The sequence below is a fragment of the Streptomyces sp. NPDC094147 genome, from assembly GCF_044764265.1.
In the GTDB taxonomy this organism is placed as follows: Bacteria; Actinomycetota; Actinomycetes; order Streptomycetales; family Streptomycetaceae; genus Streptomyces.
Window position 1 is genome coordinate 1 of sequence record NZ_JBIWHT010000025.1, and the last position, 57,671, is coordinate 57,671.

Annotated in this window: 34 protein-coding genes and 5 pseudogenes; 23 read left to right on the forward strand and 16 right to left on the reverse strand. The window is 70.3% G+C overall.

From position 1 onward, the window contains the following. Positions 1 to 96 precede the first annotated feature (96 nt). From ACIQ8J_RS27905 to ACIQ8J_RS27915, 3 genes and pseudogenes are all read left to right on the forward strand, one after another. Positions 97 to 887, forward strand: a pseudogene (locus tag ACIQ8J_RS27905) (transposase family protein). A 193-nt stretch (positions 888 to 1,080) separates the two neighbouring features. Further along, the gene (locus ACIQ8J_RS27910; protein WP_403277624.1) at positions 1,081 to 1,431 is read left to right on the forward strand and encodes a hypothetical protein; all 351 of its coding nucleotides are present in this window, start codon (positions 1,081 to 1,083) and stop codon (positions 1,429 to 1,431) included. A 455-nt stretch (positions 1,432 to 1,886) separates the two neighbouring features. Next, the gene (locus tag ACIQ8J_RS27915; protein ID WP_403277625.1) at positions 1,887 to 2,312 is read left to right on the forward strand and encodes a Hint domain-containing homing endonuclease; all 426 of its coding nucleotides are present in this window, start codon (positions 1,887 to 1,889) and stop codon (positions 2,310 to 2,312) included. Between the two features lie 270 nt (positions 2,313 to 2,582). Here the strand turns inward: ACIQ8J_RS27915 and ACIQ8J_RS27920 are convergent, their stop codons facing one another. Continuing rightward, positions 2,583 to 2,819 (reverse strand): hypothetical protein, encoded by a 237-nt coding sequence (locus ACIQ8J_RS27920; protein ID WP_403277626.1) that lies wholly within the window; start codon positions 2,817 to 2,819, stop codon positions 2,583 to 2,585. Between ACIQ8J_RS27920 and ACIQ8J_RS27925 the strand changes: the two are divergent. The 3 genes and pseudogenes from ACIQ8J_RS27925 to ACIQ8J_RS27935 form a co-directional block, all read left to right on the forward strand. Continuing rightward, positions 2,767 to 2,946: pseudogene (locus tag ACIQ8J_RS27925) on the forward strand (polymorphic toxin-type HINT domain-containing protein); the annotation flags it as partial. The gene ACIQ8J_RS27920 and the pseudogene ACIQ8J_RS27925 overlap by 53 nt on opposite strands. A gap of 18 nt (positions 2,947 to 2,964) precedes the next feature. Continuing rightward, positions 2,965 to 3,300, forward strand: a pseudogene (locus tag ACIQ8J_RS27930) (hypothetical protein); the annotation flags it as partial. Positions 3,301 to 3,302: 2 nt separating this feature from the next. Beyond that, a complete protein-coding gene (locus tag ACIQ8J_RS27935) occupies positions 3,303 to 3,707 on the forward strand; it encodes a hypothetical protein (protein WP_403277627.1) in 405 nt (134 codons plus the stop codon). Positions 3,708 to 3,889: 182 nt separating this feature from the next. Here the strand turns inward: ACIQ8J_RS27935 and ACIQ8J_RS27940 are convergent. The 5 genes and pseudogenes from ACIQ8J_RS27940 to ACIQ8J_RS27960 all read right to left on the reverse strand — a co-directional run. Continuing rightward, positions 3,890 to 4,420, reverse strand: a pseudogene (locus ACIQ8J_RS27940) (site-specific integrase); the annotation flags it as partial. Positions 4,421 to 4,757: 337 nt separating this feature from the next. Further along, positions 4,758 to 5,645, reverse strand: coding sequence for a 3-hydroxyacyl-CoA dehydrogenase family protein (locus ACIQ8J_RS27945; protein ID WP_403277628.1), 888 nt, complete (start codon positions 5,643 to 5,645; stop codon positions 4,758 to 4,760). 25 nt (positions 5,646 to 5,670) lie between these two features. Continuing rightward, positions 5,671 to 6,744, reverse strand: a complete 1,074-nt coding sequence (locus tag ACIQ8J_RS27950; RefSeq protein ID WP_403277629.1) for an HAD-IIIC family phosphatase — start codon at positions 6,742 to 6,744, stop codon at positions 5,671 to 5,673. Then, the gene (locus ACIQ8J_RS27955; RefSeq protein WP_403277630.1) at positions 6,741 to 7,922 is read right to left on the reverse strand and encodes an acyl-CoA dehydrogenase family protein; all 1,182 of its coding nucleotides are present in this window, start codon (positions 7,920 to 7,922) and stop codon (positions 6,741 to 6,743) included. The genes ACIQ8J_RS27950 and ACIQ8J_RS27955 overlap by 4 nt, the downstream gene beginning before the upstream one ends. Next, complete coding sequence (locus ACIQ8J_RS27960; protein WP_403277631.1) at positions 7,919 to 8,185, reverse strand: acyl carrier protein; 267 nt, start codon at positions 8,183 to 8,185, stop codon at positions 7,919 to 7,921. Before ACIQ8J_RS27960 ends, ACIQ8J_RS27955 begins: the two co-directional genes overlap by 4 nt. 672 nt (positions 8,186 to 8,857) lie before the next feature. On the opposite strand from ACIQ8J_RS27960, the gene ACIQ8J_RS27965 reads away from it, so the two are divergent. Genes ACIQ8J_RS27965 through ACIQ8J_RS27975 form a run of 3 tightly spaced genes read left to right on the forward strand, consistent with a single transcriptional unit; the run spans position 8,858 to position 31,659 of the window. Then, a complete protein-coding gene (locus ACIQ8J_RS27965) occupies positions 8,858 to 23,641 on the forward strand; it encodes an amino acid adenylation domain-containing protein (protein ID WP_403277632.1) in 14,784 nt (4,927 codons plus the stop codon). After that, the gene (locus ACIQ8J_RS27970) at positions 23,638 to 30,654 is read left to right on the forward strand and encodes an amino acid adenylation domain-containing protein (RefSeq protein ID WP_403277633.1); all 7,017 of its coding nucleotides are present in this window, start codon (positions 23,638 to 23,640) and stop codon (positions 30,652 to 30,654) included. The genes ACIQ8J_RS27965 and ACIQ8J_RS27970 overlap by 4 nt, the downstream gene beginning before the upstream one ends. Beyond that, on the forward strand, positions 30,655 to 31,659 hold the full coding sequence (locus tag ACIQ8J_RS27975) for a 3-oxoacyl-[acyl-carrier-protein] synthase III C-terminal domain-containing protein (RefSeq protein WP_403277634.1): 1,005 nt from the start codon (positions 30,655 to 30,657) through the stop codon (positions 31,657 to 31,659). Between the two features lie 92 nt (positions 31,660 to 31,751). Here the strand turns inward: ACIQ8J_RS27975 and ACIQ8J_RS27980 are convergent, their stop codons facing one another. From ACIQ8J_RS27980 to ACIQ8J_RS27990, 3 genes are all read right to left on the reverse strand, one after another. Next, positions 31,752 to 33,362, reverse strand: coding sequence for an IS1182 family transposase (locus tag ACIQ8J_RS27980; protein WP_403607962.1), 1,611 nt, complete (start codon positions 33,360 to 33,362; stop codon positions 31,752 to 31,754). Between the two features lie 265 nt (positions 33,363 to 33,627). Then, positions 33,628 to 34,002 (reverse strand): nuclear transport factor 2 family protein, encoded by a 375-nt coding sequence (locus ACIQ8J_RS27985; RefSeq protein ID WP_403275915.1) that lies wholly within the window; start codon positions 34,000 to 34,002, stop codon positions 33,628 to 33,630. Between the two features lie 206 nt (positions 34,003 to 34,208). Beyond that, on the reverse strand, positions 34,209 to 34,688 hold the full coding sequence (locus tag ACIQ8J_RS27990; protein WP_403275916.1) for a hypothetical protein: 480 nt from the start codon (positions 34,686 to 34,688) through the stop codon (positions 34,209 to 34,211). A 578-nt stretch (positions 34,689 to 35,266) separates the two neighbouring features. Here ACIQ8J_RS27990 and ACIQ8J_RS27995 point away from each other — a divergent pair. Together ACIQ8J_RS27995 and ACIQ8J_RS28000 are read left to right on the forward strand one after the other, a co-directional pair. Then, positions 35,267 to 35,569 (forward strand): annotated as a pseudogene (locus ACIQ8J_RS27995) (transposase); the annotation flags it as partial. 203 nt (positions 35,570 to 35,772) lie between these two features. Beyond that, a complete protein-coding gene (locus ACIQ8J_RS28000; RefSeq protein ID WP_403275918.1) occupies positions 35,773 to 37,380 on the forward strand; it encodes an AMP-binding protein in 1,608 nt (535 codons plus the stop codon). 27 nt (positions 37,381 to 37,407) lie between these two features. Here the strand turns inward: ACIQ8J_RS28000 and ACIQ8J_RS28005 are convergent, their stop codons facing one another. Beyond that, complete coding sequence (locus ACIQ8J_RS28005) at positions 37,408 to 38,106, reverse strand: hypothetical protein (protein WP_403275920.1); 699 nt, start codon at positions 38,104 to 38,106, stop codon at positions 37,408 to 37,410. Between the two features lie 295 nt (positions 38,107 to 38,401). Here ACIQ8J_RS28005 and gcl point away from each other — a divergent pair, with 295 nt between their 5' ends. Beyond that, a complete protein-coding gene (gcl, locus tag ACIQ8J_RS28010) occupies positions 38,402 to 40,183 on the forward strand; it encodes a glyoxylate carboligase (RefSeq protein ID WP_403275921.1) in 1,782 nt (593 codons plus the stop codon). A gap of 66 nt (positions 40,184 to 40,249) precedes the next feature. Here gcl and ACIQ8J_RS28015 read toward each other — a convergent pair whose 3' ends face one another. Further along, positions 40,250 to 41,053, reverse strand: a complete 804-nt coding sequence (locus ACIQ8J_RS28015; RefSeq protein ID WP_403275987.1) for an ArsR/SmtB family transcription factor — start codon at positions 41,051 to 41,053, stop codon at positions 40,250 to 40,252. Between the two features lie 163 nt (positions 41,054 to 41,216). Between ACIQ8J_RS28015 and ACIQ8J_RS28020 the strand changes: the two genes are divergently transcribed. Next, positions 41,217 to 41,438 (forward strand): hypothetical protein, encoded by a 222-nt coding sequence (locus ACIQ8J_RS28020; protein ID WP_329462400.1) that lies wholly within the window; start codon positions 41,217 to 41,219, stop codon positions 41,436 to 41,438. 367 nt (positions 41,439 to 41,805) lie between these two features. On the opposite strand, the gene ACIQ8J_RS28025 is transcribed toward ACIQ8J_RS28020, so the two are convergent. After that, positions 41,806 to 42,993 (reverse strand): MFS transporter, encoded by a 1,188-nt coding sequence (locus tag ACIQ8J_RS28025; protein WP_403275922.1) that lies wholly within the window; start codon positions 42,991 to 42,993, stop codon positions 41,806 to 41,808. 99 nt (positions 42,994 to 43,092) lie between these two features. Here ACIQ8J_RS28025 and ACIQ8J_RS28030 point away from each other — a divergent pair, with 99 nt between their 5' ends. Beyond that, positions 43,093 to 44,178, forward strand: coding sequence for a DUF5937 family protein (locus tag ACIQ8J_RS28030; protein ID WP_403275923.1), 1,086 nt, complete (start codon positions 43,093 to 43,095; stop codon positions 44,176 to 44,178). Between the two features lie 96 nt (positions 44,179 to 44,274). Here ACIQ8J_RS28030 and ACIQ8J_RS28035 read toward each other — a convergent pair whose 3' ends face one another. Further along, on the reverse strand, positions 44,275 to 44,982 hold the full coding sequence (locus tag ACIQ8J_RS28035; RefSeq protein ID WP_403275924.1) for a TetR/AcrR family transcriptional regulator: 708 nt from the start codon (positions 44,980 to 44,982) through the stop codon (positions 44,275 to 44,277). 88 nt (positions 44,983 to 45,070) lie between these two features. Here ACIQ8J_RS28035 and ACIQ8J_RS28040 point away from each other — a divergent pair, with 88 nt between their 5' ends. After that, complete coding sequence (locus tag ACIQ8J_RS28040) at positions 45,071 to 45,934, forward strand: SDR family oxidoreductase (RefSeq protein ID WP_403275989.1); 864 nt, start codon at positions 45,071 to 45,073, stop codon at positions 45,932 to 45,934. 454 nt (positions 45,935 to 46,388) lie between these two features. Here ACIQ8J_RS28040 and ACIQ8J_RS28045 read toward each other — a convergent pair whose 3' ends face one another. From ACIQ8J_RS28045 to ACIQ8J_RS28055, 3 genes are all read right to left on the reverse strand, one after another. Further along, positions 46,389 to 47,855, reverse strand: a complete 1,467-nt coding sequence (locus ACIQ8J_RS28045) for a catalase (RefSeq protein WP_403275926.1) — start codon at positions 47,853 to 47,855, stop codon at positions 46,389 to 46,391. Positions 47,856 to 48,044: 189 nt separating this feature from the next. Beyond that, positions 48,045 to 48,959 (reverse strand): 2-hydroxy-3-oxopropionate reductase, encoded by a 915-nt coding sequence (locus ACIQ8J_RS28050; protein ID WP_403275927.1) that lies wholly within the window; start codon positions 48,957 to 48,959, stop codon positions 48,045 to 48,047. Between the two features lie 52 nt (positions 48,960 to 49,011). Continuing rightward, entirely contained in the window at positions 49,012 to 49,845 is an 834-nt protein-coding gene (locus tag ACIQ8J_RS28055) for a TIM barrel protein (RefSeq protein WP_403275990.1), read from the reverse strand. A 145-nt stretch (positions 49,846 to 49,990) separates the two neighbouring features. Between ACIQ8J_RS28055 and ACIQ8J_RS28060 the strand changes: the two genes are divergently transcribed. From ACIQ8J_RS28060 to ACIQ8J_RS28095, 8 genes are all read left to right on the forward strand, one after another. Further along, positions 49,991 to 50,242 carry a hypothetical protein gene (locus ACIQ8J_RS28060; protein ID WP_399052326.1) on the forward strand — a complete coding sequence of 84 codons (252 nt, stop codon included), beginning with the start codon at positions 49,991 to 49,993 and terminating at the stop codon, positions 50,240 to 50,242. Beyond that, on the forward strand, positions 50,239 to 50,661 hold the full coding sequence (locus tag ACIQ8J_RS28065; protein WP_403275929.1) for a helix-turn-helix domain-containing protein: 423 nt from the start codon (positions 50,239 to 50,241) through the stop codon (positions 50,659 to 50,661). Before ACIQ8J_RS28060 ends, ACIQ8J_RS28065 begins: the two co-directional genes overlap by 4 nt. A gap of 167 nt (positions 50,662 to 50,828) precedes the next feature. Beyond that, positions 50,829 to 51,341, forward strand: a complete 513-nt coding sequence (gene uraD / locus ACIQ8J_RS28070) for a 2-oxo-4-hydroxy-4-carboxy-5-ureidoimidazoline decarboxylase (RefSeq protein ID WP_403275931.1) — start codon at positions 50,829 to 50,831, stop codon at positions 51,339 to 51,341. Between the two features lie 8 nt (positions 51,342 to 51,349). Beyond that, on the forward strand, positions 51,350 to 51,739 hold the full coding sequence (gene uraH, locus ACIQ8J_RS28075) for a hydroxyisourate hydrolase (RefSeq protein ID WP_403275993.1): 390 nt from the start codon (positions 51,350 to 51,352) through the stop codon (positions 51,737 to 51,739). A 5-nt stretch (positions 51,740 to 51,744) separates the two neighbouring features. After that, positions 51,745 to 52,668 carry a factor-independent urate hydroxylase gene (gene pucL, locus ACIQ8J_RS28080; protein WP_403275933.1) on the forward strand — a complete coding sequence of 308 codons (924 nt, stop codon included), beginning with the start codon at positions 51,745 to 51,747 and terminating at the stop codon, positions 52,666 to 52,668. 68 nt (positions 52,669 to 52,736) lie between these two features. Further along, positions 52,737 to 54,137 carry a nucleobase:cation symporter-2 family protein gene (locus ACIQ8J_RS28085; protein ID WP_403275935.1) on the forward strand — a complete coding sequence of 467 codons (1,401 nt, stop codon included), beginning with the start codon at positions 52,737 to 52,739 and terminating at the stop codon, positions 54,135 to 54,137. Positions 54,138 to 54,185: 48 nt separating this feature from the next. Beyond that, positions 54,186 to 55,577 carry an 8-oxoguanine deaminase gene (locus ACIQ8J_RS28090; protein ID WP_403275936.1) on the forward strand — a complete coding sequence of 464 codons (1,392 nt, stop codon included), beginning with the start codon at positions 54,186 to 54,188 and terminating at the stop codon, positions 55,575 to 55,577. 398 nt (positions 55,578 to 55,975) lie between these two features. Beyond that, the gene (locus ACIQ8J_RS28095; protein WP_403275937.1) at positions 55,976 to 57,385 is read left to right on the forward strand and encodes a nucleobase:cation symporter-2 family protein; all 1,410 of its coding nucleotides are present in this window, start codon (positions 55,976 to 55,978) and stop codon (positions 57,383 to 57,385) included. Positions 57,386 to 57,671 lie beyond the last annotated feature (286 nt).

Consider the following 57,671-nt stretch of genomic DNA (forward strand, 5'->3'; position numbering starts at 1 on the left):
AGGACCGGGCGGCCACTCCTGGCGAGCCACTGAAGACAGCTTCGCGTAAGCCACACCCGGCCCTCCCGGGCCGTCCAACAACTTACGGAGCTTCGTGTGCTTGTCTGCCCATCTTCGATCGATCTGTCCAGCCGCAGCCTGCGGTTCCTGACTGGACAACTCGCCTCCCGGCGGCGGGAGATCGGTACACGGTGGCGGCGCCTGCCGGCGGGCCGTCAGGCTCTACTCGCTCTGGCCCATCTGCGGTGCGGTGACACCTACGCCCAGCTCGCCGCCGGGTTCGGCATCGGAATCGCGACCGTCTACCGCTACATACGCGAGGCCGTCGACGTCCTGGCCGCCCTCGCCCCCTCCCTGGCCGAAGCGATGAAGACGATCCGGGAGAAGGCGTTCGTCATCCTCGACGGCACCCTGCTGCCGATCGACTGGGGGCACCTCCCGGCCGAAGGCTGGGGGAGATCGCCGCCGACCGGCCCTACTATTCGGGCAAGAAGCGGCACCACGGCATGAATGTTCAGGTGCTGACCGATCCGTTCGGTCGGCTCCTGTGGGCTTCGCCCGCGCTGCCCGGCGCGACGCATGACCTGGCGGCGGCACGCGAGCACGGCATCATCGACGCCCTCGTCGACGCCGACCTCAAGTGCTGGGCCGATAAGGCGTATCAGGGTGCGGCCCGGAACGTCCGAGTCCCGTTCAAGGGACGCCGCCTGAAGCGGTGGCAACGACGCCACAACACTACCCACGCCAAGATCCGCTGCGTCGGCGAGCAGGCCATGACCACGTTCAAGTGCTGGCGCCTCCTGCGCAAGCTGCGCTGCAGCACCAACCGCATCACCGCGGTCGTCAAGGCCGTCCTCACCCTTCACCTCGCGGCCGCGTCAGGATGAAAACCCCTCAGTGATCCACCCGTTCGATGAGCCGTTGCCCGACCAGATGCAGATCGACCGGTTCACCACACCCAAGGGAGTCCCCGCGACCTGGGGTGATGCGATCACCTTGCGGATCGGTAAGCAAGCCGCCGGGTACCGTAACAGGTGGCCGATGGGCTCTCCGTGGACCGGATGGGATGGGAACTGACGCATGGCCAACCTCTTGACGATCGATGAGCTGCCAGTGGGCTTCGATTATCCGGCGGAGTTCATCCGCGTGGTCGAGCTCGGGCTGACCGACCTCGAGCCGTGGTGGATCTTTGATGGCGACCAGTTGCGACGTCGGGCGATCGGTCTGCGCGAGCGGTATCCCGAGCGTCGACTCGTCCCCTTTGCCCGCCGCCAGGACAACGATGACGTGGCGTGCTGGGACCTGGACCAGGGGGACGTGGCGGTGATCCACGATCTGGCCAGCCCCGGTTGGGAACAGCGTGAGAGGTTGCCGGACTTCAACGCGTGGCTGCGTCAGGCCGTTGAGGACCTGATTGAGCACGGCGGATGAGGTGATTACGAGAGCCGTGCCCACTGCCGCCGGCAACTCCACAGGTCGACAAGATGCACCCCGTACGCGCGGGGCACAGTGCGAGCACTTCCCCTGCTGAGACAGCCGTGCACCCCGTGCTCGCTGGGGCGATCCCCTTCAACGCCAGGGAGAGGCTGGAGTATGGCCGGGTCAGCCGTCCTACTCCAGCGCCGCGCCCCTCCTGCGGTGTGCCCCGATGGCTGCTGGCGGAGTACGTCGCCGCCCCCGGTAGCCACCACGAGAGCCAGTCGACGTCCGAGACCACCGGGGGATATGGCCCCGGAGACACGCAAAGTGGTGGCAAGGGTGGGGGCAAGTCAGGATCCCCCTCCTGCGACTTTTTCGACCTCGAATGCGGCTGGCAGCAGTTCACCTACAGCCGGTGCGGTTTCTGGGACTTCAGATGTGGTGCTGTCGAAGAAGCAGAAGCAACCGTGAACCTCGTCGCGCAATCTGTAATCGACGGCTGGGACTGCGCCGCACATGGAGATGACGATGCCTGCGCATGGTCCGCAGTCACCATGTTCACCGAGGGTGAGGCTAGCGCAGCATCTAACGCTCTGCGGGCCCAAGCTGAATCCCTAGCTGCTGGGGCCGCAAGAAATGAGGCGACGGGTGCTGAGGCCGTGGGCAGCCCTGGTAATTGCTTCCTAGCCGGCACGCAGGTCCTCATGACTGACGAGTCGACCAAGAAGATCGAAGATATCCAAGTCGGGGAAGAAGTCGTCGCCACCGATCCTCAGACTGGAAAGACGGCGAAGTGCAAGGTCGCAGACGTCGGTTTGACCCAGACGCTGCTGGCACATCGATCAAGATTCGAGGAACAGGGGAGGTCTGGACGTCATGACCAGTCCAATTGACGCCGCATTGTCCGTCGCGTCCCAGGAAGACCTAGTGAACCACTTGGCCGAGTTGGCGGAAAAGTGTCGACTCGGAAGCATTCCAGTCGAGAACCCTCAGACATCCGCTTTCATTGAGGCTTCGTCTGTATGGCTAGATGGGATGGATGTATTTCTCCGTCATCACACTGGAGAGGGTGCCCCGGAGTCCCCGACGTGGTCCACGATAGCGATGATCTTCTCAGCTGGCCTCGTGTATGAATGACCTCGGTCGGCGGGAGGTGCTAGTTATTAGAAATAACCCCCAGCGGCCCCGCCGGATTCACTAACGACGCTGTTGGTTAATTCGGGGCCTTGCGTGACGTCGGCCTTCAAGACCTGGTTGTGGTCTTGAAGGCCGACGTTGTCGTAGAAGCTCACGGCCACCTCCGAGCACCCCTTCTGGAGCCCGTCAGCACAACGCTGGCTCAAAGCCAACGAACTCAAACCCGGCACGGCCCTACTGAGCAGCGACAGCAGCACAGTCACAGTGGAAGCCAACTGGGCCTTCAGTCGGAATGCCCGTACTTACAACCTGAACATCGACGACCTGCACACGTACTATGTAATGGCGGGAAATGCGCCGGTGCTAGTGCATAACACTGGTCCGGGTTGAGGGGATCTCTTCCGGAGTGACACGCGAGATCCCTCGGATATTTTCCAGAACGGATTCAAGGTGCTGGGCAATAACATGGATCTCCCGGAGCGCGTGGCAGGTGTATCCGGCACATACACTCCTGCATCTGGATTCGTGTCAACAACGACCTCTGAGACGCATGCGATCACTCGTGGTGGGAATGTGTACACCATTCGGGGTGTCACAGGCAGGGACGTGAACACGGAGATCCCAGATAACCCGCTTTCGCATGAGCGCGAGATAGCTGTTCCGAATGAGATTGACGCTAGCAACATCGTCGGAGTCCGTCTCAGGGATGGAACCTGGGTCCCGAATCCGAACTTTAAGGGGTAACAATGAGTGAGCTGGTGAGCCTGCTGGCCGGAGGGCCTGATGCTAGGCTCGTGCGGGTGAGTCTTGAGCTCTCTGATCAGATGCCGACCACGCTGCGTATGTCGGTGGCTGACTCCGTTTGGCAGGAGTTCCAGGCATCCAATTGGTTCAATTGTCTGATTGAAGCGCGTCTCAGTCTGGAGAGTGAAGGAATTCTCCTGTGCTGCCAGGGTGCCAGGCCGGATGTCTTTCCGTCCGGCATGTTGCAGCAGATGAACCTCGGTAGATTCGCCTATCATCTGAAGTCTGGCATGCCAATTTCGGAAGATGACGTTGTCGATATATTTGCGGCCGCAGATATCTCTGAAGTGGCGAGCGTCGAGGATCAGCGGATCGCGGTGTTCAAGTTCTTCAAGATCTCTGAGTAGCCAAACTCCAGGCTCGTTTCCAATGACGTTGCTGGGGATTTGCTAAATGCGCCAGGAGCCCCGCCGGATTTGTCTCCGGTGGGGCTTCTGGCCATCGTGACGGCAGTAGCTGACGGCAACGTCAGTGGACGGGTGCTGCACGAAGTGGCGGGCCGTCGCCGTCGTCGGGCTGGCCGACGGACTCCGAGGGCTTTGCCGAGGAGGTCGATGGCGTCGCGCTGGAGGCGGAGTCGGACGTGTTAATGGTCGCGGTGACCCTTGCGTGGGCGTGGTCGAGGAGTTCCTTGATGACGACGAGTTCGACACCCTGTTCGAGGAGGAGGCTCGCGGTCGCGTGGCGGAGATCGTGAAACCGGATCTGTCGGAGTCCTGCTCGGCGGAGCATCGCGCTGAAGTGCCGGGTGAGGGTGGCGGGTTCGATCGGGTAGTTGTCGGGCCGGGTGAAGACGTGGTCACCGTTCAGCCACGCCGCGTCGGCTTTGTTCCGTTCCTGGGACTGCTGGGCGCGGTGCGCGCAGTGAGGTGACGCACGAGGTCGGCAGAGCGATGCGCCGCTCCGAGCTTATGGTCTTGGTCGGCAGGGTTGTCAGGCCGTTGGCGCGGGTGCGCTGGAGGGTGCGGCGGATGCTGGCGGTGCTGGCGTCGAGGTCTTCCCGGCGCAGACCGAGGAGTTCGCCCTTGCGCAGTCCGGTGCGGAATGCGAGTTCGAAAAGTCCGGGGCGCAGGGAGCCGCGCCGACGCGGCGCGGGGCCCTCGCAGCGATGCCGCGGTGAGCCGTCAGCACCCGGACGGTCGCGCCCGGCACCAGCGCGGACCGGGACGACGCGACCGCCCGGTGCACGACGCGCCGTAACCCCGGACATTTCCCCGGCGTCGAGCCGTCGGCATGCCCGAAGGCCGCAACCGACCCGGCCGCCGCGCTTGACGGCGCGCGCCCATCAAGTTCCGTGCGGCACGGGCCGGGGCGACGACGACCGGTTCGGCAGGCTGCCGCCCGTGAACGCGAGGTGCTGAGTCGACAGCCCGCCGGACTGTCGGCAGAGACCTCCGTCAGGACTTCCCGGTCGCATACGTGTGGAAGCCCTGCCCGCTCTTGCGCCCCAGCCTGCCCGCTGCCACCAGGTCGGTGAGCAGTGTGCAGGGGGTGAAGCGGGGGTCGCTCGTGAGCTCGTGCAGGACGTGCAGCGTGTCCACGACGGTGTCCAGGCCGATCAGGTCGGCGGTGCGCAGCGGCCCCATGGTGTGCCCGAAGCACTCCTGGAAGAGGCGGTCGACGGTGGCCGCGTCCGCGGTGCCCGCCTGTACCACGGCGGCCGCGTCGTTGTACGTGGCATGCGACAGCCGGTTGGACACGAAACCGGGTGCGTCGCCTACGACGATGCCCTGCTTGCCCATGGTCTTCAGCAGGTCATGGGCGTGGTCCAGGGTCTGCTCACTGGTGCGCTCGCCTCGGACGACCTCGATGGAATCCTTGGCGTAGGCCGGGTTCATGAAGTGCATGCCGAGTACGCGCTCGGGGGCTTCGACGTGCACGGCGAGCAGGCCGACCGGGATGGCGGAGGTACAGGTGGCGATCACCGCGGTCGGGGAGAGCACGGCATCGAGGGAGCGGAAGACTTCCCGTTTGACGGGGATGCTCTCGCGGGCGCATTCGACGACGAAGGACGCGGTACGCAGTTCCTCGACGTCCGCGCCGAAGCGCACCCGCCGCACCGTCGGCTCGATCCCGTCGGCCGGTGCCCGGCGCAGCATGGTGGCCATGCGGAGTCCGGCGCGCAGCCGGTCGGGGGCGGTGGCCAGGGACTGCGGCAGGGGATCCACGACGGTGACGTCATGGCCCGCGGCCGCCAGGCAGTGGGCGACACCGATGCCCATCGTGCCCGCGCCGACGACGCCGACCGTACGGCGGGGCGCGGGGTGCGTGATGCTGTGAGTCACGGGCTCTCCTGGATCGGCAGAGGGGTCAGGCGGTGGTGACGACGCGTACCGCGCCGTCCTGGGCGGGTGGTGCCGCTGCGGGGTCGAAACCGAGCAGGACCCGGTCGCCGGTGCGCTCGATCACGTCGAAGCCGCTGAAGCGCAGGTTGACCAGCATCACCCGGTTCACCTCGGTGGGTACGAACTCCGCCACCGGGCGGCGGCCGTCCGCCAGCGCGTCGCGCACGACATGGCCGATCAGAGCCGGGCCGACGCCGCGCGACATCACCCGGCAGGACAGCAGCAGCAGCTTCAACACGCTGTCAGTGCCGGTGAGTTCGGTGAGCGCCAGGCCGATGGTGCCGTACGAGCCGAAGCGGTCCTCAAGGCTCGCCACCAGGACCTGGTGCGCCGGTGAGGCGAGCAGCCCCCGCAGCTGGGACATGTCGTACGTGCGGCCCGTGGTGTTGAGCTGGTGGGTACGGACGGTGAGTTCATGGGCGCGTTCGAGGTCCGTCTCGGTCGCCCGTCGGACGGTGAGGACCAGGCCGAGGGTGGCCAGGAAGTCCTTCGCCGGGCCGGTGTAGGTCTCCTGGGCGCGCTTGCGGTGCAGTTCACCGCGGTAGAGGTGACGGCGGCCGCGGCTCTCGTCGGTGACGAACGGGGGCTGGAAGGCGGTCAGGTCGGGAAGTCCGGCCGCCTGCTCGGCCGCGTAGACGCGCACGGCGGGGTGGGCCGTCGCGACCTCCGCGCGTTCCACCGCGTCGTTGTCGATGAACGCCACCGTGTCGATGCCGATGTTGATGGCCTCGGCGACGTGGCGTACCGCATCGGACTTGGCGCCCCAGCCGATCTCCAGGACCGTGAACAGCTCCTCGATGCCGAGTGCCTTCAAATGCGCGGTGGCGGTGGCGTGGTCGCCGCGGCTGGCGACGGCGTGCAGGATGCCGCGCTCGTCGAGGGCGCGCAGCGTGGCGAGCACCTCGGGGAAGGGCTGTGGAGCGTCGCCCTCCAGAACCGTGCCGTTCCACACGGTGTCGTCGAGGTCCCACACCAGGCACTTCACGGTCGGTGCGGGGACGGTTCCTCCGGTGCGGGTGGCCGCTGCCTCGGTCGTCATTGCGGTCCTTCCTGGATCACTGTGCGAGCTCGTTCGCCGGATGAGGGACGGAACCCGTGCCGGCGCAACAGCCGGTCCGCGATGTGGAGTTCCGACACGAATGGGGAGCCCTCGATGAGCTCCATGACCTTGGCGTCCCGGAAGAACCGCCCGGCCAGGCTGTCCGGCGCGATGCCGGCGGCGCCAAGTGTCTGCACCGCCGCCGAGCCGACGGTGGTGGCGGCACCGGCCGCCGCGTACTTGGCGACGACGGTCTCCGCCACGGCCGACGGATCGCCCTCCTGGCGCAGTCGGCCCGCGCGGGCGCACAGTTCGCGTGCGGCCCTGGTCTGAACGGCGGCGCGGGCGAGCTGGGCCCGTACGAGCTGGTGCTCAGCCAGTGGGACACCCTGCTGAAGACGGTTCACCGCATGGTCGGCCGCGGCATCCAGGCCGGCTTCGGCCATCCCGACGCAACCCCATGCCACCGTGTACCGCCCGTGGTCCAGCGCGGTGCCCACGACGTGGGTGAGGCCCGTGCCCGGCGGGCCGACCAAATGGTCGCGCGGCACCCGCACCCCGTCGAAGCCGACATGGGCGATCTCGGCCGCCCGCATGCCCAGTTGGCCGTCGACGGGCTCCCGGCACACGCCCGTCCGGTCTCCTTCGACCAGCACCGCCGCCGAGCCCCCGGCGGCCCGGCCCAGTACCAGGAAGACATCGGCGGTCCTGCCGAAGGTGATCCACAGCTTGCGCCCGGTGACGACCAGATGGTCACCGTCCTCGTCGATGCGGGTTTCCACACCGGCCAGATCCGTTCCCGCCCCCGCCTCGGTCGCGGCGAAGGCGGCGAACCGGTGCCCGTGGGCCAGTTGCGGCAGCCACTCCTCGCGCTGGGCCGCGGTGCCCCAGCGCAGCAGCGCGGCGGCGACCATCTCCTGCACGGTGAGCAGGCCACGCAACGCGCTGCACACCCCGCCGATCTCGGCGCAGACGTCGCCGAGCTCGGCCGGGCCGCCGCCCGATCCGCCATAGCGCTCCGGCAGTCCCACCCCGAAGAGCCCCGCCCGTGCGACGGCCTCGCGCACCGCCTCGGGCAGCGTGCCCGCGCGGTCCCAGTCGCCGGCCTCGCCCCGGACGGTGGCGGCGAACATCGTCGCGTCCGGCGGGCCTGTTGGTTCGACGGCGTACGTCATCATGCCGCCGCGCCGGTGCGGGCGCCCCGGGCCTGGGCGAAGGCGATGATGCGCGCGGCCGTCCGGAAGTTGTCGATGGCGAGGTCCTCGACCTCCACCGTCAGCCGGAAGCGCTGCTCCACGAACGTGACCAGTTCCAGAGCGAAGAGGGAGTCGGCGAGTCCAGCGGCGAAGTAGTCGTCGTCGGGGCCGACTTCGGTGCCGAGTGCGGCGGCCAGAAAGGCCAGGACGTCCTCGACCGTTGTCGTCACGGGTGCTGTCGTCATGGGGTGATGTCTCCCTCGGATCTACAGGTAGTGCGTGCTGTCTTCGGGTCCCGGTCTCCACGCGGAGCGGACTCCAGGCAGCCACCGGGCAAGGAACGAAATCAAACTGCTTTTTTCACGCAGCTGTTGACCGCACCCTCCACAGAGCCCACGGTCTCCGGGCAAGAAGAATTCGCCGATCAATTGGTAGCGTAAGTCAGGCCGACTTGGGGTTGATATAGAAGGCCTTGAGGACTCTTCAAGAGATGGAGTCATAGAAGTCCGCTGACGGAGAACGTGGATTCGTCTGCGATTTTCAGCCAATTCGCTCCGGGGTTCGTGGCTGAAAGTTTATGACGCCTGCTTGTGGACGTCGGGCGACCGGCGTGCGGGCCGTGGAGGGACTGGTCTGCCTGGAGCCCTTGCAGGCCCGCGGCCTCCTCTCAATTGCCTCGGCGGACCGCTGTGCCGTGACCGCCGGAAACGCGCAGCGCGGCGGGAAGGCAATCCCTGCGCGGCAATCGTCTGAACCGGATATCCGCTTGAGAGGCACTGTAGGGCAGTTGGAGGTAATGGGCTGTTGGCCGGGTCGTCCGTCATGGTGGTTGGGGTTCACGTCACCTGTCCCGGCAGTCCTCGATTTGCAGGGGCGTATCGCGTTCTACCCCCAATCCGATGGGAGTGCGGTTTTCCATGGCCACCTTTCTGTACACCGGTTCGGGCGAGCCGGAAATCTCCCCGAGTGCCGACGGAGCGGTGGCATTCCGCCTCGACGACGAACTCCTGAGCTCGGTCGAGGAGTTGGCCGGCCGGCTCGGGGGGACGGCGCCCATGGTTCTGCGGGCGGCGTTCGCGGTGCTGGTGCAGCGGCTCGGCGGGGCCGACGGCCTGGCGATGGGACTGCCGGTTGCGGGGTGGTCAGGGCTTCCTGGCGAGGGCGCAGCGGGGACGCCGTCCCTCCTTGCCGATGCCTCGGCGCTGCCCATGGATCTGCTCGATGGAGATCCGTCATTCACCGTGTTGGTTCGCCGGATCCGGGATCAGGCCGCGAGCGTGGACGACGACCCGCAGAGCCCGGCTTCCGGTCTGTCCCGCCCCCTCGCCGAACGCCGCGGACAGGGCATCGTCGGCACGCTCCAGTACGCGGACGGCCGGTTCGGCCAGGAGGCGGCTGAGTCGGTCGCGGACCAGTTCGTGCGGGTCGTACGACAGGTGGTGGCCGACCCCGGTCTGCGGGTCGGTGCGGTGGCGGTGTCGTTGGTGCCGGTGGGACGGCGCGAGCTGGAGGAGTGGGAGCGGCGGTATCCGGGGCTCGTGGAGGTGTGGCCGCTGACGGCGCTCCAGGAGGGGCTGACGTTCCACGCGCTGTTGGACCACTCGTTGCGGGACGCCTATCAGATGCAGTTCGTCTTCCACCTGCGTGGACCGGTCGACGGTACACGGATGAGGGCTGCGGGCCAGGCGCTGCTGGACCGGCACGCGAATGCGCGCACGGCGTTTGTGGCGGACGCCCACGGGCAGCCGGTGCAGGTGGTGGTGGGCGGTGTGGAGCTCCCGTGGCGCGAGGTGGATCTGGCGGGAGAGGCTGAGGCCGGAGCGGCGGTAGCGGCCTTCCTGGCCGAGGACTTGAGGAACCGCTTCGACGTGGCAACGCCGCCGTTGCTCCGGATGGCTCTGGTGAGGACCGGGTCCGAGCGCTTCGAACTGGTCCTGACGGCCCATCATCTGCTGTTCGACGGCTGGTCGCTGCCGCTGCTGACGCGGGACCTGCTGCGGCTGTACGAGGCCCACGGGGACGCCTCCGCGCTGCCGCGGGTCCCCGAGTACCGGGACTTCCTGCTGTGGCTGTCCGGGCAGGACCGGGACGCCGCGGCCCAGGTGTGGGCCGAGGAATTGGCGGGAGTGGACGAGCCGACCCTGCTGGCTCCAGTCTTGCGGTCCGGTTCCGACGGGGCGGAGCCGCAGGCCGGAGAGGTCGCCGAGGCCGAGGTGGCCCTGACCGGGGAATCGGCAGGTGAACTCCCCAAGCGGGCCGCCGAGTTGGGCGTCACCGTGGACACCCTGGTGCAGGGAGCCTGGGCGCTGCTGCTGGGCGGGCTGACCGGGCAGAAGGACGTGGTGTTCGGTGCGACCGTACCCGGGCGTCCGGATGCGGTGCCGGGCGCGGACGCGATGGCGGGGCTCTTCGTCAACACGCTTCCGGTACGGGCGCGGCTCGCGCCCACGGACACCGTGGCGGATCTGCTGCGCGGGATGCAGCAGCGGCAGGAGGCGCTCACCGGCCACTACTGCGGCCTCACCGACATCCACCGGGCCACCGGCACGAACCTCCTGTTCGACACCCTGGTGACATCCGAGACGTACACGGTGGATCACCTGGCCGACGACGGCGCGGGCATCGAGGTCACCGGTGTCAGCCCGTTCGCCGGCACCCACTATCCGCTGACGGTGACCGTCACCGCCGAACCGCGGCTGCGGGTGGCTCTGCAGTACCAGCGTCCGCTCCTCGACCGCGAGGGCGCCGAGGCGCTCGCCGAACGGTTCGCGCGCGTCCTTCAGCAGCTGGCCGCCGATCCGGACCTGCCGCTCGCCCGTATCGATCTGCTCGGGCCCGTCGAGCGGGACGAGCTGCTCAATGGGCACAACGACACCGCCGTACCGGTCGAGGCGGGTACCGTCCCCGCGCTCTTCGAGCAGCGGGCCGCCGCGACGCCGGACGCGGTGACGCTCGTGTGCGGCGACGAGTCGCTGACGTACCGGGAGCTGGACGCGCGGGCGAACCGGCTGGCGCGCGAGCTGATCCGGCGCGGGGTGGGCACGGAGACGGTGGTGGCGGTGTCGCTGCCGCGCTCGCCCGACCTCGTGGTGGCGCTGCTCGCCGTGATGAAGGCCGGGGGCACCTATCTGCCGGTGGACTCGGCGTATCCCGCCGACCGGATCGCCTACATGCTGGAGGACTCCGCCGCCCTGATGGTCCTGGCGGACACCGCGACCTCCGGTCAGCTGCCACAACTCGCAACCGCTGTCGTGCAGTTGGACGATCCTGAGGTCTGTGCCGCGGTGTCGCGGCTCGACGCCGCGCCGCTGACCGACGCCGACCGGGCGGGCCCCCTGTCCGTCGCGAACGCGGCGTACGTGATCTACACCTCGGGTTCGACCGGGCGGCCGAAGGGGGTGGCCGTCACCCACTTCGGACTGGCCGACCTGGTGGAAACCCAGCGGGCGCGGCTCGGCCTGACCGCCACGAGCCGCGTGCTGCAGTTCGCCTCGCCGAGCTTCGACGTCTCGGTGTACGAGGTGTGCATGGCGCTGTTCACGGACGCCACGCTGATCCTCGCCCCCCAGGACCGACTGGCCCCCGGCCGGCCGCTCATCGACACGATCGCGGCCCAGCGGGTGACCCATGTCTTCCTGCCGCCCGCGGTCCTCGGGGCGCTGCCGCCCGGCTCGCTGCCGGGCGTGACCTCCCTGGCGGTGGGCGGCGACGCGGCCACACCGGAACTCGTGACCGGGTGGTCCGAAGGCCGGGACATGGTCAACGCCTACGGACCGACCGAGACCACGGCGATCGTGACGTTCAGCGATCCGCTGATCGCCGACGGCCGCACCCCGCCCATCGGCCGCCCGATCGCCAACACCCAGATGTACGTGCTGGATGACGCGCTGCGGCCGGTGCCGGCCGGGGTGCCCGGCGAGATGTACGTGGCGGGCGCGTCGCTCGCGCGCGGCTACCTCGGCCGGCCGGGCCTGACCGCCGGACGTTTCCTCGCCTGCCCCTTCGGTGAACCCGGCCGCCGGATGTACCGCACCGGCGACGTGGTCACCTGGACGCCCGACGGCCAGCTGGTCTTCCACGGGCGCGCGGACAATCAGGTCAAGATCCGCGGATTCCGCATCGAACTCGGCGAAGTCCAGGCCGTGTTGCGCTCGCACCCCGCAGTGGCGCAGGCGGTCGTCGTCTGCGCCGAGCACGACGGCGACCGGCGTCTGGTGGGATACGTGGTGCCCGCCGAGGACCGCACCGGGCCGACCTCCGCCGAGCTGCGCGCCTTCGTGGCCGAGCGGCTGCCGGAGTACATGGTGCCGTCGGCGGTGGTGCCGCTTGCCGAGGTGCCGCTGGACCCGAACGGGAAGCTGGACCGGCGCGCGCTGCCCGCTCCCGACTACGCGGGCGGCGCCGACGGGCGGGCCCCGCGGACCGGGCGGGAGCAGACCCTGTGCGAGCTGTTCACGGAGGTGCTCGGCGTGGAGAAGGTCGGCATCGACGACGACTTCTTCGATCTGGGCGGGCACTCGCTGCTGGTCACCCGCTTGACGAACCGGATGCGTGCGGTGCTGGGGGTGGAGGCTCCCGCCCGGATGGTGTTCGACTCGTCGACGGTGGCGCGGCTCGCGGAGTCCTTGCCGACGGAAGCACGGTCGTCGCGTCCGGTGCTGCGGCGCGCCGAAGTGCGGCCGGAGCGGGTGCCGCTGTCGTACGCGCAGAGCCGCCTGTGGTTCCTGCACCGGTACGAGGGCCCTTCGGCCACCTACAACCTGTCGTACGTGCTGCCCCTTCGCGGTGAGCTGGATACGGGTGCGTTGGCGTCGGCCCTGCGGGATGTGGTGGTGCGGCACGAGAGTCTGCGGACGTTGTTCGTGGCGGACGGCCGGGGCGTTGGCGCGCAGCTGGTGGTGCCGGGCGGCGACGTCGTGCTGGAGGTGCCGGTGCGGGAGGTGGCACCGGATGCGGTGACCGCCGCGGTGGCGGAGGAAGTCGGGTACCGGTTCGATCTCGCGGCGGAGATACCGGTGCGGGCGTGTGTGCTTCGGTGCGCGGCCGACGAGCACGTACTGGTGCTCTTGATGCATCACATCGCGGCGGACGGCGAGTCGATGGCCCCGCTGGCCCGGGACCTGGGCGCGGCCTACGCGGCACGCCTGCGCGGGGAAGCACCCGAGTGGGACGGCCTGCCGGTCCAGTACGCGGACTACACGTTGTGGCAGCAGGAGTTGCTGGGGGACGAGACGGATGCCGGCAGTGTGCTGGCGGAGCAACTTGCCTACTGGCGCGAGGAGTTGGCGGACGTTCCGCAGCCGTTGAGTCTTCCGGTGGACCGGCCGCGGCCGCCGGTGCCGAGCCATCGGGGCGACACGGTCGACTTCGTCATCGAGCCCGGACTCCTGGCCGCGGTCGAGGACGTGGCACGGGCGCAGGGGGCCACCGTGCCGATGGTGCTGCAGTCGGCACTGGCGGTGCTGCTGCACCTCATGGGCGGCGGTGACGACGTGACGATGGGCGCACCCATCGCGGGGCGGACCGACGAGGGGCTCGCCGATCTGGTGGGCTTCTTCGTCAACACGTGGGTGCTGCGGGCGAACGTGTCGGGGAACCCGTCGTTCGAGTCGCTCGTGCGGCAGGTGCGGGACAAGGCCGTGACCGCGTACGACCATCAGGACGTGCCCTTCGAGCGGCTCGTCGAGTCGCTCAACCCCGAACGCTCCACCGCCTACCACCCGCTGTTCCAGGTGATGTTCGCCTGGCAGGCCATGGCCCACGAGGACCTTGAACCGACCGGTCTCAAGGCCCGGTTCGTCCCCGTCCCGACCGAGACCGCGAAGTTCGACCTGCTGTTCAGCATGGTCGACGCACCCGGGCAGGGCGTCTCGGGCGAGGTCGAGTACGCCACCGACCTGTTCGACCGGGGCACGGTGGAGGCCCTCGCGGCACGCTTCGTACAGGTGGTGCGGCAGCTGGCGGCCGACCCCGGGACGCGGGTCGGAGCGTTGGAGGTGCTGGAAGCGGCGGAGCGGCAGCGGCTGCTGTACGACCTCAACGACACAGTCGCGGCCACACCGGACCTGACGGTTCCCGGGCTCTTCGAGCGACAGGCACGGGCCACGCCGGACGCGGTCGCCGTCGTATGCGGTGAAGTGACGTGGACGTACGCGGAGTTGAACGCCCGCGCGAACCGGCTCGCACGGGAACTCCTGCGACACGGCGCGGGGCCGGAGCAGTTGGTGGGGCTCGCACTGCCGCGCTCGGCCGACCTGGTTGTCGGGCTGCTCGGCATCCTGAAGTCCGGCGCGGGCCATCTGCCCATCGATCCGCGCTATCCCAGCCGCCGCCTCGGCTTCGTCCTGTCCGACGCCCGCCCGCAATGCATCCTCACCGACTCCGCGACACAGGGCGTCCTGCCGCAGGACGAGGGCCGGGCAGTCCGGCTGCTCCTGGACGAGCTGGACCTCGCGAGTGGCGACGGCACTGACCTGCGGGACGACGAACGGACGGCCGCGCTGTCGCCGCAGAACCTCGCCTACGTGATGTACACCTCCGGGTCCACCGGGACCCCGAAGGGTGTCGCGATCACCCATCACGGCGTCGTGAACGGGGTACTGCGCCTCGCGCATCCCACCGGTGTCACGGCCGGGTCGCGGATCCTCGCCGGGACGTCGGTCGCCTTCGACGTCTCGGTGTTCGAGATCGTCACCGCGCTGACGGCCGGCGGCTCGGTCGAGGTGGTCCGGGACGTCCTGGAGCTCGCCGAGCGGGACAGCTGGACCGGTGCCGTGATCAGTACCGTGCCGTCCGTCTTCGGGGAGCTCCTCGACGGGATCGTCGACCGCATCGAGGTGGACACCCTGGTCTTCGCGGGCGAGGCGCTGCCCGCCGCACTCGTGACGCGGGTGCGGGCCGCGCTGCCCGGCGTGCGGGTGGTCAACACCTACGGGCAGAGCGAGAGCTTCTACGCGACCGCGGCCGTGCTCACGGACGCGTGCGGTGGCACGGGCAGCGCGCCGATCGGCAGGCCTTTGGGGAACATGCGCACCTATGTGCTGGGGCCGGGCCTCGCCCCGGTCGCGCCGGGCGTGGTCGGTGAGTTGTATGTCGCGGGTGCGGTGGGCCGGGGCTATCACGGGCGGTCCGGGCTCACCGCCGAACGATTCGTGGCGGACCCCTTCGGGCCTGCCGGGGCACGGATGTACCGCACCGGCGATCTGGCCCGCTGGACCGGCGCGGGACAGCTGGAGTACGCGGGCCGGGCCGACGCACAGCTGAAGATCCGCGGGCTCCGCATCGAACCCGGCGAAGTCGAGGCCGCGCTGACCGCTCACCCCGGTGTGGCACAGGCCGCGGTGGCCGTCCGCGAGGGCAGGGGGGCCGGGCGGCAGCTTGTCGGGTACCTGGTTCCCGTGCGGAACGCCGGCACAGACGCCGACGACATCGACCTCGCCGCCGGTGTGTCGGTGGGCGAGGTGCGCCGGTTCGCGGCGGACCGTCTGCCGGAGTTCATGGTCCCGGCCGTGTTCGTGGTCCTGGACCGGCTGCCGCTCACGCCCAACGGGAAACTGGACCGGGCGGCCCTGCCCGAGCCCGAGTTCGGCGCCGACCGTTACCGGGCGCCGCAGTCTGAGACGGAAGAGATCCTGGCCGCCGTCTACGCCGAGGTGCTCGGTGTGGACCGCGTCGGAGTCGACGACGACTTCTTCACCGTGGGCGGGGACAGCATCCGCTCGATCCAGGTGGTGTCCCGGGCTCGGGCCCGCGGGGTGGAGGTCAGCCCGCGGCAGATCTTCGAGGCCCGCACGGTGGCTGCTCTCGCCCGGCTCGCCTCGGCCCGCCGGCAGCCCGCCGCGGGCGCGGTGCTCGAAGAGTTCGACGGCGGCGGAGTGGGCCGGATGCCGCTGCCGGCGATCGACCGGCAACTGCGCGAACTCGGCGGCACTTGGGCCGGGTTCGCCATGTCGGCCCTGGTGGAACTGCCGCACGGCATCGACGCAACAGGGCTGACCGCCACCTTGAGCGCGGTCCTCGACCATCACGACGTACTGCGGTCGCGGCTGGTGCACACCGACGACGGGGGCCTGCTGGTCGGCCCGCCGGGCTCGGTGGACGCGGCGGCGCTGATCCACCGCGTCACGTGCGACGGCCGCTGGGACGCCCGGTGGCGGCAGGCCGCGGCGGCCGAACTGGACGCTGCGACCGGGCGGTTGGACCCGGACGCCGGGGTGATGGTCCAGGCCGTGTGGTTCGACCCGACGGAGGGCGGCGGCACCGGCCGCCTCCTGCTGGTCCTGCACCACCTGGTGGTGGACGGGGTGTCGTGGCGCATCCTGCTGCCGGACCTCGCCGCCGCATGGGCTCGGGTCCGCGCGGGCCGGCCCCCGGCCCTTCCGCGGGTGGCGACCTCGATGCGGCGCTGGATGCACGCGCTCGAAACGGAGGCGGCCGCCGAGCACAGGGCCGCCGAGCTGCCGCTGTGGAAGTCGGTCCTCGACGGACCGGACCCGGTCATCGGCTCCCGGCGGCTCGACCCCGCGGTGGACCGCATGCCCACCGTGGACACCGTACGGGTGCGACTCGCGGCACCGGTCACCGAAGCCCTCCTGACCACGCTGCCCGCGGCGTTCCGCTGCGGCGTCCAGGACGGCCTGCTCGCGGCCCTCGTGGTGGCCGTCGCCCGCCGCCGCGCGGCCCGCGGAACCGACGCGCCGTCCGTACTGATCGGCGTGGAGGGGCACGGCCGCGAGGAGAATGTGGTGCCCGGGGCGGACCTGTCGCGTACGGTCGGCTGGTTCACCAGCCTGTTCCCGGTGCGCCTCGACACCGCCGGGTGCGACCTCGACGAGGTGCTGTCCGGCGGACCGGCCGCCGGACGGCTGGTCAAGTCCGTCAAGGAGCAGCTCCTGGCGGTCCCGGACCACGGCATCGGCTTCGGACTGCTGCGCCACCTGAACCCGCGGGCCGCGGCCGAGCTGCGCCAGTACCCCGCACCGCAGGTCGAACTCAACTACCTCGGCCGCTTCTCCGCGGCCGACATGCCGCAGGACCTGCGCGGTCTCGGCTTCCACCAGGCCACCGACACCGTCGAACCCGCCGTACCCGACGCCGACCTGCCCGCACCGGCCGCGCTGCACATCGAAGCGCAGGCCACCGACACCGCGCAGGGGCCGGTCCTGGAGGCGGTGTTCTCCTTCCCCACCGGTGCGCTGGCGCGCGAGGAGGCGCAGGAACTGGCGGAGCAGTGGCGCGCGGCCCTGGAAGGTCTGGCCCGGCACGCCGCCGCGCCCGGCGCGGGCGGGCTCACACCGTCGGACGTGCCGCTGGTGTCCGTGGCACAGGGCGAGATCGAGCAGTGGGAACGCGGCCACCGGGGCCTCGCGGAGGTGTGGCCGCTGACGCCCCTCCAGTCCGGCCTGGTGTTCCACGCACTGCTCGCCGACGCGTCGTTCGACGCCTACCACATGCAGTTGGTGTTCCATCTGCGCGGGCCGGTGGACCCGCGGCGGATGCGCACGGCCGGACAGGCCCTCCTCGACCGGTACGCCAACTTGCGGGCGGCCTTCGTGCCCGGCGCGACCGGGGATCCGGTGCAGCTGGTGGCCCAGGACGTGGAGCTGCCGTGGCGGCACATCGACGCGCGAGATCTGGACGAGGCCGGGCGCGGTGCGGCCGTCGAGCGGTTCTTGGCGGAGGACTTGAAGAACCGCTTCGACCCGGCCGTGCCGCCGCTGCTGCGGATGGGCCTGGTGAGCCTGGACGCGGACCGTTGCGAACTCGTCCTCACGGCGCATCACCTCCTGTTCGACGGCTGGTCGTTCCCGCTGATCATCCAGGACCTGCTGCGGCTCTACGGCTCCGCCGGGGACGCCTCCGCGCTGCCGCGGGCCCCCGAATACCGGGACTTCCTGCGCTGGCTGACCCAGCAGGACCAGGAAGCGACCGCTCGCGCCTGGGCCGAGGAACTCGACGGAGTGGACGGGCCGACCCTGCTGGTGGCCCCCGGCAGTGCCGCACCCGAGCAGCCCGATGCGGAGGACGCCCGCTACGGCCAGGTCGAGGTGCCGCTGCCCGCGGACACGGCCCGGGAGCTGTCCCGGCGGGCCGCCGAGCTCGGCGTCACCCTCAACACCTTGGTGCAGGGTGCCTGGGCGGTGCTGCTCGCCGGCCTCACCGGAAGGCAGGACGTGGTGTTCGGGGCCACGGTGTCCGGTCGCCCGGCCACGCTGCCCGAGGTGGACACGATGGTCGGTCTCTTCGCCAACACCCTTCCGGTACGGGTGCGATGCGCCCCCGACGCCCCCTTCGCCCGGCTCCTCACCGAACTGCAGCACCGCCAGGCCGCACTCCTCGACCACCACCACTACGGCTTGACCGGCATGCACCGGGCCACCGGGACGAGCGTCCTGTTCGACACCCTTGTGGCGTTCGACTCCTACCCCGTGGACCGGCTCGGCCTCAGCGAGGCACACGACGCCGCGGGCATCACGGTCACCGGTCTGCGCCCGCTGTCCACCACGCACTACGCGCTGACCGTGAACGCCGCAGTGGACCCCCAGCTACGGCTGACGCTGCAGCACCAGCCGAACGTACTCGACCGTGCGACGGTCCAGCGGATCGCGGACCGGCTCCAGCGGGTACTCGCACAACTCGCCGTGAATCCCCACCAGTTGGCGGGACAGGTGGCCGTCCTTGAGGCGGACGAGCGGGAGCTGGTGCTGCACGGCTTCAACGACACCGCGGCTCACACCCCCGACGTGACGATCCCCGGCCTCATCGAGCAGCAGGTGGAGCGCACCCCGCAGGCGGTCGCCGTCGAGCACGGTGATGTCACCTTGACCTACCGGGAGCTGGACGCGCGCAGCAACCGGCTCGCCCGCGAACTGATCGCCCGGGGAGTCGGCCCGGAGACCGTCGTGGGTCTGTCGCTGCCGCGATCGGCGGACCTGGTGGTCGCACTGCTCGCCGTCCTCAAGGCGGGCGGCGCCTACCTGCCGATCGACCCGCGCTACCCGAGCGCGCGCCTGGCGCACATCCTGGCCGATGCCCGCCCGGTGCTTCTGCTCACCGAAGCCGAGACCCTCGACAGGCTGCCGAGGTCGGGCGTTCCGCACCTGCTGCTCGACGTCCTGAGGTGGACGGACGGCGACGACCGGCGGCCCGAGGTCGCTCTGCGGTGCGACAACGCGGCGTACGTGATGTACACCTCCGGCTCGGCCGGCGTCCCCAAGGGCGTCGCGGTCACCCACGCCAACGTCGTCAACGGCGTGCTCCGGCTCGCCGAGCGCACCGGCATCACGGAGGGCACCCGCACGCTGGCGGGCACGTCGATCAACTTCGACGTCTCCGTGTTCGAGACCGTCACCACCCTCGCTCACGGCGGCACCGTGGAGGTCGCCCGCGACGTGCTCGCCATCGGCGAACGCGGCGGCTGGAGCGGCGGCGTCGTATCCACCGTGCCCTCGGTCTTCGCCGAGGTGCTCGACCAGGCCGGCGGCCGTCTCGCCGCGGACACGGTCGTGTTCGCCGGCGAGGCGCTGCCCACGTCCCTGGTGCGGCGGGTGCGCGACAGCATTCCCGGCATCCGCGTCGTCAACGCGTACGGCCAGACGGAGTCGTTCTACGCCACCGCCCACACACTCGAACCCGGTGACGAGCCCGCGGGCAGTGCGCCGATCGGCTCGCCGCTCGGCAACATGCGCGCCTATGTCCTCGGTCCGGGCCTCCAGCCGGTTCCGGTCGGCGTCGTCGGCGAGTTGTACGTCGCGGGCAATGTCAGCCGCGGTTACCACGGGCGTCCGGGGCTGACGGCCGAGCGGTTCGTGGCCGACCCGTTCGCTCACCAGCGGGGCGCGCGCATGTACCGCACCGGTGACCTGGCGCGCTGGAATGATCAGGGGCAGCTGGAGTACGTCGGCCGCGGCGACTCCCAGCTGAAGAACCGCGGCTTCCGTATCGAGCCCGGCGAGATCGAGGCGGCCCTGACGGCCCACCCAGGTGTCGCCAAGGCCGTGGTACTGGCCCATGACGCCCACGGCTCACGCCGGTTGGCCGCCTACGTGGTGCCCGCCGAGACCGGCACCGACCCGGCCCCTGCGGAGCTGCGTGCCTTCCTCGCCGAGCGGCTGCCGGAGTACATGGTTCCCACCGCCTTCGTCGCCCTCGACCGGCTCCCGCTCGCCCCCAACGGCAAGCTCGACCGCGAGGCCCTACCGGCCCCCGAGCTGACCAGCAGCATCCCCTACCGGGCCCCGCGGGCGGGGCGGGAGCAGGTCCTGTGCGAGCTGTTCGGGGAGGTCCTGGGAGTGGAGAAGGTCGGCATCGACGACGACTTCTTCGATCTGGGCGGGCACTCGCTGCTGGTCACGCGGTTGGTGAACCGGGTGCGTGCGGTGCTGGGGGTGGAACTTCCGGTCCGGGTGGTGTTCGACTCGTCGACGGTGGCGCGCCTCGCGGAGTCCTTGCCGACGGAAGCACGGTCGTCGCGTCCGGTGCTGCGGCGCGCCGAAGCGCGGCCGGAGCGGGTGCCGCTGTCGTACGCGCAGAGCAGGCTGAAGTTCCTCGACGAGCTGGAGCCGCTGGCGACGTATCACCTTCCGTTCGTGGTGCGTCTGAGCGGTGGGCTGGATACGGGGGCGTTGGCGTCGGCCCTGCGGGATGTGGTGGTGCGGCACGAGAGTCTGCGGACGTTGTTCGTGGCGGACGGCCGGGGTGTCGGCGCGCAGGTGGTGGTGCCGGGCGGCGACGTCGTGCTGGAGGTGCCGGTGCGGGAGGTGGCACCTGATGAGGTGACCGCCGCCGTCTCCCAAGAGGTGGCCCGCCGGTTCGACCTGTCGGCGGAGATACCGGTGCGCGCCTGTGTGCTTCGGTGCGCGGCCGACGAGCACGTGCTGGTGCTCTTGATGCATCACATCGCGGCGGACGGTGAGTCGATGGCTCCGCTGGTCCGGGACCTGGGCACGGCGTACGCGGCACGCCGGCGGGGCGATGCACCGCGGTGGGAGACCGAACTTCCGGTGCAGTACGCGGACTATGCGCTGTGGCAGCGGAGGCTGCTGGGAGACGAAGGAGATCCCGAAAGCCTGCTGGCGTCACAACTGGCGTACTGGGACCAGGAGTTGGCGGACGTTCCGCAGCCGTTGAGTCTTCCGGTGGACCGGCCGCGGCCGCCGGTGCCGAGCCATCGGGGCGACACGGTCGACTTCACCTTGGACCAGGACGTCCGCGAAGCGGTCGAGGAGGTGGCGAGAGTTCACGGCGCCACGGTGCCGATGGTGCTGCAGTCGGCGCTGGCGGTGCTGCTGCACCTCATGGGCGGCGGTGACGATGTGACCATGGGGTCGTCCATCGCCGGGCGCACGGATGAAGCCCTGGGGGACCTGGTGGGGTTCTTCGTCAATACGTGGGTGCTGCGGACGAACGTGTCGGGGAACCCGTCGTTCGAGTCGCTCGTGCGGCAGGTGCGGGACAAGGCCGTGACCGCGTACGACCGTCAGGACGTGCCCTTCGAGCGGCTCGTCGAGTCGCTCAACCCCGAACGCTCCACCGCCTACCACCCGCTGTTCCAGGTGGCGTTCTCCTGGCAGCAGGGCACGGGCGGCCTCGAACTGCCGGGCCTGACGGCCACCCCCGAGCCGATCGTGACCGGGACCGCGAAGTTCGACCTGCTCGTCCAGGTCGAAGACACCTCGCAGCCGGGTCTCTCGGGACTCGTCGAGTACGCCACCGACCTCTTCGACCGGAGCACGGCAGAGGCCATCGCGGACCGATTCGTCGGCCTCGTCAGGGAATTGACGGCCGATCCGCACGCACGGCTCGACACCATCGGCGCCCTGACACACGCCGAGCGGGACCTGCTGCTCCATGAGGTCAACGACACGGCAGTGCCCACGCCCGAGGTGACGGTCGCCGCACTCTTCGAGCAGCGGGCGGCGGTTCTGCCGGACGCGATCGCGGTGGTGAGCGGCGAGGAGTCGCTGACCTACCGGGAACTGAACGCGCGCGCCAACCGGCTCGCCCGCGAACTGGTGCGGCGCGGGGTCGGCCCGGAATCGGCCGTGGCCGTGGCCGTGCCCCGGTCGTCGGCGTACGTGGTGGCGGTCCTCGCCGTCCTGAAGGCCGGCGGCGCGTACGTTCCACTGGCCCACGACCACCCGGCGGAGCGCCTGGAGTTCATGCTCCGTGACGCGCGCCCGGCGCTGCTCGTGACCACCACGGCGGTGGCCTCGGACGTGCCCGAGGGCGCCTGCCCCCGGATGCTCGTCGACGACCCGGGCACAGCCGCCGCCATATCCGCCGGGTCGGGCGAGAACCTGCCCGATGCCGGGAGGCCGGACCGGTTGGCGTACGTCATCTACACCTCGGGTTCGACAGGGACACCCAAGGGCGCCGGGGTGAGTCACCGCGCCGTGGTGGACCTTGCCGCGGACCGCGGCTGGGCCGGTGGCGCCCAGGAGCGGGTCCTGATGCACTCGGCGCCGACGTTCGACATCTCGGGCTACGAGATGTGGGTGCCGCTCCTGAACGGCGGCCGGGTCGTGGTGGCGCCGCCGGGAAGGCTGGATGTCGACGCGCTCGCCACGGTCATGGCAGAGCAGCAGGTGACCGCGCTGTGCATGTCCGCAGGACTGTTTGCCGTGATCGCCGACGAGCGCCCGGAGAGCTTCGCCGGCGTGCGAGAGGTGCTGACCGGAGGCGAACCGGTGCCTCCGGAGGCGGTGGCCCGGGTCCTTCGGGCCTGCCCCGGCATCACGGTGGTCAATGCGTACGGGCCGACGGAGGCAACAGTGTTCGCCACCTGTCACCGGATCACGGCCGCCGACCGGGTCGGCGCCGCGGTCCCGGTGGGGCGGCCGCTGGACAACGCGCGCGTCTACGTCCTGGACGACCGGCTTCGGCCCGTTCCGCCCGGGGTGGAGGGCGAGTTGTACCTCGCCGGCCCGGGGCTGGCGCGGGGCTATGCGCACCGGCCGGGGCTGACCGCGCAGCGGTTCGTGGCCTGCCCGTTCGGCGGTGCCGGTGAACGCATGTACCGGACCGGGGACGTGGTGGCGTGGACGAAGGAGGGTGAGCTGGTGTTCAAGTCGCGCGCCGACGACCAGGTCAAGATCCGGGGGTTCCGGGTCGAGCCCGGCGAGGTGGAGGCGGCGCTGATGACGCACCCGGGGGTGGCCCGAGCGGCGGTGATCGCCCGAGAGAGTCCGGGCGGCGCCGGAGGGCAGCAGTTGGTGGCATACGTGGTCCCGGCCGACGGCCGCGACGGCCCGGCGGCCTCCGGGGCCGGGGCCGAGGAACTGCGCGGGCACCTGGAACGCAGCCTGCCACCGTACATGGTGCCGTCCCTCTTCGTGCCGCTCGACGCCCTGCCGCTCACCCGGCACGGCAAGGTGGACCGCCGCTCCCTGCCGAATCCCCGCACTCCCGAGACCCGGCCCGCGGCCGCCGTGATCCGGCCGCGCACGGCCACCGAACGCGCGGTCGCCGCGATCTGGTCGGAGCTTCTCGACCGGGACGAGATCGGCGTGCACGAGAAGTTCTTCGACATCGGAGGGACTTCTCTCTCGCTCCTCGCGCTGGGCAACCGACTGGCCGAACTGGACCTGAACGAGGTGCCGTTGAGCGCGCTCTTCGAGCACACCACGGTCGAGGCGATGGCCCGCCTCCTCGACGACCGACCCGCCCGTGAAACCACTGACGAAATGGGGTTTGAACTATGACGCATCCGAGCCAATCCGACCGGGAGGCCGTGGCGGTCATCGGGGTGGCCGTGGCCCTGCCCGACGCCGACGACCTGGATGCCCTGCACCAGAACCTGCTCGACGGGCGGACCAGCGTACGGGCGCCCGGCAAGGAGCGGGTGCACTACGCCGGGGCGCCCACGGACGTCGACTACCTGAAAATGGGCTACCTCAAGCGGATCGACCTGTTCGACCACCGGTTCTTCGGACTCTCCCTGCACGAGGCGGAGTTGATGGACCCGCACCAGCGCATGGCCGCCCAGCTCGCCCACCGGGCGATCGAGAACGCCTGCTACGCACCCCGGGACCTGAAGGGATCCAACACCGCGGTCTTCCTCAGCGCGCCCGAACCCCACTACGCGAGCCTGTACACCGACGAGGACCCGCAGCAGATCCTCGGCTCGCACCCCTCCGCGGTGGCCGCCCGCGTCGCCTACCTCCTCGACCTGACCGGTCCCACACTCGTCCTGGACACCGCGTGCAGCAGCAGCCTCACCGCGGTCGCGGTCGCGGTGGAAAACCTGCGCAGCGGTCGGGCGGACCTGGCGCTCGCGGGCGGGATCAGCCTCTACCCGGTCATGGTGCCCGAACGCGACCGCACGCCCGTGCCGGGCCTGGAGTCGCCCGAGGGGGTGTGCCGACCCTTCGACGCGGGAGCGGACGGCTCCACCGGCGGTGAGGGAGGCGGACTCGTCCTCCTCAAGCGGCTGTCCGACGCGCTCGCCGACGGAGACCACATTCACGGCGTGCTGCGCGGAATAGCCCTCAACCACAACGGATTCCGCGCCACGAGCATGAGCGCGCCGAGCGCCCGCGGACAGGCCGAGGTGATCGTCGAGGCCTGGCGGCAGGCCGGTCCGGGCCCGCTCGACTACATCGAGGCCCATGGTTCGGGCACCCGGCTCGGCGACGTCATCGAGGCCGAGGGGCTGCGGCAGGCCTTCGCCGAGGCGGGCCGGAACGACCCGTGCGGGATCAGCGGAATCAAGGGCAACATCGGCCACCTCAACCACGCCGCCGGAGTCGCGGGCCTCCTCAAGGTCCTCGCCGCGCTGCGGCACGGCACCAGGTACCCGAACCCCAACTTCGTGACACCCAACCCGCTGATCGACTTCACCGGCCCGGTCCAGGTCGACGCGCAGGCCACGGCCTGGGAGCAGACGGAGGGCGGCACGCGCCGGGCGGGCCTGAGCTCCTTCGGCCTGACCGGAACCAACGTGCACGCCGTCGTGGAGGAGCCGCCCGCCGTGGCCCCGGCCCCGGCTGCGGACGAACCGGCGGCCGAGCTGGTCACCCTCTCCGCGAAGTCGCCCCGGGCGCTCGAAGCGTACGCGCAGCGCGTCGCCGACTTCCTCGACCGTACCGATCACCAACTGCCCGCCCTGGCCCACGCGTTGAACCGCGGGCGCGACGACCACCCGTACCGCTGGGCCGGCACCGCCCGCGACAACCAGGAGCTGGCCGACCTGCTGCGCGCCGCCCGCACGGGCGAGCGGGAGCCGTCGGCGGCGGCGCCCGTGGTGCTGCTCTTCTCCGGCGACGGCGAGCTGGGCGAGGAGACCTGGGCCGGTCTGTGCGCGGCCTTCCCCGAGCTGTCCGACGCCGATGGCACGAGCGACAGTTCCCCCGGCGCCCGGCAGCTCGCCCGGCAGCACGCGGCCTACCGGCTGGCGCGCTCGTTCGGCCTGACCGAGTCCCGCCTGGTCGGCTCCGGCATCGGCAACCTCGTGGTGCGGACCGTCCAGGACCCGGCGACGGCCGCGCAGTCCCGGCAGAAGGCGGTGGACGCCCCGATCACCAGCCAGGTCGACGAGGCCGGGCTGCGCCGCGCGGTGCGCAGCCTCGCCGACGAGGGCGCCGTCCTGGTCGAGCTGGCCGCGGACGGCACGCTGTCGAGGGAGATCTCCAGGATCGCCCCGGAGCTCCCGGTCGTACGTCTCTTCGCGGAGCCCTCACAGGAAGGTGTGCTCGGCGCGCTCGCCACGCTCTACTCGCTCGGCGCGGACCTCGACTGGAGCCGGTACTACGCCGGAGCCGAGGTGCGCCGCATCGAGCTGCCGACCTACCCGTTCGACGCCGACGAGGTGTCCTGCTGGTGCCGGCCACCGGGCGCCCCGCTTCCGGCGACGCGGCCCTCCGGCGCGGCGGCCCATCAGTCCACGGCATCGCACCGAGCCGAACAGGGCGACACGGAAGGTAGGTTGGCCGAAATCTGGACGAGCGTCCTCAAGGCCCAGGGGGTCGGACCGGACTCCAACTACTTCGATCTCGGCGGCACGTCCATCGCGGGCATCACGGTGCTGCGGCGGGCCCAGGAGGACTTCGGCGTCCACCTCACCTTCTCCGACCTGCACCAGCACCCCACACTGCGCGAACTGGCCACGCGGGTCGACGTCCTGCGCGCGGCCGGTACCGACCGGGACGACTGGACGATCACCCCGATACCGCGACCGGGCCGGCTGCCGCTCTCGTTCAACCAGGAACAGCTGTGGTACCTGGACCGGCTGAAACCGGGAACCCCCCTCTACAACATCCCCGTCAACCTGCGCTACGTCGGCGACTTCGACCTCGACGCGTACCGGGGCGCGCTGCGTGACGTGCTGGGCCGGCACGAGGTCCTGCGCACCCGCATCCTGGACGAGGACGGCAGGCCCTACGCGCTCGCCGACCTGCCCGAGCCGCAGCTGGCCTTCCGCGACCTCGCGGCGCTGCCGGACACGGAGCGCGTCGCGGAGCTGTCGCGGGTGATGACCGCGGAGGCGACGGCCCCCTTCGACCTCGGTCGGGGCCCGCTGTTCCGCACCGTGGTGGTCAAGATCGGCGATCAGGACCACGTGGTCCTGCACACCTGGCACCACATCGCCTTCGACGGCTGGACACCCGCCGTCTTCTTCCGCGAGCTCTCCGCCTGCTACACGGCCCGCCGCACCGGAGGCACCGCCGATCTGCCCGAACTGCCCATCCAGTACGCGGACTTCGCGGCCTGGCAGCGCCAGTGGCTGGACGCCGAGCGCACGGAGCGCGGCCTGGAGTTCTGGCGCGAGCAGCTGCGCGACCTGGACATCCCCGAGATGCCGATCGACCGCCCGCGCCCGGCCGCGCAGTCCTTCCGGGGCGACTCCGTGAAATTCGGGCTCGACCCGGAACTCGCCCGGCAGCTGCGCGCCTTCAGCGTGCGCGAGAGCACCACGAGCTTCGTCACCATGCTCGCCGTGATCGACGCGGTCCTGCACCTGTGGGCCGGCCACCAAGACGTCGTGGTGGGTGCCGCGACCACGGGCCGGTTCAACCCCTCCACACACGACCTGATCGGCTACTTCAACAACCTGCTGCCGTTCCGTACGAAGGTCGACCCGGGGCTGAGCTTCCGCGAGCTGGTGGCCCGCTGCGCGACTACCGCCACCGGGGTGCTCGACCACGAGGAGATCCCGTTCGCGAAGATCGTCGCCGACACGGACCACCGCGACCCCTCGCGGCACCCGGTGTTCACGGTCTGCTACACCCACCAGAACACCGCCACCGCCTCTCTCGACCTGGCGGGCCTGACGACCGAGAGCGTCGGGGAAGAGCTCTCCGGGATCTCCGGAGTCGCCCCGGGCACCTCCAAGTTCGACCTCACCTTCGGCCTGTACGACCAGGACGGCGGCCCGATGGACGGCTACCTGGAGTACGCGGTCGACCTGTTCGAGCCCGCCACCGCGCGCCACTTGGTCGATCTCTTCCAGACCGTCGCCGCCGCCGCGATGAGCGAACCCGACCGGCCCCTTGAGGAACTTGTCCAGGGCCGCGGTGAGCCGGTCGTCGTCGACGGCGAGCCGGCGGTGCTGGCCGGCCCGCGGCGGGACTGGCCCGACGACCGTCTGGTGAGCGAGGTCTTCCAGGAGCACGCCGCCCAGCGCCCGGACGCGATCGCCGTCGTCGACGGCGCGGGCGAGCACACGTACCGGGAGATCGACCGGAGGTCGAGCCGGGTGGCGCGAAGGCTCGTCGAGCACGGTGTCGGACCGGACAGCGTCGTCCCGGTGCTCGCGGGGCGCGGCGCCGACCTGGTGGTCGGCTGGCTCGCCGTCCACAAGGCGGGCGGCGCCTTCGCGACGATCGACCCGGCCGTGCCGGAGCAGCGGGTCCGGAGCATCCTCGCCGGGCTCACCGTCCCCGTGACGCTCATCGGGGCGGGCGCGGGCGCGGTGGCCGACGGCGGCGCGGGCCCCGTCGTCCGCATCGCCGACGCGGACGCCGATGGCGACGCCGGCCAGGACGCGGGCGCCGACGCCACCCTGCCGCAACGGGCCGGCGCGGCCAACATGGCGTACGTCTCGCACACATCGGGCTCGACCGGGCACCCGCTCGGCTGCGAGATCGAGCACCGCAGCCTGATCAACCTGCTGCACTGGTGGGGCGAGGAGACGGGGCTCGGCACCGAGGACCGCATCGCGCAACTCGCCGCCCCCGGTTTCGACCTGGCCGTGCTCGAAGTCATGTCGGCCCTCTACTACGGCGCGACTCTGTGCTTCGTACAGGACACCCTGCAGACTCCGCAGAAGCTCCTCGGAGAGCTGGCCGCGCACCGGATCACCGTGGCGGGCATGCCGACACCACTCGCCGAGCTGGTGCTCTCCGACTTCCCCGACGTGCCCGGCCTCGTCCTGCGGTCGCTGCTCACGGGCGGCGATCTGCTCCGGGTGCGGCCGCCCAGGGAGGCGCCGTTCGCGCTGATCAACGTCTACGGACCGACGGAGTGCGTGGTCTGCGCCACCGCGGGCCGGGTGTCCGAGGCCGGGTCGGGCTCCGACCTGCTCCCCGACATCGGGCGACCGCTCCCGAACGCCCAGGTGTACCTGCTGGACCGGCAGGGCCGGCCGGTGGCGCGAGGCGAGCGGGGCGAGGTCTACCTCGGAGGGGTCAACGTCGGCCGCGGCTACCACGGCAGGCCGGGCCTGACCGCGACCCGGTTCGTCGCCGACCCGTTCTCGGACGAGCCCGGTGCCCGCATGTACCGCACCGGCGACCTGGCACTGGTCCGCCGCGACGGCACCCTCGAATTCCAGGGGCGCGCCGACGACCAGCTCGAAGTGCGCGGCCACCGGGTGGAGCCCGCCGAGATCGAGCAGACCCTCATGCGGCATCCGCAGGTACGGGAGGCGCTCGTTGTCGCCGAGCAGCAGCCCTCCGGCGCCCCGCTCCTGGTGGCCCACGTCGCCGGCGAACAGCTCCCGGACGAGGCCGAGTTGACCGCGTGGGTGGCCCGTGAACTCCCCGCTTACATGGTCCCCGGCCGCGTGCTGCGCCATGACGATCTGCCCAAGACGAGCAACGGAAAGCTCGACCGCAACAGGATGAAGGAGACCGAGATGTCCGAGCGCGACACCATGAGCGAGTTGACGGCGGTGACGACGGCCGTGACGTCAGGCGCTGTTGTCGACGAAGCCGGGCGGGACGCCGAACGCGTCCTCGGCGAGATCTGGGCCGATCTGCTCGGCGTCGCGAAGGTGGCGCCGGGCGACAACTTCTTCCAGATCGGCGGCGACTCGCTGCTGAGCGTCGGCATCGCCTCGCGCGCCGAACGGGCCGGGCTGCGCATCACCCCGCACGACGTGCTGAGCCACCCGACCCTGCGCGGGCTCGCCGCCGTCGCGGCCAAGGCCCCCGTCGCAGCGCCGGAACCGCTCGCGGCCGCCGCCGCACCCCTGCTGGAGCCGGTACCGCCGAGCCCGCTGGTGCAGGCCATGCTCGCCAAGTCCGGCAACGCCGCACGGGACTTCATCCGGCCCATGATCCTGGAGACGGCCCAGGGCATCCGGGCCAACACGGTGCGCGCGGCGTTCGAGCGTCTGGTCGAGATCCAGGAGCCGCTGCGCTACCGGTTCCGCCACAACAGCCTGGGCTGGCGCATCGAGTGCGCCGAGCGCGAGAACGCCCCGTTCGTGGACACCAGGGTGCTGCCGCCGCTCGACGAGGAGCAGCTCCAGGCCCATCTGGCGGCCGACCTGGACGAACTCCTGGAGGACATCGACCTCGGCCGGGGCCCGGTGCTGCGGGCCAGGTTCTACGACCGCGGCGGCGACCTGCCCGGCGTAATCCTCTTCGTCATCCACCACTTCGTCTACGACGCCCTGTCGTTCGTGCCACTGATCGAGGACCTGAACGCCGGGTTCGGGGGCCACGCCCCGGCCGTCACGCGCCGGGCCGCCTGGCGGGAGTGGACGCAACAGCTGCGCGCGATGTCCGCGTCCGACGAGGTGGCCGGTGAACTCCCTTACTGGAAGGGGATCCTGAGCGCGGGGGCCGGGATGGAGCCGGTGCCCGAGAACGGCACGCCCGACGCGCCGCCGAGCCTCGTACGCCGTACCGTGGCAGGCAGCCCCGCGCCCCAGCTGTCCGACAGCGGCCCCTCCGGACAGCAGGCGGCGATGGCCGCGGTCGCCGTGGCCTGGTCCCGGTGGCGCGGCACCCCCGACGCCTACCTGAGCACCCTGGGCATGGGGGCCGCGCCGAACGCGCTGTGGCACGGTGACCGGAGCGCGTCCTTCGGCTGGTTCACCCACCTGTTCCCGACCTTCCTCAAGGTCGCGGCCGGGGCCGAAGTCGCCGAGATCCTGCCGGCCGCCGGTGCGGCGCTGTCCGTCCCCAACGACGGCATCGGGTACGGGGTCCTGCGCCATCTCAGCCCGCAGACCCCCGAGGTGGAGCGGCTGCGCACGCTGCCGGAGCCGCCGGTCATCGTGGAACACCTGGCGAACGCCAACAACGGGCTCGCCAAGCTGAGCGGCGATTCGGTCCGGATGCGGTCGATGGCCCTGTCGGTCCTGCCGGACTCGCTGCTCGCCCAGGTGCCGATCGTGGTCGAGAGCCACGTCATCGACGGGGTGCTCGAACTCGGTGTGGTCTCCCGCGGCTCGGTGGCCGACGCCGACATGGAGGCCTTCGCCGACCACCTGGTCGAGGCGTTCACCGAGCTCGCCGCCGCACAGAACGCGGACGGGGTGCACTGAATGGCGCCGACGACGGCCCTCCGGGCCATGGCCTTCCACCAGCCGGAGGGCGTACTGCCCGTCGCGGAGCTGCCGGGCCTCGACCGACTCGGCGAGGGCGAGCGGGCGAGCTGCGCGCAGCTGGGCATCGATGAGGTCCGCGCGGACGACTCGCTGTCCGCGTTCGACCTCGCGGCCGCTGCCGCCCGGCGGGCCCTGGCGGAAGCCGGACTCTCCGCGGCCGAGCTCGGCGCGCTGATCCTGGTCGACGCCCGAGCCCCGGAGACGCTGATGAGCTCCTCGGCCACCCGGCTCCAGGCCCTGCTGGGGGCGGAGGGAGCGGTGACGTTCTCGGTGGGCGGCCTCGGCTGCGTTTCCCTCACCCCGGCACTGCTCGCGGCCCGCGGACTGCTCGCCGCCGACGGGGACCTGGACAACGTCCTGGTCGTACACGGCAGCAAGCCGCCGACGCCGCTGCGCTACCGGCATCCGGTGACCGTCAGCGGCGACGGCGGTGCGGCCGCGGTGATCTCCCGCCATGGACCGGTACGGATCCTCGACATACTCCAGGAGACCAACGGCGACTACTGGGACCTCTTCCACGTCGACTTCAGGGACCGGCCGACCGACCAGTGGCGCGAGGAGTGCCGCTCCATCCCCGACTACTCCTTCCGCCTCGCCGTGGAAACCCGCAACCGCCTGCGCGCGCTGCACCGGCGCCTCCTCGAACGCAACGGCCTGGAACAGCAGGACATTTCCTGTTACCTCAGCCACAACCTGTCCGCCGGCGCGTTCCGGTTCACCGAGGAGGCACTCGACATCAAGATCAGTACGAGCTGCTTCGACAACCTCCGGCAGTACGGGCACCTCGGCCCGAACGACGTCCTGCTGAACCTCCACACGGAGCTCGAACGCGGCGGCCTCGGCGACGGACAGCGCGCGGTGCTGCTCAGCGCCAGCCCGGCCGCCGCGTGGAGCCTGCTGCTCGTGGAGATCGGCGACGGCGCCGCGACCCACTATTTGTGACGAACACCAGACAGGAGACCTCGGACGAACATGGATCGGCCCCGCACCTCGGACGGGACGCTGACTCTGTCGGGGATCTTGGTGTCGTCTGTTCAGTCTCTGGCGGACCGCCAGGACCTCGGCCGGGGGATCTGGTGTTGGTCCAGGAAGTTCTGGAAGGCGGTCGGCGGCCGGGGTGGAGGTCCTTCTCCGGTCGGCGGCCGTCGGCTGAGGCGCTCGATGTTTGCGGCGATGGCTGTGAACACGTGCTGTAGGTGGGCCTTGTGCTGTCCCCGGTAGCGGCAGCGGCGCATGCCGTGTCCGTGGGCGAGCTCGTTGATGGTGCCTTCCACTCCGGAGCGGACCGCGTAGCGGGCCTGCCATTCGGGTGTCTGTTGCTCGGCGCGGACGCGGAGTTGCAGATCGCGGAGTTCTCGCGGGGGAAACCCGACGCTTCGGGCGCTGTCGGCAGTGGTCGTGCAGCGGGTGCGGACCGGGCAGGGACGGCACTGGCTCTTGGTGAACCGTGCCACGATCAGAGGTGCCGCGGTGGGTGAGGAGGTCGGGTAGGGGCCGTGCCATCCCGCGCTGGTCTCGCCCTGCGGGCAGGTGACCTGCTGGCGATCGAAGTCGATGTGGAAATCGTCGCGGCCGAAGCCGTTGTTCCTGCGGTTCTGGCGGGTGGTGTTGACCGGCAGCGGTCCGGTGACCGTGACCTGGTGTTCGCGGGCTGCTTGCTCAAGGTGGACCAGGGAGGTGTAGCCGCCGTCGACCAAGTGCTCGGCGGGTAGCAGCCCACGGCGCATGAGCCGGGTGTGAATGCCGGGCAGAGCCTTCGCGTCGTAGCCGGTGGCATCGGTGGTCGCCACATCCGTGATCACGTTGACGCCGCCAGGGTCACAGGTCTCGGTGAGATGCGCGACGAACCCCTTCCAGCGGGTGACATGACCGCGGCGCGCGTAGCGGGCCGTCGGGTCGTAGGGCGAGACAACCGCGGCCGACGGGGGCGGCAGCCCGCCGTCCTCAGCGGTGCGCCAGCGCAGGCGGCCGGCCCTGTCGCGGTAGTAGTTCTGCACCATGATCTGCCGTAAAGCCTGGACCCGGGGCCCGGACAGGCGTTCCGGGGCGTGCTGCCCGAGGTGCTCGATCAGCCCCACGGCATCGTTGCCCGCGGCGAGGATCCTGGTCTTGGGGCGGGTGGGGTTCTTGCCCAGACGGACCGGGCGGCCGTAGCGGCTCCCCCACTCCTCGTCGACCAGCCCGGCCAGCAGGTGGGGAGCCATGCCGGCCAGCTCTTCCAGCGCAGCGCGGACGGCCTCGGTGACCAGTTCCAGCCGGGTCAGGTCGCGCACCGCGGCCAGGACGTGGGTGGAGTCCGTGCGCTGGGTGGTGCGCTCGCGGACGAGGCCCCTCTCCTTCAGGCGCGCGAGCGCGAGGTCGAGGAGACGGTCGGCTCGGCCGTCCTCGGTGAGCCGCTCGCGGAAGTCGGCCAGCACACTGTGGTGGAAACCGGGATCGTCCAGCTCCATGGCCAGCGCGTACTTGAAATCGATGCGGCAGCGAACCGCCTCGGCCGCCTGCCGGTCCGACAGACCGAGCAGGAACTGCAGCACACAGACGGTCGCCAGCTGGGCGGGCGAGAGCCCCGGACGGCCGTCGCGCGGGTACCAGTCAGCGAAGTCCTCGTCACGCCACAGCCCGCCCAGCTGGTCTCTCACCCACATCGCCGTCGTACCGCCCGGGTTACTCGCCCGCGCCATCTGCACAGTCAGAGAAGGGACTTGCTCACCAGAACGGGCGTGGAGCGACAACGGGCACCTCGACAACTGCATCGGTCCTTGAACAGAGCCGAGCATGCCCGTTGATCACGCTGCCCCGCCGGGGATCACCAAGATCCCCGACAGAGTCAGCGTCCCCGGACGGTGCGGGGCCGATCCATGTGCGGCAGGCGACGTGCGTCGCGAACCACGGGGGAGGGGTGGGGAGCGGTCAGATCGCGGCTCGGAAAAAGTAGGTCGTACGGTGGACGATCTTTCCGCCCCGCACCAGATACGCGTCCGCGAAGCCCTCTTCCAGCGGCTGCCCGGAGCGTTCCCGGCCGGTGAAGCGGCCCCAGCAGGCGGCCGACCCGAGATCGGAGACCACCCGGTCGACCTGGTGCCGGCCGCTGGAGATGATCCGGGTGTGCCGGTAGAAGTGGTCGATGTCGGCCAGGCCGGTGAGCGGGTCGTAACCAGGGCGTTCGTAGACACAGTCGAGGGCGAAGACGTCGGGCAGATCGTCCCACCTGCGCTCGTCGATGATGGCGAACAGGTCCGCGACAAGACGTTCGGCGGTGCGCGGTGCGGGAATCTGTGTGGACACAGTGTGGGGTCTCCGATCGGGCTCGTTCCGGTGAGGCAGCTGTCACGCGGTGCGGCGCCGACCGGGCGAAGTGGGGCACCTGTTCCCGGTCGCGACAACCGCTGGAGCGTTCCCCACCCGTACGGGGAACGCTCCAGCAGCCTTCACTTCGCGGCGCACTGCGGACGCGACTCTCCGACCCTCGCCGAGCGACTCTGAACCAGCCTTCAAGGCCGGCGGCGCTTTCCGGCCAGGCCTGTGCCGGGGAAGGCGCCGGGACGCCACGCTTGAGGGGCGGTCACCCAACGATCCCGGCAAGCGGCACCCGTTTGCGGCTCAACCGGCGGTGCCGACCGAGCGCTCCAGGTGGAACAGACCTTGGCGTCACATCGTCGAGCCCGCCTCGTAGAGGCATAGGGATGAAACCAGGACGCCTCCAGGCGGCGGGCGTTGACCGTCTCGTGGTCCCAGGCCGACTCGGACACGAAGAACCGCAGCCGCTGTACCGACGCATGCTGGGCGCCGACCACCGGTTCGGTGCCGGCCAGGCCGGTCAGCGTCCTGTTCCGATCCCTCGGCAGCGGCAGCCCGGCCAGATACTCGCGAAACCCCCGCCGCTGGGCCGGCGTCCCCAGCAGTTCATCGAAACGGGCCGCGTACGCTTCCAGCGGACCGGGCGCGGGTGGACATGGCAGCCGCTTGGTCATCTCAAGCTCCACAGAGGTGAGTCGAGGCTCTCACCTCCGGCGCACTGCCACCACGGCCCGCCGTCAACAAACCACCGCGACTGCATCACACGACTTCCCCACGCTGGACCCAGGGCACAAGGGATCACCATGACCGCCAGGACACCCGAACCATCTGGACCGTCAACGACCAGCATGACCAGGACACCTACCACCGCCTGCTGATCCTGCTGTTCGGCCCACGCTCCAGCCGAGACGCTCCCTGAACTGCGCGCCACATGGACGACCCCGGGGTGCCGACACACCCGGGGGTCCGGGCACCTCCAAGGGCCGCCCGGCCAGTCGCAAAGGGACTGACATGACGAAGGCTCTCACGCGCACGCTGCGCGCAGTGGACTACCTACGGGTTTCCACGGAGGAACAGGCAAAGGGCTACAGCATCGCATATACAAGCAAGAAGACCGGGGCGCGCTATCGGCCGGACCGGCCGCGCCTTCTGGAAGTGGGTCTGGGAGCTGGAAGACCTGGGTGTGTACGTCGCTGTCGTGAAGAAGGACTACGACAACTCCACAGCGGCTGGGCGCTCGCAAGCGGAAGCGATGGAGCTCCTGGACATCCAGGTCACCATCCTGGGCGAGATCCCACGGAAGACACGGTGCGACGACGGAATCAGCGGGTGGTTCCGCGAGCGGGAGCGCCCCGTGCCCGTGCTGTCGGACGAGGCTTGGGCGCGCGTTGAGCCGATCTTCGCGGCGCGCAAGGGTAGGCGTCCCAAGGACAGCCGGGGCATGCTGGGTGCCATGTTGCAGAAAGCGAGCACGGGGTGTGCGTGGGGTGACCTGACGTTTCCGGGCGGGAGCCTTGCCAGTTCGTGGCAGCGTTGGCTGACCACGGGATTCTGGGGGCAACTCATGGAAGCGCCGGCGGATTTGCCGGGGAGTCCGTCGCCGAGGGACTCGCGGGCCGTGCTCGCCCCGTACAAGCGCGTCCGCGTCATCGAGTTCGGCGAGCTGCCCAAGACGGTCTCCGGCAGGATCCGCCGGGTCGAGCTGAAGGAGGCGACGGCGGCGGGTTCGGCGGCCGAGTACGTGGAGGGCGAGCTGCGATGACACCCCTGTCGTACGCCCATGGTGTGAGCGGCACCGCCCTGCTCGGCGACACGATCGGCGCCGACCTGGACCGGACGATCGAGGTGTACGGCGCGCGCGAGGCGCTGGTCGACGTCCCGTCGGGGCGGCGCTGGACGTATGCCCAATTCGGCGCGGACGTGGAGCAGTTGGCGTGCGCGCTGCTCGCGAGCGGGGTCGCGAAGGGCGACCGGGTCGGCATCTGGGCGGTGAACTGCCCCGAGTGGATCCTGGTCCAGTACGCGACCGCGCGGATCGGCGCGGTCCTGGTGAACATCAACCCGGCCTACCGCGTGCACGAGTTGGCGTACGTGCTGCGCCAGTCCGGGGTCTCGGTGCTCTTCGCCTCGCTGTCCCACAAGTCGAGCGACTACCGGGCGATGGTGGAGCAGGTGCGGGGCGACTGTCCGGCGCTGCGGCGGACCGTCTTCATCAACGACCCCGGCTGGGACGCCCTGATGGCGACCGGAACACCCGTGCCGCGTACGCGACTTGCGGCGCGCGAGGCGGAACTGTCCTGCGACGACCCGGTCAACATCCAGTACACCTCGGGCACGACGGGCTTCCCCAAGGGAGCCACCCTCTCCCATCACAACGTCCTCAACAACGGTTATTTCGTAGGGGAGTTGATCTCCTACACGGAGGCCGACCGGATCTGCATCCCGGTACCCTTCTACCACTGCTTCGGCATGGTGATGGGCAATCTGGCCGCCACCTCGCACGGGGCCTGCATGGTGATCCCGGCGCCGTCCTTCGACCCGGAGGCGACCCTGCGGGCCGTCGAGCAGGAGCGCTGCACCTCGCTGTACGGCGTGCCGACGATGTTCATCGCGGAGCTGAACCTCCCCGGCTTCGCCTCGTACGACCTCTCCTCGCTGCGCACCGGGATCATGGCGGGCTCACCGTGCCCCGTGGAGGTGATGAAGCGGGTGGTCGCCGAGATGCACATGGCCGAGGTGTCCATCTGCTACGGCATGACCGAGACCTCCCCGGTCTCCACGCAGACCCGCACGGACGACGACCTGGAGCGGCGCACCGGCACCGTCGGCCGGGTCATGCCGCACGTCGAGGTGAAGGTCGTCGACCCCGTCAGCGGCGTCACCGTCCCGCGCGGCGAGGCGGGCGAGCTGCGCACCCGCGGCTACAGCGTGATGCTCGGCTACTGGGACGAGCCGGAGCGGACCGCCGAGACGGTCGACGCGGGACGCTGGATGCACACCGGGGACCTCGCGGTGATGCGCGAGGACGGCTACGTCGAGATCGTCGGCCGCATCAAGGACATGATCATCCGAGGCGGCGAGAACGTGTACCCGCGCGAGATCGAGGAGTTCCTGTACGGACACCCCAAGATCGCGGACGTCCAGGTGGTCGGGATCCCCGACGAGAAGTACGGCGAGGAGATCCTGGCCTGCGTCATCCCCCGCGACCCGGCCGATCCGCCCACACTGGCCGAGCTGACCGCGTACTGCCGCGAGCAGCTGGCCCACTACAAGGTGCCCCGCCGCCTGCGCATCCTCGACGCCTTCCCGATGACGGTCAGCGGCAAGGTGCGGAAGGTGGAGCTGCGGGAGGGTTACGGGGCCTGATCCCCGCGGGGTGCGCCCCGGCCGGGCTCAGGGGCCCGCCGAGACCAGCTCCTGGGCCGCGTCGTTCACGGGCTGGGGCGTCCCTGTCAGATCCAGTACGAACAGCGGGACGCGCAGCTCGTCCGCGCGCTCCCTGGCGTCCTTCGCGTACCCGGCGAGCGAGAAGTGGACGCTGCGCGCCGAGCCGGTCATGCCGTGCAGCCACAGGCACTCGACCGCCCGCAGCGAGACCGGCCGGGTCGTCGGGTCCACCTGGGCGACGAGTCCGGGCCCGCGCAGATCGATGCCGGAGGCCGGGCGCGGCTCGGCCTGGTGTATGCCGCTGAAGCCCAGCCAGTTCAGATAGAGCGCGGCCGCCGTCACCGCGTCCCGCGCGGTGCGGATCGTGAGCGGCCTGAACGCGGTGCGGGGCCGCGCCGACGGCGGCGGGAGCGGCACGGGCGCGGGCGCGGGCGGCGCCGTCACCGGGCGCACCGGGATCCGCAGGACCGTCCCGCAGGAGCAGCCGAGCTCGGGCTGCGGCCACTGGCTCTGCTCTCCGCAGGCCCGGCAGCGGACCGTGACCCAGGCTTCCGTCCAGGTGCGGTGGGTGATCGGGGACGGCGCGGCGCCGCGCTGGACGGGCGGCGCGAGCAGGGCGCCGCAGGCGCACGGATAGGCCGGCGGAACGTAGAGGTGGTCGCGTCGGCAGGCCGGGCAGCGCACCGGTACGCCCTCGCCGTTCATCCGCCCCCGCCTCCCTGCCGACGCGGCCCGTACGGGCTCCGCTCCACGTCGAGTGAGAGCCCCCCGCGGCATGCCCCGGAGGCTCCGCCGTCCATGGTCCATCAACCGGGACCGCGGTGTGGCCCATTCGCGCATCCCCGGCCGTCCCTTGACGCGCCAGCGAACCCGTCCTACATTGCTTCCACATAGCAGAATGAAACTTCCGCATTACGGAATCAGGCTCCAAGGGGCGCGACCAGGTGGCGCGACAGGGCCCGACTCCGCCAGGCCGAAGCAGGAGCACTCCATGCCTCGTATGACCGCTGCCCGAGCGGCAGTTGAGATCCTCAAGCGCGAAGGCGTCAGCCACGCCTTCGGTGTGCCGGGCGCGGCGATCAACCCCTTCTACCGGGCGCTCAAGGAGGGCGGTGGCATCGACCACACGCTCGCCCGCCACGTCGAAGGCGCCTCCCACATGGCGGAGGGGTACACGCGCTCCAACCCGGGCAACATCGGTGTCTGCATCGGCACGTCGGGCCCCGCGGGCACCGACATGATCACGGGTCTGTACTCCGCGATCGGCGACTCGATCCCGATCCTGTGCATCACCGGCCAGGCCCCGGTCGCGGTGATCCACAAGGAGGACTTCCAGGCGGTCGACATCGCCTCGATCGCCAAGCCTGTCACCAAGGCCGCGACGACCGTCCTGGAGGCCGCACAGGTCCCCGGCGTCTTCCAGCAGGCCTTCCACCTCATGCGCTCCGGCCGGCCCGGCCCGGTCCTCATCGACCTGCCGATCGACGTCCAGCTCACCGAGATCGACTTCGACCCGGACACCTACGAGCCGCTGCCGGTCTACAAGCCGACCGCGACCCGCGCCCAGATCGAGAAGGCCATCTCCTTCCTCCTGGAGTCCGAGCGCCCGCTGATCGTCGCCGGCGGCGGCATCATCAACGCGGACGCCTCCGACCTCCTGGTCGAGTTCGCCGAGATCACCAACACCCCGGTCGTCCCGACCCTCATGGGCTGGGGCACCATCGCGGACGACCACGAGCTGAACGCGGGCATGGTCGGTCTGCAGACCTCGCACCGCTACGGCAACGCGACGTTCCTGGAGTCGGACTTCGTCCTCGGCATCGGCAACCGCTGGGCCAACCGCCACACCGGCTACAAGCTCGACGTCTACAAGAAGGACCGCAAGTTCGTCCACGTCGACATCGAGCCCACCCAGATCGGCAAGATCTTCGCCCCGGACTACGGCATCGCCTCCGACGCGAAGGCCGCCCTGGAGCTGTTCGTGGAGGTCGCCAAGGAGCTGAAGGCCGCGGGCAGGCTCCCCGACCGCTCCGCCTGGGTCGCCTCCCACCTGGAGCGCAAGTCGACCCTCCAGCGCCGCACGCACTTCGACAACGTGCCGATGAAGCCGCAGCGGGTCTACGAGGAGATGAACAAGGCCTTCGGCCCGGAGACGCGCTACGTCACCACCATCGGCCTCTCCCAGATCGCCGGCGCGCAGATGCTGCACGTCTACAAGCCGCGCCACTGGATCAACTGCGGCCAGGCGGGCCCGCTGGGCTGGACCATCCCGGCCGCGCTGGGTGCCGCGACCGCCGACCCGGAGACGCCCGTCGTCGCGCTGTCCGGCGACTACGACTTCCAGTTCATGCTGGAGGAGCTGGCGGTCGGCGCGCAGCACAAGATCCCGTACGTCCACGTTCTCGTGAACAACGCCTACCTGGGCCTGATCCGTCAGGCGCAGATCGGCCTGGACATCAACTTCCAGGTCAACCTGGAGTTCGAGAACATCAACTCCCCGGAGCTGGGCGTCTACGGCGTCGACCACGTCAAGGTCGTCGAGGGCCTCGGCTGCAAGGCGATCCGCGTCACCGAGCCGGACCAGCTGCTGCCCGCGTTCGAGGAGGCCAAGAAGCTGGCCGCCGAGTTCCGGGTCCCGGTCGTGGTCGAGGCGATCCTGGAGCGCGTCACCAACATCTCGATGAGCCGCACCAACGACATCAGCGACATCAGCGAGTTCGAGGAGCTGGCCACCGAGCCGGGCCACGCCCCGACGGCGATCCGCCCCCTCACGGCTTCCTGAGCCACCCAAACGGTCCGGCCCCCGTTCCCCCGCACTGGGGAGCGGGGGCCGGACGCTTTTTGTGATCTACCGGGGGCCGGTGGCCTCCTCGTGTTCGAGCAGCGTCTTGAGCGAGGACAGAATCATCGCCCAGCCTTCGCTGACCCCCTTCAGCATCTCGCTGTCCGGGCTGTCGAATCCTTCATGAGTGACCGTCAGTTTCACGCCGAGGGAGGCGGGGTCGGCCGGTTCGATGTCGAAGGCGACCCGGGACTGCTCCGCGCGCGCCCTGCCGAACTCCTCCTCCGTATCGAAGAGTTGACGGTGCATCGGAAGAAGACGATGCCAGGTGTACGCGAGCCGTCTGCCCGGCAGTGCCTCGGTCACCGCCTGGCCGAGATCCTCGTACGCGCCGTCCGGGCCCATCTTCCACAGCACCGGCGAACCCACCCGCCAGTCGGAGCTCGGCCCCCAGCCGCCGAAGTACCGCTGGGCGAACTCGGCGTCGGTCAGGGCCTCGTAGAGCCGCTCGGGGGTGGTCTGGATGTAGATCAGGTAGACGAACTCGGGCCTGTCCATGGCGGGTTCCTCCTCCGGGCTCCGCTTCATCCGGCCGGGCACCTCCAGCCTTCCGTGCTCGTACTGGCCGATCCAGCGGTCGGACAGCTCCCGGATCGGCACCGGGTCGAGGTAGTGGAACTTCTCCCGGCCACGCCGCACCGACCTGACCAGTCGGGCCGCTTCAAGCACCGCCAGATGCTTGCTCACCGCCTGCCGCGACATGGCGAGACCTTCGCACAGCTCCCGCAGCGTCTGCCCGTTCCGCTCGCGCAGCCGGTCGAGCAGGCGCCGCCGACTGGCATCGGCCAGCGCTCTGAACACGTCGTCCACGCTCGCCTCCGATTCCAGATTGGGAACCTGGGGGTTGCGTGTCAATTCGTGACGATTTTGGCACCTCTACCGGGGCCGATCCGCGTAGATACCGGATCGATTCCCCATCGTCACCCGTCGGGCCTGCCCTTCGGGCCGTTCGGCGGCGCATACTGGGGTGACGATGACGAAGCCATCCGCGCCCCGGCGCCACCTGCCCACCAGCCCCTTCAAAGCCCCGGACGCCCCGGCGGCCAAGCACTTCCTCCTGGGAGACCGGGTCACACACGACCAGTTCGGCCTGGGCACCATCATCGGGGTCGAGGACGGCGTGGCGATGCTCGTCGACTTCGGTTCCCGACAGGCCCGCATTGTCAGCCCGTACACCCGCATGGACAAGCTCTAAAAACACCCTCGCCCCGAGGTGAACCCCGGTCCGGACCGCACGCGCGGTCCGGACCGGGGGCGTGTCCGCCCGATTCCCCGGCGCCGTGGGAGCTGCCCGTCCGGGTGAATCTCACGCGCCGGGGCCCGGGGCGTCCCGCCCCGGACGCCGCCACCTCCGGTCGCAGAAGCCGTTCCTCGAAGTACGAGGTCGGCTCCGACCCCCTACCTGATCGACCACTCCCGCCGCGCCCCCTGGGTGCCGGACCGGGACCGTGAGCTCATGGTCACACTCCACCACCCGGCGCCCCGCCCCCGTACGCCACCACCGCCGAGGCCGCCGCCGCGCTGAAGCAGATTCGGCGTCGACCCCGCTCGGGTGCCCACGCTCACTCGGTGGCTACGGCGGAGGCGGAGAGGAGTGTCGCGGCGCCGAGGCTGCCCCAGAGGGCGGCCGGGCCGAGGGGTGCGAGCGCGGTGATGACCGCCGGGGAGACGGCGAGGCCGAAGCCCGTGGAGAGCTCGAAGCGGGCGAGGGTGCGTCCCAGGACATGGGCCGGGGCGAGGACGGTGACGAGCGCGGTGGCGCTTCCGGCATAGATGATCTCGCCGAGAGCGCAGACCACGGACACCGTGGCGACGGCCGGGGCACCCCAGCCGCCTCCCAGTGAGGTGGCCGCGAGGAAGCCGAGGTAGGACGCGGCGAGTACTACTCCGGCGAGAGCAAGCACGGTCCGCCGGGAGAAGCGGGACAACAGGACGGTGACCGGAACCTGCAGGGTGACCACCAGCACCGTGTTGACCACGAAGATGGCCGCCGACCACACCGGGGATGCGTGCATCTGTGTCGCCAGGACCAGCGGGAGCGCGATTTCGGGGACGTTGAGGCAGAAGGCGTAGACCACGTTGGCGGCCAGCAGCGCGCGCATCCGGGGCGCGGGCCCGTCGTCCTTGTCCGTGGCCGGGGCAGCGGCCGGATGCGCGTACAGGTGGACCGACCACGCCAAGGCCGCCGCGGTGAGACAGGCGAGCCCGGTGACGGCTGCCAGCGCCTGCAATGCGGTGGTGCCGCCCGCCAGGCATGCGGTGGCGAGGAGCGCGCCCGCGCCCATGCCGGCGTTGCGCAGGGCGCGGCCTCCCGCGAGAGCGGCATCGCGTTCCCGGCCGTGGGCGACCGTGGCCACGAGAGCCGCGTGGGCGGCCGGCCATGCCTGGTTGCCGATGCCGAGGAAGAGCGCGGCCATAGCGAACGTCCAGACGTGCCCCGCCGGGGTGGCCAGCAGCAGCGCCACGCCCAGCACCCGCACCAGCATCGACGCTGCCACGACCGTGCTGCGGGCGCCCCGGTCCAGCCATCGGCCCACCGCGGGCATGCACACCAGACCCACCGCGACGCCGACCGTCATGGCGATGCCGGTGGCCGGCGCGGACAGCCTCAGCACCGTCACCCCGTAGAGCAGCAGAAAGGGCCGCAGCAGGCCGGTGCCGAGTGCGTCGATGGCCAGGGCGACGGCATAGCGGGGGCCGCCCGAGGCGCGGACGAGGGCGCGGGGCCGGATCTTGGTGGTGGTTGACATGGCGTCAACGGTGCGTTCGGCCGCCGAGCCGGGAACGTCGCTTGACGCAGACCGTCAAGCGACGCCGTCGCAGGCCGTCCGGTCAGGGATGCTGAGGGGATGACGTTGAGGATCGACATCAGCGGCCTGCCGGCCGAGCGACTGCGGTTCGCCGCCTCCCCGCTGGCCGAACTGACTGCGATGCTGCACGTGTTGGCCGAACCCGGGCATCATCCGCAGCTCGCCGGCTGGGCCGGGGACGTCTGGGCCGGGCTGCCGCCGGAACTGGCCGAGCGGTTGCGGGAGGCGGAGTTCCTCTGGCGTTCCTCACAAGCCGACTTCCTGATCCCCGCCCGGCCTCGGCCGACCCTCGCCGACGAACTGGACGACGTGGACCGGATCGACGACGAAACGTATGTGACCGCCGCGCTCGTCACCACGTGCGGCAGCAACCGGGCCCACTTCGCCGCGCGTTCGCCGCTCACCGACGCGACTGCGCGCGAGCGGGCCCTGGACCTGGCCCAGGCCCGCGGCGCGCGGCAAGAGGCCTTCGCGGAACGGCTGCTCGCGGACCCGGCTGCTGTGCGGGCGCGGGTGCGCCACACCCTCGAACAGTGCGCGGAGGCCTTCTTCAACACCGCCTGGGCGGGCGTCGCCGTGCAGCTCGCCACCGACCTGCGCCTGAAGAACGACCTGCTGAAGCGCCAGGGCATCGGGGCGGCACTCGCATCGGTCTCCGGCGCGGTCACCCTGGCACCGGACGGCGACTGCATCATCGTGGACAAGCTGCAGGACAAGGCGACCGCCGCCCACGGCACCGGGGTCACCTTCATCCCCAGCGTCTTCGGCCGCCCGCACCTGGTGGCGGTCCACGCGCCCGGGTGGCAGCCGGTGGTGCAGTACCCCGTGGCCGAGCCGAGTCCGGCGGAGCCGGTATCGCTGGAAACGGTCACACTGCGACTGGACGCACTCGCCCATCCGGTACGGCTGCGGTTGCTGCGCACCCTGGCCCGCGGCCCGCACACCACCGGTGAGCTGGCCCACGCCTGGGAACTCTCACTCCCGGAGGTTTCCCGCCACCTCGCCGTCCTGCGCCGCGCGGGCCTGCTCACGACCCGGCGGCACGGTCGTTACGTCCGCAACACCCTCAACCTGCCCGGTCTGACGGCGCTGGGCACCGACCTGCTGACGGCCGTACTGCGCTGAGCGGCTACGCGTCGCGCGTGAACTGCGTTGGCCCGTCGAGGAATTGGCCCCTGCGAGGGCGGACACCCTCTCGGGTCCGTCTGCGTACACGGCCTCCTAGGAGACTGTGACGCGGTCCAGCCAGTCCCCGAGCAGCGCACTCTCGTGCGGGGTGAACGTCGCGAGGTCGGGTAGCGCGGCACGCAGGGTGACGGCTGCGGCGACCGGGCCGGCGGGCGCGGCCGGGTGTGTGTCGGTGAGGACGGTCGCGCAGACCGCCTCCCAGGCCAGGTCCGCGAGGGATTCGTCGCGTCCGTCCTCGGGCTGGTCGATGAGGGTGAACACGACGCCCGTGCCCGCTGCGCGGATGAGTTCGACGGCGCGGTGCTCGGGCACCCGCAGGCGCCCGGCGCGGGCGACCCGCCGTACTCGCTGTCGCAGCACCTGCGCTCCGGACTCGGCCGCGGACTGCTGGCCGGGCGAGGGCATCACGGTGTGCATGAGCCGGAACAGGGCCGGGTTCGCGAGGCCGAAGCCGACGTGCAGCTCCCACCCGGCGCGCAGCCCCTGGACCGGGTCGTCGTCGGCGTCGACGGGGGGCTTGCGGGCCAGGTAGGTGGCGAAGCCGTGCTCCGCGACGGCGTCGAGCAGCCCGTTCTTGTCGCCGAAGAGGCGGTAGATCGTGGGCGCCTGAACGCCGGCGGCGAGCGCGACCGAGCGCGTGGTCACCGCATCGGGCCCCTCGGTCGCCAGCAGGTGTGCGGCGACTTCGACCAGTCGTGAACGCACGGCATCTCGGGAGGACTGCAAGGTGGGATCGTTCACGTTTCCAATGCTAGCGCATGCTTGGTATCGGCGATGTTTCGGTGATAGCGTGAAGAGCGAATCACTGATAACGACCCTGGAGGCGAACATGCTGGTTATCACCGGAGCCACCGGCGCGCTCAACGGCGCCACCGTCGACCACCTCCTTGAGCGCGTCCCCGCCCAGGACATCGCCGTCGCCGTGCGCGATGTCACCAAGGCGCAGCGGTTCGCGGACCGCGGAGTGGCGGTGCGCCACGGCGACTACGCCGACCCGGCCTCGCTCCCACGCGCTTTCGAGGGTGCCGAGCAGCTGCTGCTGGTGTCCTCGAACGACCCGGGCGCCGACGCCGTAAGCCTGCACCGCACCGCGATCGACGCCGCCGCGGCAGCGGGCGTCGGGCGCATCCTCTACACCAGCCACCAGGGCGCCGGACTCGACAGCCCCTTTCGCCCCGCAAGCGACCACGCCGCCACCGAGCGGCTGCTCGCCGACTCGGGCATCGCCTGGACATCGCTGCGCAACGGCTTCTACGCGCACAGCCTCGACTGGCTGATGGGCCCGTGGCGCGAGACGGGCGTCATCGCGGTGCCCGGCGACGGCCCGGTGTCGTGGACCGCACGCGAGGACGCCGCCGAAGCCGCAGCCGTCATCCTCGCCTCCAGCGGTGCCCACGACGGCCCGACGACGCTGACCGCCGGCGCCGCGCCCACGTTCGACGACCTCGCCGCGATCGCCTCGGAACTCACCGGTCGCACGGTCGAGTGCGTGGTCATGGACGAGGACAAATGGGTCGCGGCCCAGATCGCCCGGGGCGCGCAGGAGTTCATGGCGCGCTTCCTCCTCGGCTTCTACCAGGCCGCGCGGCAGGGCCGTTTCGCCGGCGTCGACCCCCTCCTCGGCAGGCTCCTCGGCCGGGAACCACGCACCGCACGCGACCTGCTCTCCCGGCCCTCGCCCACGTCCCCGTAGCGAAGGCTCCCGCTGCCCGCGCACCTGGGCAATGATCACCGTGGCCGTGTCGGCACAAAGATCAAGGCCCCACCTGAACCAGCAGGTAGGGCCTTGATCATCGGACGCTCGGTTCGGGACCGTAAACCGAACCCGGCGCCCTGGCTGGGGAGTTGAGACCGCCCGGCGGAACGAGGCTGGCGCGACAGGACGTTCGCGCCGCCGGGCGGAGTTCGTGGGGGAGGTGACCGGGATCGCGGCGGCGGCGATTGGGGTGTGCGCCGAGCACCCTTCCCTCAGGTCAGGAAGGGTGGCGCACACGCCTTGACCACCGCACTGGCATCGCCGAACCGCCGCGATCCTCAGGTTGTCCGGGTCCGCCGACCACCCCTCATCCGGGTCGGCGGACCGGACGGTGCAAGGAATTTGACCTCCCGTCAATTCCCTTGCACGGTCTCGGTGTTGAACCGGGCGACTAGTCCTCGCGCAGGGCGCGGACGGCCTCCTCGACGCGCTTGCCGTAGTCGGCGTCGGCGGCGTGGAAGTGGGCCAGGTTCTTCTCGATGACGTCGTCGCGGGAGACCTGCGAGAGGCCGCCGGCGATGTTCGCCACGAGGCGGGACTTCTCCTCCTGCGACATCAGGCGGTAGAGCTCGCCCGCCTGGAAGAAGTCGTCGTCCTTGACGTGGGCCGGGGCGGCGTGGGTGCCGGTCCAGCCGTGGATCGCCAGCGGGGCCGACAGTGCCGCGTCGGTCTGCGACGGGCCGGAGTACGAGTTGGGCTCGTAGTTCTTGTCGGTGCGGCGGCCGTTGCGGGTCGCCATCAGGCCGTCGCGGCCGTAGTTGTCGGCAGACCCCCCGGAAACAGCCTTCGGCGCGTTCACCGCGAGCTGGGTGTGGTTGACGCCGAGACGGTAGCGGTGCGCGTCCGCGTAGGCGAACAGGCGGCCCTGGAGCATCTTGTCCGGGGACGGGCCGATGCCGGGCACGAAGTTGTTCGGAGAGAAGGCCGACTGCTCGACCTCCTGGAACACGTTGTCCGGGTTGCGGTCCAGGACCAGGCGGCCCACCCGCTGCAGCGGGTAGTCGCTGTGCGGCCACACCTTGGTGAGGTCGAACGGGTTGAAGCGGTAGTCCGCGGCCTCGGCGGCCGGCATGATCTGGACGTACAGCGTCCAGGACGGGTTCACGCCGCGCTCGATGGCCTGGAGCAGGTCCGTCTGGTGGCTGTTGGCGTCCTTGCCGACCGTCTCGGCGGCCTGCTCGGCGGAGAGCGAGCGGATGCCCTGGTTCGTCTTGAAGTGGTACTTGACGAAGAAGGCCTCGCCCTGCGCGTTCGTCCACTGGTAGGTGTGCGAACCGTAACCGTTCATGTGGCGGTACGAGGCCGGGATGCCGCGGTCGCCCATGAGCCAGGTGATCTGGTGGGTGGCCTCGGGGGCGTGCGCCCAGAAGTCCCAGACGTTGTCCGCCTCCTGCTTGCCCGTGAACGGGTCGCGCTTCTGGGAGTGGATGAAGTCGGGGAACTTGATCGGGTCCTTGATGAAGAACACCGGGGTGTTGTTGCCGACGAGGTCGTAGTTGCCCTCTTCGGTGTAGAACTTCAGCGCGAAGCCGCGCGGGTCGCGGACCGCGTCCGCGCCGCCGAGCGAGTCGGCGACGGTGGAGAAGCGGATGAACGTCTCCGTGCGCTTGCCCACCTCGCCGAGGAAGTCGGCCTTCGTGAAGCCGGTGACGTCGTCGGTCACCTCGAAGTAGCCGTACGCGCCGGAACCGCGGGCGTGCACCACACGCTCCGGGATGCGCTCACGGTTGAAGCGCGCGAGCTTCTCCAGGAGCTGCTGGTCCTGGAGCAGGATGGGGCCACCGACGCCGGCGGTGGCGGAGTTCTGGTTGTCGGCGACGGGGGCGCCGGACTCGGTCGTAAGCACGCGCTTCGACATCGTGACCTTCCGTACTGGAGCTGCACCGCTGACTGGTTCCGCGGGTTCCTGGAGCGTAAATACGCCCGGAAGAGAACGTCAACAGTTTGTTGAAAATGAGGATGAGCTTCCGGGCGGCGACAGCGCCTGGGCGCGACAGGACAGGTGTCAGCGCCGCCGCCGCCCGGAAATCTGGGGAGCCCCGAGGGCTCAGACCTGCGAGCCCGACAGGCGCTCGACGGCGCGGAGCAGGGCCGAGTGGTCCAGGCCGCCGTCGCCCTGGGCGCGCAGCGAGGCGACCAGCTGGGCGACGACCGCGCCGACCGGAAGGGCCGCGCCGACGTTGCGGGCGGCGTCCGTGACGATGCCCATGTCCTTGTGGTGCAGGTCGATCCGGAAGCCGGGCTTGAAGTCCCGGTTCAGGAAGTTGTCCTTCTTGCGGGTCAGCACGGTCGAGCCGGCCAGACCGCCGTTGAGGACGTCCAGGGCGGCCGTCAGGTTCACACCGGACTTCTCCAGGAAGACGACGGCCTCGGCGCAGGCCTGGATGTTGACCGCGACGATGAGCTGGTTGGCGGCCTTCACCGTCTGGCCGGAGCCGTGCGGACCGCACAGGACGATGGTCTTGCCGAGGGCTTCGAGGATCGGCAGCGCCGCGTCGAAGTCGGCCTGCTCGCCACCCACCATGATCGACAGGACGGCCTCGATGGCGCCTGCCTCGCCGCCGGAGACGGGGGCGTCCAGGACGCGGATGCCCTTCTCGGCGGCGTTCTTGGCGAGGTCGACCGAGGTCTGCGGGGTGATCGACGACATGTCGACGATCAGGGCGCCCTGCCTGGCGTTGGCCAGGATCCCGGCCTCACCGTACGCGATGGCCTCCACCTGCGGGGACGCCGGAACCATGGTGATGATCACGTCCGCGTCCTTGACCGCGTCGGCGATCGAGGAGGCGGCGGTGCCGCCGGCGGCCGTGAGGCGGTCCAGCTTGTCCTGCTCCAGGGTGAAGCCGGTGACCGAGTAGCCGGCCTTGATCAGGTTCTCGGACATGGGGGAGCCCATGATGCCGAGGCCGACCCATGCGATCGCAGGGAGGGCCGGGCGGGAGGTGTCGGCGAGGTTGGTCATGAGGGTGCTGCCTTCCTAAAAGCTTTGGTACGTCAAGAAGTTGAGGAGCCGCTCAGCGGGCCGCGCGGGCCTCGGCGGGGAGCCACTCGAAGGAGGCGGCGGCGTCGGCGGCCTTGTACTCCAGGCCGACCCAGCCGTCGTAGCCCGCCTTCTTGAGCTGGTCGAGCAGCTCCTCCAGCGGCAGCGAGCCGGTGCCCGGCGCGCCGCGGCCCGGGTTGTCGGCGATCTGCACGTGGCCGGTCTTGCCGGCGTACGCCTCGATGACCTCGGAGACGTTCTCACCGTTCATCGAAAGGTGGTAGATGTCGAGGAGGAACTTGGCGTTGCCGAGGCCGGTCGCCGCGTTGACCTTGTCGATGACCTCGATCGCGGCGGGGGCGCTCACCAGCGGGTAGAGCGGCGACTCCGGCTTGTTCAGGGTCTCGACCAGGAGGACGGCCCCGACGCGGTCGGCCGCACGGGCCGCGAGCACGAGGTTCTCCAGCGCGAGCGAGTCCTGCACCTGCGGGTCGGCACCCTCGACGCGGTTGCCGTACAGGGCGTTGAGCGCCTTGCAGCCGACCGAGGCGGCGAAGTCGGCCGCCACCTCGATGTTGGCGCGGAAGCGGTCCGACTCCTCGCCGGGTACCGAAAGGGCGCCGCGGTCCGGGCCGGGCAGGGCGCCGGCGTAGAAGTTGAGGCCCACCAGCTGGGTGCCCGCGTCGTCGAGCGCCTTCTTGAGGGCGTCGAGCTCGGCCTGCTCGGGGGTGGGGGTCTCGATCCAGGGCCACCACAGCTCGACCGCCGTGAAGCCGGCCGCAGCGGCGGCCGCGGGGCGCTCCAGGAGCGGGAGTTCCGTGAAGAGGATCGAAAGGTTCACATCGAAGCGCTGGTCCGTGCCACGCATATTCGAGAAAAGAGGGGCCATGAGGGGTGTGCGCTCCTTCCGTATTGCGGAAGTTGTTTTCTGCTTGATGGAAGGTTGCAGGGGGAGTGGCGAGCTTGTCAAGAGGGCCTCCCGGATTTCGCCGGGCGCGCAGTAGGTTGAGCGCGTGCGATTGAGAGTGGAGTTCACGACCGAGCCCTTCGACCTGGACGAGGCGCCCCCGCATGCCGTGGTCGCCCGCGATGTCATCCAGGCGGCCCAGCTGGACGCGGTGGACGTCGGTCCGTTCGGCAACACCGCGGAAGGCGGCGCCGACGAGGTGCTGACCGCGGTGGACGCGCTGCTGCGCAAGGCCCTGGCGGCGGGCGCGACCCGCGTCTCGCTCCAGGTCAACGTGATCGGGGAGGGCGAGAAGTGACCGAATCGGCGGACCACCCCCTCCCGCGGGCGGCCGAGCCCGCGGACCACCCGCTGATCCAGGCCGTCAAGCCGCTGGTGGACGCCATGGGCGCCGAGATATTGCCACCAGGTCAGGCCGAGCCCGACGACGTGGTGCTCGCCTGGGAGGGCGAGGACGTGGTGGCCGTGCGGCTGCCGCAGCTCTCCGACTCCCTGGACCACATCCTGGCCGCCATGGAGCGCCGGCACGGGATGCCGCTCGCGGCCCTGGACCGCAAGGCCAAGCAGTCGGCCGTACGGACCCTGGAGGCGCGCGGCGCCTTCTCGGTGCGACACGGCGTGGAGACGGTCGCCTCGGCCCTCGGGGTCAGCCGTTTCACCGTGTACAACTATCTGAACAGGGATCTGAACAGGGAAAACGCCCCCAAGGGCGACTGAACGAGCACCCTCGGTGCCTCCTTCGGCACCCTTCGCGCAATGAACCGCCGTCCGGACACCGGGCGGCGGTTTTTGTAACCCCAAGTTTTCAACAAAGTGTTGACGGGATGTTTCGGAGGGCGTTAGCTATCCGCAGCCCGTTCAGCACCAAGGCCACGGAGGCCGCCGTGACTTCGACTCCGACACCGGGCCTCGCCCGGTTCAACACCTCCCAGGACAGTGCGGCGCTCGCCGCGCTCCACGAGGTGTGCGCCAGTTCGGCGTGGGGGAGCAAGCTGCTCGCCCAGCGCCCGTACGCCACCGCAGAGGATCTCTTCGCCGCCAGTGACGCCGCTCTGGCCGAGCTGACCGTGAAGGACCTGGAAGAGGCGATGGCCGGGCACCCGCCGATCGGCCGGCCGAAGCCCGGTGACCCCACGTCCGCCCGCGAACAGCGCGGGATGGCCGGGGCCTCCGAGGCCCTCAAGGCCGAGCTGCTCGAACTGAACCTGGCGTACCAGGAGAAGTTCGGCCATGTCTTTCTGATCTGCGCGACCGGCGCCACCGGTGAGCAGATGCGCGATGCGGTGAAGACCCGGATCGGCAACACCGCCGAGGCGGAGCGCGAGATCGTGCGCACCGAACTCGGGAAGATCAACCGAATCCGGCTGACCCGTCTCGTAGCAGAGGACAAGGACTGATGAGCGCTGTGAGCTCTTCGAACACCGCCTCGGTGTCCACGCACATCCTGGACACCAGCATCGGACGCCCCGCCGAGGGTGTCGCCATCTCGCTCGCGGCCCGCTCGGGCTCCGCGGCCGAATGGGTGGCGCTCGGCGGTTCCGCGACCGACGCGGACGGGCGCTGCAAGGACCTCCCGGCCCTGCCGGAAGGCACCACCCACGTACGACTCGACTTCGAGGTCGAGCAGTACTTCAACAAGAAGCAAGCCGAGGCGCAGCAGGACGCCCCCCGCGTAAGGGACAGCGGTGCGTTCTTCCCGGAGGTGGCGATCACGTTCGCCGTCGAGCCGGGCGAGCACTATCACGTACCGCTGCTGCTCAACCCGTTCGGCTACTCCGTTTACCGAGGGAGCTAGCAGACATGCCCACGATTCTCGGCCAGAACCAGTACGGCAAAGCAGAGAACCGCGTCGTCAAGATCACGCGGGACGGCGACACGCACCACATCAAGGACCTCAACGTCTCCGTCGCCCTGTCCGGCGACATGGAGGAGGTCCACTACTCCGGCTCGAACGCCAACGTGCTGCCGACCGACACCACCAAGAACACGGTGTACGCGTTCGCCAAGGAGTACGGCATCGAGTCCGCCGAGCAGTTCGGCATCCACCTCGCCCGGCACTTCGTGACCTCGCAGGAGCCGATCAAGGTCGCGCGGATCCGCATCGAGGAGTACTCGTGGGAGCGCATCGAGACCTCCGAGGCCAACTCGAAGTTCATCGGCTCGGACGAGGTCAAGCACTCCTTCGTCCGCAAGGGCCAGGAGACCCGGGTCACCCAGATCACCTACGACGGTGAGAACTGGGAGGTCATCTCGGGCCTCAAGGACCTGGTCGTGATGAACTCGACGAACTCCGAGTTCTGGGGCTACGTCAAGGACAAGTACACGACGCTCCAGGAGGCCTACGACCGCATCCTGGCGACCCAGGTCTCGGCCCGCTGGCGGTTCAACTGGACCGACGACGAGCAGAAGGCGCCCAACTGGGAGAAGTCCTACGAGCAGGTGCGCAAGCACATGCTGCAGGCCTTCGCCGAGACGTACTCGCTCTCGCTCCAGCAGACCCTGTACCAGATGGGTTCGCGCATCATCAACAACCGGTCCGAGATCGACGAGGTTCGCTTCTCGCTGCCGAACAAGCACCACTTCCTGGTGGACCTCGAACCGTTCGGGCTCAAGAACGACAACGAGGTCTACTTCGCGGCGGACCGTCCGTACGGTCTCATCGAGGCGACCGTCCTGCGCGACGGCGTCGAACCGCAGATCCCGGTCGACATGACCAACCTCTGACGCGGCACTGAGCCCGCCCCCGCCCGCCCGCAGTCGGGCGGGGGCCGGCCAGACCGGAGGGAAATGCCATGGCACAGCCCGCAATGGGGCCGGCAGCAGCCGACGGCCCGTGTTCCACCCCACCTGAAGGTGCCGTGCACCCGGTGGACGAAAAACTCCCTGCTTCGCGGCTCGTCCCCGCCGCGCTCCAGCACATCGCCGCCATGTACGCGGGCGTCGTCACCCCTCCGCTCATCATCGGCCAGGCCGTCGGTCTGGACACCGCGGGACAGACCCGTTTGATCGCGGCCAGTCTGCTGATCGCCGGGCTCGCCACCGTCCTGCAGACCCTCGGCATCGCGAACTTCGCCGGAAACCGGCTCCCGTTCGTCAACGCCGCCTCCTCGGCCGGCATCGCGCCCATGCTCGCGATCGCCGAAACCAGCGCCAAGGGCCACCAACTCCCCGCCATCTACGGCGCGGTGATGGTCGCCGGAGTCTTCTGCCTCCTCGTCGGGCCCTTCTTCGGCCGGCTGCTGCGCTTCTTCCCGCCGCTGGTGACCGGTGTCGTGATCACGCTCATCGGCGTCACCCTCATGCCCGTGCCGGTGTCCTGGGCCCAGGGCGGCGACAAGAACGCCGCCGACTTCGGGTCCATGAACCACCTGGCGCTGGCCGCCTTCACGCTCGTCGTGATCCTGCTCTTCCAGCGCTTCGGGCGCGGCTTCCTGCGCCAAGTCGCCCTGCTGCTCGGCCTGTTGATCGGCACGCTCGCGGCGATCCCGTTCGGGATGGCCGACTTCTCCGCCCTGAAGTCCGCGCCCGTCGCCGCGCTGCCCACGCCGTTCTCCTTCGGCGCCCCCGAGTTCCAGCCCGCGGCGATCCTGTCCCTGTGCATCGTGATGCTGGTCCTGATGACCGAGTCCAGCGCCGGAATGCTGGCCCTCGGCGAGATCTGCCAGCGCCGCACCGACGGGCACACCATTACCCGCGGCCTGCGCACCGACGGCATCGCGACCCTGCTCGGCCCCGTCTTCGGCTCCTTCCCGACCAGCGCGTTCGCCCAGAACGTGGGCGTGGTCTCGCTGACTCGCGTACGCAGCAGGTACGTTGTCGCCGTCGCCGGCGCGGCCCTGCTCGTGCTCGGGGCCTTCCCGGTGCTCGGCGCGGTCGTCTCGATGGTGCCGATGCCCGTCCTCGGCGGCGCCGGGATCGTCCTGTTCGGCTCGATCGCGGTCAGCGGGATCCGTACCCTCTCCGAGGCCGGACTCGATGACAGCTCCAACATCATCCTGGTGGCCGTGGCGCTCGGAGCGGGCATCGTCCCGCTCGCCTCGCCCACCTTCTACGCCGGATTCCCCGCCTGGGCGCAGACCGTGCTCGGCTCCGGTATCAGTGCGGGAGCGCTCGCCGCGGTCCTGCTCAACCTTTTCTTCCACCATCTCGGCACCCGGAGCAGCGTCGCCGCCCCGGTACTCAAATCCTCGTAGGGTCCTGCCGTGCCCAAACAGCCGCCACTGATCGAAGAAGGAAGCACCATGGCACCTTCGGCAGCCCCCCAGCGCATCGTCATCGAGAACTGTGCGATCGCAACCGTGGACGCGAACGACACCGAGTACGCCTCCGGCTACCTCGTCGTGGCCGACAACAAGATCGAGTCCATCGGGGCCGGCCAGGCTCCGCAGGGACTGGAGAACGTGGTCCGCCGCATCGACGGCACCGGCCACCTGGTCACCCCCGGCCTGATCAACACGCACCACCACTTCTACCAGTGGATCACGCGCGGTCTGGCCACCGACCACAACCTCTTCAACTGGCTGGTCGCGCTCTACCCGACGTGGGCGCGCATCGACGAGCAGATGGGGCGCGTCGCGGCCCAGGGCTCGCTGGCGATGATGGCCCGCGGCGGTGTCACCACCGCGATGGACCACCACTACGTCTACCCGCGGAACGCGGGCGACCTGTCCGGCGCGATCATCGGCGCGGCCTCCGAGATGGGCGTGCGCTTCACGCTGGCCCGCGGCTCCATGGACCGCAGCGTCAAGGACGGCGGCCTGCCGCCGGACTTCGCCGTCGAGACCCTCGAAGGCGCGCTCGCCGGGACCGAGGAGACCATCGACCGGTTCCACGACGCCTCCTTCGACTCGATGATCCAGGTCGCCGTCGCGCCCTGCTCGCCCTTCTCAGTCTCCACCGAACTCATGAAGCAGGGCGCCGAGCTGGCCCGCCGCAGGGGCGTACGGCTGCACACCCACGGCTCGGAGACCGTGGAGGAGGAGCAGTTCTGCAAGGAGCTGTTCGGCATGGGGCCCACCGACTACTTCGAGTCGACCGGCTGGCTCGGCAACGACGTGTGGATGGCCCACTGCGTCCACATGAACGACTCCGACATCGCCGCCTTCGCCCGCACCGGCACCGGCGTCGCCCACTGCCCGTCCTCCAACGCGCGCCTCGCCGCCGGCATCGCCCGCGTCCCGGACATGCTGGCGGCCGGCGTCCCGGTCGGCCTCGGCGTCGACGGTACGGCGTCCAACGAGTCGGGCGAGCTCCACACCGAGCTGCGCAACGCGCTGCTCATCAACCGCCTCAACGCCCAGCACCGCGAGCGCGCGCTCAACGCCCGCCAGGCGCTGCGTCTGGGCACCTACGGCGGCGCCCAGGTGCTCGGCCGCGCCGACCAGATCGGCTCGCTCGAAGCCGGCAAGCTCGCCGACTTCGTGCTGTGGAAGCTGGACACCCTCGCCCACGCCTCCATCGCCGACCCGGTGACCGCGCTCGTCTTCGGCGCGGCGGCCCCGGTCACGGCCTCGTTCGTGAACGGCCGGCAGATCGTCGAGAACGGCCGCCTCACCACGGTGGACGAGGACGTCATCGCGGTGGCGACCCGCGAAGAGGCCCAGCGCCTCGCCCGGATCGCCGCGCAGGCCTGAGCCTCCCCAGGAGTCCGGCCGAGGGGGACGGCCCTCGGCCGGTCGCCGTGAACCCGAGCGGGGTTCACGGCAGCTGGACCGGGGAGTGCGTACTACAAGGACGTACGCACTCCCCGGAACGGTGAAGTCGTCCAACTCGCCCATGCCTAGCATTGGTTGACAACCCGTGAAGCGCTACCGGCGCTACCTCCCGCCCCCGGGACCACCCCGCACCGGGCGCGCCACCCGCACCACCCGGGACCACCCGCCCAGCCCGGGGCCCACCTGCACGAAACAGCGTGAGCCGTGCTGTTCGCACTGCCCTGCACCACCTGTTCCAGCTGCTCAACGCACCACACCGCACCACCTCCCTGACACCCGCGTCCACCGCCGACGTGTAACCGACCGGAGGAACCGCCGTGGCCGCACAGCCCAGGTTTCGCACTGCCGCAGTCAGCCCCGACCAGACCGCCGAGAAGCATCCGGTCGATGAAACGCTCCCCCCGCTGAAAATGGTCACCAGCGGCCTCCAGCACGTGGCCGCGATGTACGCGGGTGTGGTGGCCCCGCCCATGATCGTCGGCCCCGCGGTGGGGCTCGACGCCAAGGAGACCGCCTTCCTGGTCGCCGCGAGCCTGTTCACCGCAGGCCTGGCCACCCTCCTCCAGACCCTCGGGATCTGGAAGATCGGCGCCAAGTTGCCCTTCGTGAACGGTGTTTCGTTCGCCGGGGTCACCCCGATGATCGCCATCGGCAAGGAGCACGGGGCGAACGCGATCCCCGTCGTCCTCGGCGCGATCATCGTCGCCGGACTGCTCGGCTTCGTGGCCGCCCCGTACTTCGGCAGGCTCGTCCGCTTCTTCCCGCCGGTCGTCACCGGCACAGTGATCACCCTGATCGGCGTCTCGCTGCTGCCCGTGGCCTTCAACTGGTCGTCCGGCGGCAACGACAAGGCCGCCGACTACGGTTCGCTCTCCAACCTCGGCCTCGCCGGGATCACCCTGCTCATCGTGCTCGCGCTGCGCAAACTCCTGCGCGGCTTCATGCAGCAGATCGCGATCCTGCTCGGCCTGGTGGCCGGTTCGATCATCGCGATCCCGATGGGCAAGACCAGCCTGGCCGCCATCAAGAACGCGGACGTGGTCGGCTTCCCGACGCCCTTCCACTTCGGCGCCCCGCAGTTCGACGTCGCCGCGATCGTCTCGATGTGCATCGTGATGCTGGTCTGCATGACCGAGTCCACGGCCGACATGCTGGCGCTCGGCAGGATCGTGGACCGCCCCGCCGACCAGGACACCATCGCGGCGGGGCTGCGCGCCGACACCCTCGGCTCCGTGCTCAGCACCCTCTTCAACGGCTTCATGGCCAGCGCCTTCGCCCAGAACATCGGGCTGGTCGCGATGACCAAGGTGCGCAGCCGCTACGTCGTCGCCACCGGCGGCGGCATCCTGGTCCTGCTCGGCCTCAGCCCGGTCGCCGCCTCCGTGATCTCCCTCGTACCGCTGCCGGTGCTCGGCGGCGCGGGCATCGTGCTGTTCGGCTCGGTGGCCGCGAGCGGTATCCAGACCTTGTCGACCGCCGCCCTTGAAAAGGGCGAGAACGCGCTGATCGTGGCCGCCTCGGTCGGCATCGGCCTGATCCCCATCGCCAAGCCGGACTTCTACCACGCCTTCCCCGACAAGCTCCTCGTCGTCCTCGACTCCGGGATCTCCACCGGCTGCGTGGTGGCCATCGCCCTGAATCTCGCCTTCAACCACTTCGGCAAGAAGCGGGCCGAGCCGGAAGCGGAGGCCGTCGCCGCCTCCGAACCGGCGGTCGCCCTGCACTGACCGCGCGGCGAAGCACTCCCTACGGAAGGGCCGCCCCCCTCGATGGGGGCGGCCCTTCCGGATGCGAGCGGCCAGGTGAGCCGACGCGTCAACGACTCAGGTCCTAGCGGGCCGCCTGGAAGTGGGCCAGTGCCTGTTCGGCGGTGACCGGGGTGAAGGGGGCCAGGGCGGTGACCTGGAAGCGGGAGAGGCGGACGTAGCGCTCGTCGGTCTCGGTCAGAGCGCTCGCCTTCCGCCTCCGATGCCCGGTCGGTGCGGATCGCGCTCACCGACCGGGGGCGCGTTG

Coding starts and splice junctions, on each gene's coding strand:
- ACIQ8J_RS27975 (WP_403277634.1), top strand. CDS start 30,655: ATGGCGCCGACGACGGCCCTCCGGGCCATGGCCTTCCACCAGCCGGAG.
- ACIQ8J_RS27990 (WP_403275916.1), bottom strand. CDS start 34,688: ATGACCAAGCGGCTGCCATGTCCACCCGCGCCCGGTCCGCTGGAAGCG.
- ACIQ8J_RS27910 (WP_403277624.1), top strand. CDS start 1,081: ATGGCCAACCTCTTGACGATCGATGAGCTGCCAGTGGGCTTCGATTAT.
- ACIQ8J_RS28000 (WP_403275918.1), top strand. CDS start 35,773: ATGACACCCCTGTCGTACGCCCATGGTGTGAGCGGCACCGCCCTGCTC.
- ACIQ8J_RS27980 (WP_403607962.1), bottom strand. CDS start 33,362: ATGTGGGTGAGAGACCAGCTGGGCGGGCTGTGGCGTGACGAGGACTTC.
- ACIQ8J_RS27960 (WP_403277631.1), bottom strand. CDS start 8,185: ATGACGACAGCACCCGTGACGACAACGGTCGAGGACGTCCTGGCCTTT.
- ACIQ8J_RS27950 (WP_403277629.1), bottom strand. CDS start 6,744: ATGACGACCGAGGCAGCGGCCACCCGCACCGGAGGAACCGTCCCCGCA.
- ACIQ8J_RS28090 (WP_403275936.1), top strand. CDS start 54,186: ATGGCACCTTCGGCAGCCCCCCAGCGCATCGTCATCGAGAACTGTGCG.
- ACIQ8J_RS27965 (WP_403277632.1), top strand. CDS start 8,858: ATGGCCACCTTTCTGTACACCGGTTCGGGCGAGCCGGAAATCTCCCCG.
- ACIQ8J_RS27970 (WP_403277633.1), top strand. CDS start 23,638: ATGACGCATCCGAGCCAATCCGACCGGGAGGCCGTGGCGGTCATCGGG.
- ACIQ8J_RS27935 (WP_403277627.1), top strand. CDS start 3,303: ATGAGTGAGCTGGTGAGCCTGCTGGCCGGAGGGCCTGATGCTAGGCTC.
- ACIQ8J_RS28040 (WP_403275989.1), top strand. CDS start 45,071: ATGCTGGTTATCACCGGAGCCACCGGCGCGCTCAACGGCGCCACCGTC.
- ACIQ8J_RS28030 (WP_403275923.1), top strand. CDS start 43,093: ATGACGTTGAGGATCGACATCAGCGGCCTGCCGGCCGAGCGACTGCGG.
- ACIQ8J_RS28045 (WP_403275926.1), bottom strand. CDS start 47,855: ATGTCGAAGCGCGTGCTTACGACCGAGTCCGGCGCCCCCGTCGCCGAC.
- gcl (WP_403275921.1), top strand. CDS start 38,402: ATGACCGCTGCCCGAGCGGCAGTTGAGATCCTCAAGCGCGAAGGCGTC.
- ACIQ8J_RS28085 (WP_403275935.1), top strand. CDS start 52,737: ATGGCACAGCCCGCAATGGGGCCGGCAGCAGCCGACGGCCCGTGTTCC.
- ACIQ8J_RS28025 (WP_403275922.1), bottom strand. CDS start 42,993: ATGTCAACCACCACCAAGATCCGGCCCCGCGCCCTCGTCCGCGCCTCG.
- pucL (WP_403275933.1), top strand. CDS start 51,745: ATGCCCACGATTCTCGGCCAGAACCAGTACGGCAAAGCAGAGAACCGC.
- ACIQ8J_RS28005 (WP_403275920.1), bottom strand. CDS start 38,106: ATGAACGGCGAGGGCGTACCGGTGCGCTGCCCGGCCTGCCGACGCGAC.
- ACIQ8J_RS28020 (WP_329462400.1), top strand. CDS start 41,217: ATGACGAAGCCATCCGCGCCCCGGCGCCACCTGCCCACCAGCCCCTTC.
- ACIQ8J_RS28055 (WP_403275990.1), bottom strand. CDS start 49,845: ATGCGTGGCACGGACCAGCGCTTCGATGTGAACCTTTCGATCCTCTTC.
- ACIQ8J_RS28050 (WP_403275927.1), bottom strand. CDS start 48,959: ATGACCAACCTCGCCGACACCTCCCGCCCGGCCCTCCCTGCGATCGCA.
- ACIQ8J_RS27955 (WP_403277630.1), bottom strand. CDS start 7,922: ATGATGACGTACGCCGTCGAACCAACAGGCCCGCCGGACGCGACGATG.